Annotated in this window: 59 protein-coding genes and 1 pseudogene (2 of these 60 running past the window's edge); 40 read left to right on the top strand and 20 right to left on the bottom strand. The window is 62.3% G+C overall.

Translation table 11 applies throughout. The features are described 5' to 3' along the window. The 5 genes from eccCa to E5720_RS03995 form a co-directional block, all read left to right on the top strand. Positions 1 to 1,750: the 3' portion of a type VII secretion protein EccCa gene (eccCa, locus tag E5720_RS04015; RefSeq protein ID WP_136169573.1), read on the top strand. 2,249 nt of this gene lie to the left of the window's left edge; only the last 1,750 of its 3,999 coding nucleotides appear in the window; the start codon falls outside the window, past its left edge; its stop codon occupies positions 1,748 to 1,750. Beyond that, complete coding sequence (locus tag E5720_RS04010) at positions 1,747 to 3,360, top strand: type VII secretion-associated protein (RefSeq protein WP_136169572.1); 1,614 nt, start codon at positions 1,747 to 1,749, stop codon at positions 3,358 to 3,360. Before eccCa ends, E5720_RS04010 begins: the two co-directional genes overlap by 4 nt. 165 nt (positions 3,361 to 3,525) lie before the next feature. Further along, entirely contained in the window at positions 3,526 to 3,834 is a 309-nt protein-coding gene (locus tag E5720_RS04005) for a WXG100 family type VII secretion target (protein ID WP_084348456.1), read from the top strand. Positions 3,835 to 3,925: 91 nt separating this feature from the next. Next, positions 3,926 to 4,216, top strand: a complete 291-nt coding sequence (locus tag E5720_RS04000; RefSeq protein WP_084348455.1) for a WXG100 family type VII secretion target — start codon at positions 3,926 to 3,928, stop codon at positions 4,214 to 4,216. Between the two features lie 136 nt (positions 4,217 to 4,352). Continuing rightward, positions 4,353 to 4,538, top strand: coding sequence for a hypothetical protein (locus E5720_RS03995; protein ID WP_136169571.1), 186 nt, complete (start codon positions 4,353 to 4,355; stop codon positions 4,536 to 4,538). Positions 4,539 to 4,628: 90 nt separating this feature from the next. On the opposite strand, the gene E5720_RS03990 is transcribed toward E5720_RS03995, so the two are convergent. Further along, positions 4,629 to 5,126 carry a hypothetical protein gene (locus E5720_RS03990; protein WP_136169570.1) on the bottom strand — a complete coding sequence of 166 codons (498 nt, stop codon included), beginning with the start codon at positions 5,124 to 5,126 and terminating at the stop codon, positions 4,629 to 4,631. A 156-nt stretch (positions 5,127 to 5,282) separates the two neighbouring features. Between E5720_RS03990 and E5720_RS03985 the strand changes: the two genes are divergently transcribed. Further along, positions 5,283 to 5,723 carry a DUF2511 domain-containing protein gene (locus tag E5720_RS03985; protein WP_136169569.1) on the top strand — a complete coding sequence of 147 codons (441 nt, stop codon included), beginning with the start codon at positions 5,283 to 5,285 and terminating at the stop codon, positions 5,721 to 5,723. Between the two features lie 830 nt (positions 5,724 to 6,553). Continuing rightward, positions 6,554 to 6,823 (top strand): hypothetical protein, encoded by a 270-nt coding sequence (locus E5720_RS03980; RefSeq protein ID WP_136169568.1) that lies wholly within the window; start codon positions 6,554 to 6,556, stop codon positions 6,821 to 6,823. Between the two features lie 431 nt (positions 6,824 to 7,254). Here the strand turns inward: E5720_RS03980 and E5720_RS03975 are convergent, their stop codons facing one another. The 10 genes from E5720_RS03975 to E5720_RS03930 form a co-directional block, all read right to left on the bottom strand. After that, positions 7,255 to 7,446: a hypothetical protein gene (locus E5720_RS03975; protein ID WP_136169567.1), complete on the bottom strand. Its 192-nt coding sequence runs from the start codon at positions 7,444 to 7,446 to the stop codon at positions 7,255 to 7,257. Positions 7,447 to 7,514: 68 nt separating this feature from the next. After that, positions 7,515 to 8,789: a phage major capsid protein gene (locus tag E5720_RS03970; protein WP_136169566.1), complete on the bottom strand. Its 1,275-nt coding sequence runs from the start codon at positions 8,787 to 8,789 to the stop codon at positions 7,515 to 7,517. A 23-nt stretch (positions 8,790 to 8,812) separates the two neighbouring features. Continuing rightward, on the bottom strand, positions 8,813 to 9,373 hold the full coding sequence (locus tag E5720_RS03965; protein ID WP_136169565.1) for an HK97 family phage prohead protease: 561 nt from the start codon (positions 9,371 to 9,373) through the stop codon (positions 8,813 to 8,815). Between the two features lie 259 nt (positions 9,374 to 9,632). Then, positions 9,633 to 9,890 (bottom strand): hypothetical protein, encoded by a 258-nt coding sequence (locus E5720_RS03960; RefSeq protein WP_136169564.1) that lies wholly within the window; start codon positions 9,888 to 9,890, stop codon positions 9,633 to 9,635. After that, entirely contained in the window at positions 9,890 to 10,126 is a 237-nt protein-coding gene (locus E5720_RS03955; RefSeq protein WP_136169563.1) for a hypothetical protein, read from the bottom strand. The genes E5720_RS03960 and E5720_RS03955 overlap by 1 nt, the downstream gene beginning before the upstream one ends. Before the next feature lie 247 nt (positions 10,127 to 10,373). After that, positions 10,374 to 10,559 carry a hypothetical protein gene (locus E5720_RS03950; protein ID WP_136169562.1) on the bottom strand — a complete coding sequence of 62 codons (186 nt, stop codon included), beginning with the start codon at positions 10,557 to 10,559 and terminating at the stop codon, positions 10,374 to 10,376. Positions 10,560 to 11,069: 510 nt separating this feature from the next. Further along, entirely contained in the window at positions 11,070 to 11,567 is a 498-nt protein-coding gene (locus tag E5720_RS03945; RefSeq protein ID WP_136169561.1) for a hypothetical protein, read from the bottom strand. Continuing rightward, positions 11,564 to 12,193 (bottom strand): hypothetical protein, encoded by a 630-nt coding sequence (locus E5720_RS03940; protein WP_136169560.1) that lies wholly within the window; start codon positions 12,191 to 12,193, stop codon positions 11,564 to 11,566. Before E5720_RS03940 ends, E5720_RS03945 begins: the two co-directional genes overlap by 4 nt. Before the next feature lie 242 nt (positions 12,194 to 12,435). Continuing rightward, on the bottom strand, positions 12,436 to 12,648 hold the full coding sequence (locus tag E5720_RS03935) for a hypothetical protein (protein WP_136169559.1): 213 nt from the start codon (positions 12,646 to 12,648) through the stop codon (positions 12,436 to 12,438). 297 nt (positions 12,649 to 12,945) lie between these two features. Then, positions 12,946 to 14,406, bottom strand: coding sequence for a recombinase family protein (locus tag E5720_RS03930; protein WP_136169558.1), 1,461 nt, complete (start codon positions 14,404 to 14,406; stop codon positions 12,946 to 12,948). 27 nt (positions 14,407 to 14,433) lie between these two features. Between E5720_RS03930 and E5720_RS03925 the strand changes: the two are divergent. The 4 genes and pseudogenes from E5720_RS03925 to glmM form a co-directional block, all read left to right on the top strand. After that, positions 14,434 to 14,667: pseudogene (locus E5720_RS03925) on the top strand (TraR/DksA C4-type zinc finger protein); the annotation flags it as partial. Positions 14,668 to 14,831: 164 nt separating this feature from the next. Beyond that, positions 14,832 to 15,275 (top strand): 50S ribosomal protein L13, encoded by a 444-nt coding sequence (rplM, locus tag E5720_RS03920; protein ID WP_136169556.1) that lies wholly within the window; start codon positions 14,832 to 14,834, stop codon positions 15,273 to 15,275. After that, positions 15,272 to 15,808 carry a 30S ribosomal protein S9 gene (gene rpsI / locus E5720_RS03915; protein ID WP_136169555.1) on the top strand — a complete coding sequence of 179 codons (537 nt, stop codon included), beginning with the start codon at positions 15,272 to 15,274 and terminating at the stop codon, positions 15,806 to 15,808. Before rplM ends, rpsI begins: the two co-directional genes overlap by 4 nt. 106 nt (positions 15,809 to 15,914) lie before the next feature. After that, positions 15,915 to 17,252, top strand: coding sequence for a phosphoglucosamine mutase (gene glmM / locus E5720_RS03910; protein ID WP_136169554.1), 1,338 nt, complete (start codon positions 15,915 to 15,917; stop codon positions 17,250 to 17,252). 36 nt (positions 17,253 to 17,288) lie between these two features. Here glmM and E5720_RS03905 read toward each other — a convergent pair whose 3' ends face one another. After that, complete coding sequence (locus E5720_RS03905) at positions 17,289 to 18,329, bottom strand: LLM class F420-dependent oxidoreductase (RefSeq protein ID WP_136169553.1); 1,041 nt, start codon at positions 18,327 to 18,329, stop codon at positions 17,289 to 17,291. Positions 18,330 to 18,478: 149 nt separating this feature from the next. Between E5720_RS03905 and E5720_RS03900 the strand changes: the two genes are divergently transcribed. From E5720_RS03900 to E5720_RS03890, 3 genes are read left to right on the top strand one after another with little or no spacing between them, the layout of a single operon-like run. Next, positions 18,479 to 18,799, top strand: a complete 321-nt coding sequence (locus tag E5720_RS03900) for a type VII secretion target (RefSeq protein ID WP_136169552.1) — start codon at positions 18,479 to 18,481, stop codon at positions 18,797 to 18,799. Further along, positions 18,796 to 20,718, top strand: a complete 1,923-nt coding sequence (locus E5720_RS03895; RefSeq protein ID WP_136169551.1) for a hypothetical protein — start codon at positions 18,796 to 18,798, stop codon at positions 20,716 to 20,718. Before E5720_RS03900 ends, E5720_RS03895 begins: the two co-directional genes overlap by 4 nt. Positions 20,719 to 20,756: 38 nt before the next feature. Continuing rightward, positions 20,757 to 21,038: a hypothetical protein gene (locus E5720_RS03890; protein WP_136169550.1), complete on the top strand. Its 282-nt coding sequence runs from the start codon at positions 20,757 to 20,759 to the stop codon at positions 21,036 to 21,038. A 6-nt stretch (positions 21,039 to 21,044) separates the two neighbouring features. On the opposite strand, the gene E5720_RS03885 is transcribed toward E5720_RS03890, so the two are convergent. Continuing rightward, a complete protein-coding gene (locus tag E5720_RS03885) occupies positions 21,045 to 21,899 on the bottom strand; it encodes a hypothetical protein (RefSeq protein ID WP_136169549.1) in 855 nt (284 codons plus the stop codon). A 111-nt stretch (positions 21,900 to 22,010) separates the two neighbouring features. On the opposite strand from E5720_RS03885, the gene glmS reads away from it, so the two are divergent. The 8 genes from glmS (at position 22,011) to tsaD (ending at position 30,447) form a co-directional block, all read left to right on the top strand. Then, on the top strand, positions 22,011 to 23,873 hold the full coding sequence (gene glmS / locus E5720_RS03880; protein ID WP_136169548.1) for a glutamine--fructose-6-phosphate transaminase (isomerizing): 1,863 nt from the start codon (positions 22,011 to 22,013) through the stop codon (positions 23,871 to 23,873). A gap of 36 nt (positions 23,874 to 23,909) precedes the next feature. Then, positions 23,910 to 25,343, top strand: coding sequence for an NAD(P)H-hydrate dehydratase (locus E5720_RS03875; RefSeq protein ID WP_136169547.1), 1,434 nt, complete (start codon positions 23,910 to 23,912; stop codon positions 25,341 to 25,343). A gap of 196 nt (positions 25,344 to 25,539) precedes the next feature. After that, complete coding sequence (alr, locus tag E5720_RS03870) at positions 25,540 to 26,682, top strand: alanine racemase (RefSeq protein WP_247596286.1); 1,143 nt, start codon at positions 25,540 to 25,542, stop codon at positions 26,680 to 26,682. 56 nt (positions 26,683 to 26,738) lie between these two features. Then, on the top strand, positions 26,739 to 27,719 hold the full coding sequence (locus tag E5720_RS03865; RefSeq protein WP_247596285.1) for an alpha/beta hydrolase: 981 nt from the start codon (positions 26,739 to 26,741) through the stop codon (positions 27,717 to 27,719). Beyond that, entirely contained in the window at positions 27,712 to 28,224 is a 513-nt protein-coding gene (gene tsaE, locus E5720_RS03860) for a tRNA (adenosine(37)-N6)-threonylcarbamoyltransferase complex ATPase subunit type 1 TsaE (RefSeq protein WP_136169544.1), read from the top strand. Before E5720_RS03865 ends, tsaE begins: the two co-directional genes overlap by 8 nt. A gap of 47 nt (positions 28,225 to 28,271) precedes the next feature. Then, positions 28,272 to 28,934, top strand: coding sequence for a tRNA (adenosine(37)-N6)-threonylcarbamoyltransferase complex dimerization subunit type 1 TsaB (tsaB, locus tag E5720_RS03855; protein ID WP_136169543.1), 663 nt, complete (start codon positions 28,272 to 28,274; stop codon positions 28,932 to 28,934). Further along, positions 28,931 to 29,407: a ribosomal protein S18-alanine N-acetyltransferase gene (rimI, locus tag E5720_RS03850; RefSeq protein WP_136169542.1), complete on the top strand. Its 477-nt coding sequence runs from the start codon at positions 28,931 to 28,933 to the stop codon at positions 29,405 to 29,407. The genes tsaB and rimI overlap by 4 nt, the downstream gene beginning before the upstream one ends. Continuing rightward, positions 29,404 to 30,447, top strand: a complete 1,044-nt coding sequence (gene tsaD / locus E5720_RS03845; protein ID WP_136169541.1) for a tRNA (adenosine(37)-N6)-threonylcarbamoyltransferase complex transferase subunit TsaD — start codon at positions 29,404 to 29,406, stop codon at positions 30,445 to 30,447. Before rimI ends, tsaD begins: the two co-directional genes overlap by 4 nt. Here the strand turns inward: tsaD and E5720_RS03840 are convergent. Then, positions 30,444 to 32,177 carry an Hsp70 family protein gene (locus E5720_RS03840; protein WP_136169540.1) on the bottom strand — a complete coding sequence of 578 codons (1,734 nt, stop codon included), beginning with the start codon at positions 32,175 to 32,177 and terminating at the stop codon, positions 30,444 to 30,446. The two genes, tsaD and E5720_RS03840, sit on opposite strands and share 4 nt — an antisense overlap. A gap of 220 nt (positions 32,178 to 32,397) precedes the next feature. Between E5720_RS03840 and E5720_RS03835 the strand changes: the two genes are divergently transcribed. From E5720_RS03835 to groL, 3 genes are all read left to right on the top strand, one after another. Next, the gene (locus tag E5720_RS03835) at positions 32,398 to 32,937 is read left to right on the top strand and encodes a potassium channel family protein (RefSeq protein ID WP_247596157.1); all 540 of its coding nucleotides are present in this window, start codon (positions 32,398 to 32,400) and stop codon (positions 32,935 to 32,937) included. 225 nt (positions 32,938 to 33,162) lie between these two features. Continuing rightward, complete coding sequence (groES, locus tag E5720_RS03830; RefSeq protein WP_008718149.1) at positions 33,163 to 33,462, top strand: co-chaperone GroES; 300 nt, start codon at positions 33,163 to 33,165, stop codon at positions 33,460 to 33,462. Positions 33,463 to 33,558: 96 nt separating this feature from the next. Next, positions 33,559 to 35,172, top strand: coding sequence for a chaperonin GroEL (gene groL, locus E5720_RS03825; protein ID WP_136169539.1), 1,614 nt, complete (start codon positions 33,559 to 33,561; stop codon positions 35,170 to 35,172). A 79-nt stretch (positions 35,173 to 35,251) separates the two neighbouring features. Here the strand turns inward: groL and E5720_RS03820 are convergent, their stop codons facing one another. After that, positions 35,252 to 35,545: a WhiB family transcriptional regulator gene (locus tag E5720_RS03820; RefSeq protein WP_136169538.1), complete on the bottom strand. Its 294-nt coding sequence runs from the start codon at positions 35,543 to 35,545 to the stop codon at positions 35,252 to 35,254. Between E5720_RS03820 and E5720_RS22255 the strand changes: the two genes are divergently transcribed. From E5720_RS22255 to E5720_RS03805, 4 genes are all read left to right on the top strand, one after another. Then, complete coding sequence (locus E5720_RS22255; RefSeq protein WP_281727921.1) at positions 35,544 to 35,666, top strand: hypothetical protein; 123 nt, start codon at positions 35,544 to 35,546, stop codon at positions 35,664 to 35,666. The genes E5720_RS03820 and E5720_RS22255 overlap by 2 nt on opposite strands. 711 nt (positions 35,667 to 36,377) lie before the next feature. Continuing rightward, the gene (locus E5720_RS03815; protein WP_247596156.1) at positions 36,378 to 37,217 is read left to right on the top strand and encodes a hypothetical protein; all 840 of its coding nucleotides are present in this window, start codon (positions 36,378 to 36,380) and stop codon (positions 37,215 to 37,217) included. A gap of 123 nt (positions 37,218 to 37,340) precedes the next feature. Next, the gene (locus tag E5720_RS03810; RefSeq protein ID WP_084348435.1) at positions 37,341 to 37,919 is read left to right on the top strand and encodes a sigma-70 family RNA polymerase sigma factor; all 579 of its coding nucleotides are present in this window, start codon (positions 37,341 to 37,343) and stop codon (positions 37,917 to 37,919) included. Continuing rightward, complete coding sequence (locus E5720_RS03805) at positions 37,912 to 38,925, top strand: anti-sigma-D factor RsdA (protein ID WP_136169537.1); 1,014 nt, start codon at positions 37,912 to 37,914, stop codon at positions 38,923 to 38,925. The genes E5720_RS03810 and E5720_RS03805 overlap by 8 nt, the downstream gene beginning before the upstream one ends. 102 nt (positions 38,926 to 39,027) lie before the next feature. On the opposite strand, the gene E5720_RS03800 is transcribed toward E5720_RS03805, so the two are convergent. Beyond that, positions 39,028 to 39,432, bottom strand: a complete 405-nt coding sequence (locus E5720_RS03800; protein ID WP_084348502.1) for a DUF5319 domain-containing protein — start codon at positions 39,430 to 39,432, stop codon at positions 39,028 to 39,030. A 322-nt stretch (positions 39,433 to 39,754) separates the two neighbouring features. Here E5720_RS03800 and guaB point away from each other — a divergent pair, with 322 nt between their 5' ends. From guaB to guaA, 4 genes are all read left to right on the top strand, one after another. Next, the gene (gene guaB, locus E5720_RS03795; RefSeq protein ID WP_168708273.1) at positions 39,755 to 41,278 is read left to right on the top strand and encodes an IMP dehydrogenase; all 1,524 of its coding nucleotides are present in this window, start codon (positions 39,755 to 39,757) and stop codon (positions 41,276 to 41,278) included. A 64-nt stretch (positions 41,279 to 41,342) separates the two neighbouring features. Continuing rightward, positions 41,343 to 42,482, top strand: coding sequence for a GuaB3 family IMP dehydrogenase-related protein (locus tag E5720_RS03790; protein ID WP_136169536.1), 1,140 nt, complete (start codon positions 41,343 to 41,345; stop codon positions 42,480 to 42,482). 242 nt (positions 42,483 to 42,724) lie between these two features. Further along, positions 42,725 to 44,455: a GMC family oxidoreductase gene (locus E5720_RS03785; protein WP_136169535.1), complete on the top strand. Its 1,731-nt coding sequence runs from the start codon at positions 42,725 to 42,727 to the stop codon at positions 44,453 to 44,455. Positions 44,456 to 44,522: 67 nt separating this feature from the next. Further along, entirely contained in the window at positions 44,523 to 46,112 is a 1,590-nt protein-coding gene (gene guaA, locus E5720_RS03780) for a glutamine-hydrolyzing GMP synthase (protein WP_136169534.1), read from the top strand. An 8-nt stretch (positions 46,113 to 46,120) separates the two neighbouring features. On the opposite strand, the gene E5720_RS03775 is transcribed toward guaA, so the two are convergent. Next, the gene (locus E5720_RS03775; protein WP_136169533.1) at positions 46,121 to 46,369 is read right to left on the bottom strand and encodes a hypothetical protein; all 249 of its coding nucleotides are present in this window, start codon (positions 46,367 to 46,369) and stop codon (positions 46,121 to 46,123) included. After that, positions 46,362 to 47,729 carry a PspC domain-containing protein gene (locus E5720_RS03770; protein WP_247596155.1) on the bottom strand — a complete coding sequence of 456 codons (1,368 nt, stop codon included), beginning with the start codon at positions 47,727 to 47,729 and terminating at the stop codon, positions 46,362 to 46,364. Before E5720_RS03770 ends, E5720_RS03775 begins: the two co-directional genes overlap by 8 nt. Before the next feature lie 138 nt (positions 47,730 to 47,867). Here E5720_RS03770 and E5720_RS03765 point away from each other — a divergent pair, with 138 nt between their 5' ends. Genes E5720_RS03765 through E5720_RS03755 form a run of 3 tightly spaced genes read left to right on the top strand, consistent with a single transcriptional unit; the run spans position 47,868 to position 50,542 of the window. Then, positions 47,868 to 48,545, top strand: coding sequence for an NAD(P)-binding domain-containing protein (locus E5720_RS03765; RefSeq protein ID WP_136169532.1), 678 nt, complete (start codon positions 47,868 to 47,870; stop codon positions 48,543 to 48,545). A 54-nt stretch (positions 48,546 to 48,599) separates the two neighbouring features. Beyond that, positions 48,600 to 49,898 (top strand): ATP-binding protein, encoded by a 1,299-nt coding sequence (locus tag E5720_RS03760; RefSeq protein WP_247596154.1) that lies wholly within the window; start codon positions 48,600 to 48,602, stop codon positions 49,896 to 49,898. Next, positions 49,895 to 50,542: a response regulator transcription factor gene (locus tag E5720_RS03755; protein ID WP_136169531.1), complete on the top strand. Its 648-nt coding sequence runs from the start codon at positions 49,895 to 49,897 to the stop codon at positions 50,540 to 50,542. The genes E5720_RS03760 and E5720_RS03755 overlap by 4 nt, the downstream gene beginning before the upstream one ends. An 8-nt stretch (positions 50,543 to 50,550) precedes the next feature. On the opposite strand, the gene E5720_RS03750 is transcribed toward E5720_RS03755, so the two are convergent. Next, the gene (locus tag E5720_RS03750) at positions 50,551 to 51,768 is read right to left on the bottom strand and encodes a serine/threonine-protein kinase (protein WP_210729956.1); all 1,218 of its coding nucleotides are present in this window, start codon (positions 51,766 to 51,768) and stop codon (positions 50,551 to 50,553) included. Positions 51,769 to 52,082: 314 nt separating this feature from the next. Between E5720_RS03750 and E5720_RS03745 the strand changes: the two genes are divergently transcribed. Genes E5720_RS03745 through E5720_RS03730 form a run of 4 tightly spaced genes read left to right on the top strand, consistent with a single transcriptional unit; the run spans position 52,083 to position 55,789 of the window. Beyond that, entirely contained in the window at positions 52,083 to 52,904 is an 822-nt protein-coding gene (locus tag E5720_RS03745; RefSeq protein WP_247596284.1) for a hypothetical protein, read from the top strand. After that, complete coding sequence (locus E5720_RS03740; protein WP_136169529.1) at positions 52,901 to 54,454, top strand: DNA polymerase Y family protein; 1,554 nt, start codon at positions 52,901 to 52,903, stop codon at positions 54,452 to 54,454. Before E5720_RS03745 ends, E5720_RS03740 begins: the two co-directional genes overlap by 4 nt. Positions 54,455 to 54,485: 31 nt before the next feature. Beyond that, the gene (locus tag E5720_RS03735) at positions 54,486 to 55,244 is read left to right on the top strand and encodes an alpha/beta hydrolase (protein ID WP_247596153.1); all 759 of its coding nucleotides are present in this window, start codon (positions 54,486 to 54,488) and stop codon (positions 55,242 to 55,244) included. 23 nt (positions 55,245 to 55,267) lie between these two features. Then, on the top strand, positions 55,268 to 55,789 hold the full coding sequence (locus E5720_RS03730; protein WP_136169528.1) for a hypothetical protein: 522 nt from the start codon (positions 55,268 to 55,270) through the stop codon (positions 55,787 to 55,789). Here the strand turns inward: E5720_RS03730 and E5720_RS03725 are convergent. Then, positions 55,780 to 56,815 carry the 3' portion of an SDR family oxidoreductase gene (locus E5720_RS03725; RefSeq protein WP_136169527.1) on the bottom strand. Its footprint extends 962 nt past the window's final position, so 1,036 of the gene's 1,998 nt are visible here — the last part of the coding sequence; its start codon lies off the right edge, out of view — the gene reads right to left on this strand; the stop codon is at positions 55,780 to 55,782. The two genes, E5720_RS03730 and E5720_RS03725, sit on opposite strands and share 10 nt — an antisense overlap.

The raw sequence follows: 56,815 nt of genomic DNA, 5'->3' as shown, positions 1-56,815 counted from the left end.
GCCCGACAGCCGGACGGTACTCGACGTCGTGGTCGAACGACTGCAGGGCAGCGGTTCTGCGGCCCACGAGGTCTGGTTGCCTCCGCTCGATCTGCCGCCCACGCTCGATCGAATGATCCCCGATTCGGTTCTGTCGGCGCCGGTTGCAGCGATCGCATCGCTACGGGCACCGATCGGCATAGTGGACCGCCCGTTCGATCAACGGCGCGATCTACTGGTGGTCGACTTGTCGGCGGCCCAAGGCCACCTCGCGATCGTCGGAGGGCCACAGTCCGGGAAGTCGACGGCGCTGCGAACACTGATCATGTCGTTCGCTCTGACCCATACGCCTGCGCAGGTGCAGTTCTACTGCCTCGATTTCGGCGGAGGAACGCTCGGCGGACTCGCCTCTCTTCCCCATGTCGGATCCGTCGCGAGCAGGCTCGACATCGACCGGGTGCGGCGGACGGTCGCCGAAGTCGCGGCAGTGATCGGACGACGCGAGAGAATATTCCAACAACGGGGTATCGACTCGATCGTCGAATTTCGTCGTCGTCGCGCCGAGCAACGGATCGACGACGAGGATGGTTTTGGAGACGTCTTCCTGGTCGTAGATGGCTGGGGCAGTATTCGATCCGATTTCGAAGCCCTCGAGCCTCAGCTTGCCGCGTTGACAGCGCAGGGGTTGTCGTATGGCGTGCACCTCATCCTCACCGCATCGCGGTGGGCCGAGATCCGTCCTGCAACCAAGGATCTCGTCGGAACGAGGATCGAACTGAAGTTGGGTGACGCGTCCGATTCCGAGTTCGGGAGAGTGAAGGCCGCGCGAGTTCCGGACAGCAGGCCCGGTCGGGGAATCACGAAGGAGGGGTTACACCTCCTCGTAGGGTTGCCGCGTGTCGACGGCTCCTCGTCGACCGTCGATCTCGGTGTCGGTATTCAGCATGCGGTGGCTGCCGTTGCGCAGGCCTACGTCGGTCTTTCGGCGCCACCTGTGCGGATGCTTCCCGGGAGTCTGCCGCGAGGCGAGCTTGTCGATCTGCTTGTCGGCCGCTGGCCACGCTCACGCGGAGCGGTGCCGGAATTGCGGGTTCCCATCGGAATCGACGAGGCAGAACTCGATCCGGTGACACTCGATTTCGCCGAGCAGGCGCACTTCCTGGTATTCGGTGACACCGAGTGCGGGAAGACGGCGTTGCTCGAGTCGATCTGCACTTCTCTCGTCGAGGCCAACATGCCGTCGCAGGTAAAGTTGATACTCGCCGACTACCGTCGCACGATGCTCGGCACCGTCGACACCGACCATCTCGCGGGATATGCAGCCTCGCAAGCTGTTCTGATGACCATGATGACCGAGCTCGCCGCGAAACTCGCCGATCGGATGCCTGGACCCGACGTCACTCCGCAGCAACTTCGTGAGCGCACCTGGTGGAGTGGACCGGAGATATTCGTGATCGTCGACGACTACGACCTGGTGGCCACGTCGACGGGAAACCCGTTGACCGTTCTCGTCGAGTATCTGCCACACGCCCGCGACATCGGGTTGCACGTGGTGCTCTCGCGGAGATCGGGCGGGGCATCGCGGGCGTTGTACGACCCCGTCATTTCACGTATGCGTGATCTCGTGTCGCCTGGTCTGGTCATGAGCGGCAGTCGCGACGAAGGGAATCTGATCGGTTCGGTCAAGCCGAGCGCCATGCCGCCCGGGCGTGGCACGCTGGTCGACAGACGAGGCCAGTCGCTTGTTCAGCTGGCGTGGACAGCGCGGTGATCAGCGAAAGCAGCTACGCGGCAGTAAGTCTCGGGGACGGTCCGGTGTCGGTATTGACGGTGTCGGGTCTCGGCTCCGCGGAGTTCGAGTTTCGACCTACGGTGACAATGCGTGACGGAACGCCCGAGTACCTGGTAACCGAACTCGGGCGGGACACCCCACCGGAGGTTGCGCACGGGTACCCCATGAGCTTCGTCGAGGACGCCGAGTGCCTTGTCGGTTCGACCGTTCTACCTACGGCAGTGGTGATGCACGGTGTCCTCGGTGCATCGCTCGCTGCGGCCGGTGCACCACCGATCGTCGACGTCCTCGAAATTGCATGTCCGTCGCACTGGGGTCCCGTCGCTGTGCGCGACGTTCGCGCTGCCGCCATGCCTTTGGCGCGTGAGGTGATCGTGGTCGATGCTGCAAGCGCGGCAACCCACTCCGTCGGTCAGCGAGCGCCTTCGTACGCCATCGTCGTCGAATTGGCCGAACTCGATTCGGTGGTGTGTGCGGTCACCGCCGACGGCCGAGGCGGATACACCAGGACATGCAGATGGGATGTGCAGGGCACGCGCGACTTGGATGGTGATCGAGGGGCCGAGGCTTCGATTCTCGACCGGGTCTCGTCATTCGTTGCCACGCAACGCCATCGGGAGGGGGTGGATGTATTCGTACTGGACACTACGGACGGCGGTGACGCAAAAGTACTCGCCGAATCGCCGTATCGCATCCATCGAATGCGCGGCGTGGACATCGTTCGATCCATGGCGGCTCGCGCAGGGCTGTCGATTCCAGCGGACAGCCCGGGGCAGTCGAGGGCGAATCCAGCGGACGAAGCTGGTTGTTCGGGCAGCTCGGAAGACGAGACGGAGGATCGCTGGGCGAGGATGACGCCCATGCCTGTCCGTGCCGCAGCCTGGCTGGACGAGGTAGACAGCGGCGCAGTGTCGGGTGCCCGTCGTCGTCGGAAGGTGCAGCAGGCTGTCCTGGTGGCGGTCGCGGTGGCGATGAGCTCGGCGGTGTTGGTGGCCCTCGTGTCGATGCGTGGAGAACCGGATCGGCTCGCTGATCCCTCGCGCGCGGAATCGGCATCGGTGACCATCCCGTCCGCGCAGGTGCCCGGTCCCGTTACCTCGTCCCCACCGGCGCCGAGCACTGCCGCGCCCGCTACCTCCGCGCCGAGAGGAGTCGAAGACGGACCGTCGGCGAAATACACCTACGGCCGCGTCGAGCTTCGGATTCCGGACGGCTGGTCGCACCGAGAGGAAGCCGAGCGGTCGATTCTCGTGCCGTCGGATCTGCCCGATCGCAGAATCGTGGTCACTACCACCGTTCTTCGTCCGGGTGCATCGTTCGACGAGGTAGCCGACGATCTGTCCGCGATGGTGGCTGCCCGTGCTTCCGATGGCGTGGTCGGCGATCTGATACGGGCGAGGGACATCGGCGGCCGAGTAGCGCTGTCGTACACGGAATCTCCCGATATCGACTCGACGGTGAACTGGCAGATCTTCGTCGAAGACGATCTACAGATCAGCATCGGTTGCCAGAGTCGGCGTGGCGAACAGCGTCTGCTCGATGCCGAATGCGCCGGGGTCGTCTCCACTGTGACGGTCGCACCCGAGTGAACTGCGAACAATTCGTCCAAAAATTTCCACATCCATGGAACCGAAGGGCATCGCGCGTGCGTCCAATCAGATGTAGGGGGGAATCGCACTTGCGCCGTAGGCGAACCGCTGCCCAGTCCGAGCACTCGACCGAGCACTCGGAACCGAAGACATCGAGGAGTTGACATGGCAGAAGCCAATATCGAAACCATGATCGCCGTGGCCGCAAAGGTCGACGGCCTGCGCGACCAGATCGGAGGGCTGCTGAGGCTGCTTCGCTCGGATGTCGACCTTGCGGCATCGGGAATCTGGAAGGGAAAGGCGTCGACCTCGTTCGGTCAGGTCATGACCAATTGGGATTCGAGTGCATTCAAACTCGAGAATGCGCTCGCGGGCATCAGTCAGTCGATCAAGACCAGTGGTATCGAGTACGACCAGTCCGAGCAGGACAACGTCTCGTCGATCAATGCGGTCGCAGGCACGCTGAACCTGTGATGTCCGAGCGTGTTTCGCCGTTGCGAAGCACTCGAACACATCTCATGGGAGTCCACCACTTGCCCCACCGAACGGAAACGAGGAACTGACTATGGACGGCGAAATCAGATACAACTTCGGCTCGATCACCGATCTGGCCGGCGGTATGACCAACAAATGGCAGTCGCTCAACGACAAACTCGACGAGATCAAGTCGTCGATTCAACCTCTCGTTGCGACATGGCAGGGTGCCGATGCCGACGCTTACCAGGTCAAGCAAGGGGAATGGAACTCGGCGCAGACCGAGCTCACCACGGTCCTGCAGAGCCTGATCGGCGCGGTCAACTCCGGCAACCAGAAGATGATGGAACAGGAAGCTATGAACCGGTCCCGTTTCTCGTGAGGTAGTCGTGTGGCCATGTGCCCCGGCATTGCGCTCGATGCCGGGGCCGTGCCGTGTCCGCGGGACCAGCAACCCGAGTGCTGATCGAAAACCGATTCGGGTTGCTTCTACGTCGTGGTGCCTGTGAGGTGAAAGCATGGACCCCGTCGAAGCGCACAGGCTCATAGCCGATGCGCGGAGTGCAGCGCAAAGTCGGCTGGAGTCTTTGCGTGCACAGTTCGATGTGATCGTGGCGGGATCCGAGTGGACCACCGATGACGATCGGGGTAAGGGGAGTCGGTCAGGAGTCGGGCGGAACCCGCCTGCCGGGGGCACCGTTTGACCAGTAAATATGCTGTTGCCAAAGCACGTTGTTGAATACCTGGTGATCTAATGACACCGGTTCTGGCTACCGCGTATCCACTGTGTGGGATCAATCAGGTCGTGATGCGTCCGCGCCAGGGTCGGGCCGGCCTGCCGGCAATCCGTCCCGGATTTTGATGTTCACCTCGTCGAGCCAACTGCGCCCGGTGAACGCAATCGCAGCGCCGGTGAAGACAACTACCGCATACGCAGCTAGACCGACCGGACTCTCGATCATGAAGCCTGCGAAGTAAGCAAGTAGCGCCACCACAGTTCCCCCCACGAACATGAAAATCGAGAGCCGTCGAGTTTTCGCGCGGTAGTAGTCAGGCCGAAAACCGTTGGGGATCGACACGACAGCAAGAACTCTAAGCCTGGTGTTGACGCTGTCGACGAGCGCGGCGCGGCCATCCCAATTAGACGGGAGCCGCTCGATCAGATCCAAATCCAACATGATTCGCGTGCGAGCATCCCTCAGCCTAAGTTTCATCACGACGAACGGCGTCACTATTCCCAGCGCTGCGAGGACAACCGGTCCTATGAAGACCAGCACATCGTTACCTGTCATGGTCAAATCAAATCACCTGCGATCGCCACACAATGCGCAGATCGCGTCGGTCGTTCGAATGACTCAGCGGGTCCTGTATGCCGACCAAAACAACCGGCGCTGATAAGGTTCGACAAATTCGGTCAAGTTCTTGTGGCAACAACGGGAGCATCACACATGCGGAATCTTTGGATCGTCGGTAGCGCCGTGCTCGTGCTCGGGTTGACCGGCTGCTCGGACTCGGACGACACCGCCACGCCGACCACGACGACGACGCCTGCAGCAACGACCGTCCGAGCTGCGCCTGTGACGCCCACTCTCGCACCGCCTGCGGTTCCCGTGACGACCGCACCACCGACACGCAACGCGCCTGCAGGACTGGTCTCGGAGGCAACGTGGACCGGAGACTGGCCGTTCACGGTCACCGAGGGAACCCTGATGTGCGGTGCGCCGGATCGGGTCTCGTTCACCGCCAACCGCAATATGTACGCCTTGAACGGCGCGGCCAAGTCTGCGGGTGGGCTCGATGATGTGACCGCGATTTGGAAAGACTCGGCCTATGCCGGAGTGAAGGTCAATCTGGGCCCGATGATCGAGAAGGGGCTTACGCTTTGCTGAGTTTCGCCCTCGGCTAGTCCGAACATAGAAAAGCCCCACACCCTCGGGACAGACCAGAGAGTGTGGGGCTTTTCGTTGTGGAGACCAATCCACGTGTACACAACCACCAGAGATCTAGTACGCCTGCGAGTCTACGTGCGCCCGTGCGATCGAGCCAGTGTGTCGCCTGCAAGCGGAGTGTTACGCGCCCTAGTTCTGGGGAGGGTAACGAGCCCGAGATCCTGCGCTCATGTGCCCGTGCATCCGACTGCCCCAACCATCCAAAATGTAGCCGTACGACTGTACTGTTTGACCCGATATCGGTACACTTTTTAGCAAAAATCTCAAAAAATATTTCAGAACTGTTTTTGGGGCACAAAACGCCTGGTCAGAGGGGGTATTTTTCACTAGGGAGAGGGATGTGGCTGAGAGCGGGGTCAGCCGTCCTCCTGTGAGCCTGCCCTTACTAGCCCCCCCCTACCCTCGGACCCTCTGGGGCGCACCATCTTTGGCCCGTCCGAGCCTCTGCGACACCATCACTGGCGTACGTCTCACATGTGTGTCATTCTGAAGTTCGGTAGCCAGACCAGCTACCGACTCGAACCACCAACGGAGACAACATGTATACCGAGACTCTTCCCAGGCGCACTGCGCCACTACCGATCCCAGCGCCTGCGCCACTGACTGCGCCACAACCAGTGCCACTACCAGTGCCAGCACCTGACGACACGTCAAGCGAGACAACAAGATTCAAAGATCAAACAACAAAAGCAATCAAAGTTGTTGCAACTAAGACAGTTTCGACATTGAGGTCAGAGGCAACGAGGCATCGAGTCAGGGTGGCAGCAAGGGTGGCTGTGGCAGGAGGCATGGTGGTGCTCATGCTCATGGCAGCGATGGTGGTGCAGGGTGTGGCACTGGCTATCAACCTGACTAGCAACAGCTTCAAGCTCACGACGTGGAGTTGGGGCATCGTATCGTTGGTCTCATGCCAACTGCTCAATGCCAAGTACAGATGTCGAAGGAAGCCAGGCCTGGTCGGTATGGACAACTCGACACCTTGGGTCAACGCTACGAACGTGCAAAGCATCTGGAACCAGACAGCGTGGATCACAGCGTAAGGCGGGCTCAGGGCCACACACGTGCACGATCGGCAGGCTTGGCACACAAAGACACCCGGCACCTGGAGCAAGGGCCGTGGGGGGAAGATCAGGCCGCTCAGCTTCGACAGGTGCCGGGTGTCTCATGCTCCCGATCTCAGGGGACCGCGAAGTCCGGGACCGGGAAGTGTTGCGCCGCCGGCGAACCAAAGGGATACCCTCCCTCGTCCACATACCAACAGGGCTGAAAGTTGAAGCCCGGTATTGGCATTCGGTCGGCGGCGCTATCGAGAACAAGATGCGCGGTCTTGTCTCGACCCGCTCGCCTGCAATTGACGAACGGAAGATTAGGTTGTCCTGCAGGGCTTCTCGATTCTTGATGCCGCGACCGACGCACAGACGGCAGAAGAAAGGGTCGGCCCGCCATAGTCGAGAAGCCCTGCAGGACATGTCTAGTCGAACTTGTCGAACTCGTCCAGGTAGAGTCCTGAGGTTCTTTCGACCATTGCGCCCTGAGGGACCGTAGTCCCGTCGGCTGCGACGAAGTCGGCCAGGGCTCTTGCTACCGCCGTGCGGTCTACTTCGTCGCCAGGAGGGACTGCAGCCAGGGCCCGCCAGGTTTCGATCGGGACACCTTCTCGCACTTCCGCTTCCTCGGTTACGGGAGGGTCCTGAGAGCCCCAGGAAGCGGCCAGTGAGTCGACGCCGAACACTACGCCGACCGGATGCCGGTATCGACCTGGAAGGCCAGCGGCTGAGCGACTGCGACATCCCAGCGACTCGATGCCAGGAAGGCGATCTGGCCTGTATCGGCGTAGCGCTCGTCGAGAACCTTGATGCTGAATTGTGAACGCACACCGATAAAGAGCTGGCTGAAGTCGCCGGTGATCAAGTAGCTGGAATCGGTCGACGTACCCGCCAGGACGTTATTGGGGACGACACTCGAAACCAGCGACTGCGCAACTGAGACCGGAGGAGTCAAATAGTCTCCCTGGGAGTTCTTCAGCAGACTCAGGCTGGTAGCCGTTCTCGGGCTGGCGATCTGAGCGGTCGGGAGGAAGTTCTGTCCTAGGACGTTGCCCTGAGCCTGGATGAGCCAATCGAAGTTCGAAAGAGCGGTTCCGTTTGCACCGTGCGAAACCTTGGGCACTGCAGGCGTATTGACCAAGCCGAGAGGATTGGGTGCCACGCCATCGCCGAACAGGGCATATTGGTCTATGCCGAGCGCGTACTGGGAAGCGAACGATGCCGAGATGACGTCCCCGATCGAAGGATTCGAGTCTTCGAACAGCTCTTTGGAGATCAGGATCAAGCGGTCGAAGGTCCGAGCTGTCAAGGTCACCGAGTCGAACGACAGGTCCTGTGCGTTGCGCTGCGCTCCTTCGGCATAGAACTGCGGTGCGCCTTCGCCCGTGAGCCGTGGGACTCGTAGGGTCGAGCTGGTCATGGGAACGACTGTGGCCCCGGCGAGCAGGACGACCGACTTGGCCCGTGCTTTGTCGATCAACTGCGAGCCCAATGGGGTAGGCACGATCGCGGTCGAGTTCGTCGTCACCAGAGCCCGCTCAGCATCTGCGCCCTGCCATGAACCAGTCGCCATTCCTCGGAGCAAGCGATCGAGACTGAGGGGTTCGGACTTTTCGTCCTGCGGTCCGTTCTGCTGCTCCCAAGCTCGGAGGCTTTCGCCCTTCGACAGAGTGAGCTTCCCGCGTAGTTCGGTGGCTGGCTTGGCGGTACGTGCCTCGGAACCCTGGGGCTCTTCGGTGGCGATATGGCCGTTGCTTGCGCCGGACTTGATTGCTACGGCTCGGGATTCGATCGCTTGGAGTCGAGTACGTGCCTCGGTAACCGTGGCTTCGAGGGCATCGAAGCGATCCACATCCGAGCCGTTGAGGTCTGCCCCGCGTGTTGCGAGTTCGGTCAGCTCGGTGCGGCTTTCGGTTACGAGCTTCAGTAGCTCATCCTTGTTCAATTTCGAGAGTTCCATGATGGTATTTCCTTTGGGTGAGTTTAAATGTCAAGTAGGCGTAGACGTAAAGCCATAGCCTCGGGAGTGAGTGTGTGTCCGTCCGCACTGCGTGATCCGGTGACCGCTGCTGCAGCTCCGTAGGCACCTTCTAGGACCAGAGAGACCTCGGACAGAGCGATCTCGGTCAAGGTGCGCTTCGAGCGGGTCCTGTCCCACACTTCGGAGATCGCTCGGAAGCCGATCGAAAGCTGGTCGAGTGTGCCGTCGCGCACTAGCTCCAAAGCCTCGGAGCCTGCTTGCGTCTGGGAGATCCGGAACTCGGCATACAAGCCTTCGGAGCGCTCTTCGAGCAAGACAGCGCGGCCTAGTGGCATCGTCTGCCGATTGTGAAGTCCGAGAAGCTTGACGCGGTCGCCCCGCTCGGAAATCGTCTTGGCGAAAGCGCCTCTGCGGATGACCTCGGTGAAACGACCCTCGTACGAATCGATCTCGGCCGGTGAGTCGAAAGGTGCTGCGATACCTGCGATGATGCGCTCGTCGACAGCGTCTGAGCGTAGCTCTAGCCTGAGAGGTGTGGTGCGGTGAACTAGATTGGAGTGCATGGGATTCCGTTCGGAAACGTGGGTTGAACACACGACATCGAATCGGCCATAGAGTCAAATCCACTCTGGGACTTGATATAACGCGCGACCAGTGGAGTTCCTTGTCCGGCTGGTGCATCTCGCTTGGTTGGCGACTGCGGCGCTGGCGATCCCGTTCGTGGAGAAGATCGGGCGACCTGCTACCTATTAGCGTTGCTAACGAATCCTCGATTGTCCAGCATCCAGCCTGCAGGACAATCGGGGACCCGTTCGAGCTTTCCTACTCGGTCGGTGGTGCTGGCCATTCACCCCGTTTGGGCTCGGTCGGCTTGAGCCTGTCCAGCTCGGCCCGTCGCCAATACAGCTCGTTGGACTCGTCCTGGCTGGCTTTACCGTGCGCGGCTCGCTTCTCCAAGGTCTGGATTCGGCGGCGCAACTTCAGGATCTCGGTTCGGGCCTTGAGTGAGTCCGAGTGATCCTTCAGATCTCGGTTCATCGCGCTCAGATCGTTGTAAGACTTGATCGACCAGAAACCCATTACAGACCCCGCTCGGTTCGGTGCGCCTCGTTGAACTCATCCCACTCGACATCCGGCCCGAACCAAGATCGTTCGAGAATCAGGTACGTGATCCCGGCCGCTTCGAACGTGACTCGATCACCGACGACCCGAGCAGACGTCCCAGGATCGTTCTGGATGGCTTGGCGCTGCTCGTCGGTCGAGTCCTGCAGGGCGCTGTCGAGCGCGTCGTACAAGCGTGCTGAGGGCTTGCTCATGTGGTGCCTTCCTTGCTGTTGCGCCCTTTCGATGCGGCGATCCTTGCTGCGACCGTCTTCGCTTCCCAGTTGCCGTTGTTCCATCTGCGAGCCTTGGCCGTGGCAGTCGAGTCGGGCGCTGGGGTGAAGGCGCACTCAACCCGGCACACGTAGCCCTGGCTTCGATCTGGAGATCTTCGAAGGTTGTGACCGATCCCGTAGGGCTTCCCGCACCGCTTGCAGGTGCCCGCCCATTTCGCTGCGAAACTCACTCGCCCACCTCACCGGTCCACACGTAACGGATTCGGCCATCTGTATTGAGCGCCAGACGGTTGAGCTTCAATTGCCGATCTATCTCCCAGTCGTGGAATCCTGCTCGGAGTAGGGAGTCCCTGGTTTCGCCCGCGATATGGGACTGGACTCGGAGTAGGAGTTGGTCGGTCCTGTTCATCATCGTTGCGCCTGTTCGGGTTTCCTTACTCGGCTCGTCACAAGAAGTTGACGACCCGAGGGCGAGAGCAAGTAGAACTCTCCGTTTATCTCGCTGAGGGGAAACGGTCGGGGTGGAATCGTCGGTGCGCCTTGCTCTTGATTGTTGTTCTGGCTCATGGCTTTTCGTTCCTTTGGTAGTTGTGTGTAACCCGTCGTAACGGGTAGATTGTAGGATGTCCAACATTCCAACAGTGGAGGTTCTGTTATGTCGGCACCCGTTCTCAGTGGCCCGAAATTCATCCCGTCGATCCCGCACGACGAGCGCGGCTTCTATGTCGTGACACCGAGAGGGAAGAAGCACTACCTGCGCCCTGCTGTTACTCGATAGAGAGCCCTTCCCGGACCAAGCCCCAGATTTGAGCACTTATGGCTGTGTTCAATTCTGGGGCTTTTTCATGCCCTTTGGTCACCGAGGTGCCAGAAGCGGCTGAACCTGTCTCGGATCTTGACTGAGAGGGCAGGAGTCGGCATCCTAGTCGTCGTCGGTCCAGTACCATTCCTCGACCCGCTGATCGAACCGATCGTGAGCGTCGGCCACCGCATCGCGCAAACGGAGGAGCGCTTTCGTGGTGGGTTCGCCTTGCTCGTCCGCGCCGACCGATACCAACAAGATCAGATCCTCGGCTCGGAGCAGGCTGGTCCTGAGATCCGACATCCGGCCGTACTGCGTCCAAGGTCGAGATCCGAACTCGTCCACTTCGTCGGAGGTGTAATACTCGATATTCGAATCGTTGCCCATGTCGGCCAGAATCTCGCCGATCATCGATTCGAAAAACTCTCCGACCTCATAGCGGGGCAGAAAGCGCGCGTCCTCTTTCGGGAAAGCCCTCCATCTGGGATCTTCATATTCGAAGTCGATGGACTCGAAATCGAAATAAACGAATACCGTCGCTCGTCCATTTTTGTCGTGTGCGCCTATCCCGCCAGGATGCTTTTTGATGCCTACGTTGATCGCGTATGGATTGCTCATTCTCTTTTCTTTCGTGGTACCAGACCGTAGAGTTCGGAATTTTTATCGGGTGGTGCGCTGGTCTCGCCCTCGGTACTCGATGCGCCGCTCTCATCTTCGGGAGTGACGGAGGGCGACGACGGGCCACCGGAGGAGTCGGACGGAGGAACGACTATCCCCTTACCCTTACCCTGATTGGGACGGGACGGGAAGGGAAGGGAAGGGGGAGCGTTCTCTACGGCGTTCCTCTCGGCGTTCGGAACGGCGTTCCCCTGGTCAGGTGTGTTGACGCCGTTACGAGACGCGTTGAGTGCATTCTTCTTCTCATTCCAGCGCTCCTTGCGGATACCGGACTGCCGTTGGCGCTCTTTCACTACTCCCGCCTTCTCTTGACCATCCCATGGAATCTGGTAATTACCGCCGTCCAGAGGCGCCCAATCGAGCTTGTCGACCAGCTCGGAAAGAATGGCATCAACGTCGTCGAACTCGACACCTAACCGCGCAATTGTCTTTGCTTTGATCTGGCCATCACTGAGTATCTGATTACACAAGATCAACGCTCGGATATGAAATAGCTCGGCATCGTGAGACAACTCGAGATCGTCTACTATCTGGATCCAATTATCACTTATGCGCGTCCACGTCATTACGGACCCTTTCCTTGCCGACGGCGCACTGAGTTCATATCAAGCCCTCTTTCTTACGTCGGCGATATGAACGCATGTAGCAGGTCCTGCATTGCGTTTGTTTGTTCGCGATCCGAGTACAACCCTCGTCGGCGCATAGGGTGATGCCGTTCTTAGCGGCGCATTCCTCGGCAGACAGGTCGATCGGATTGGACGCGTAGGTCAGCTCGTTCTGGTACCGAGATCCACCGTATTGACCCGCGCTACGCATCTCGTCCACCGACCAACAGGGCTGAGATACGGTCGCGCTGCTCGGCACTCAATGGTGGTGCGCTGGCGACGATCTCGCGTACGCGGTCCTCGATCTTCGAGGTAGCTAGTTCGGCTTCGAGTGTGCTGTGGTCACCGTGGGGATCGTCGCGACGTGTTACACCGAGCTTGCCACCGAGAGATTGTGTGCGCTTGGACATGGACATAGCTGTCTCCGTAGGGGATTCGAGATTCCTACGGGGCACTGCGAGAGTTGGGCCGACTTCCCGTGCTCACATGTTCCGTTTAGCGCCTACACAATTATGAGTTTCGATCTGCCAGCGGGTCGGTCACCGCCGGAAGCTCCGGTGTTCTGAAGCTGGAACCAACGATAGACCATGATTTCGGACTTGTCCCGTATCGCTCTCGCACTGCTGCTCAGACACCCGATTGTGAGCCCTGAGAGCGCTTGTCCCGGTCGATTCCTCGGTCACCGGTACGTCGATTCGATCGAGTCTTTTGACTCACGGCTCGTAATGTTCGAACCCCTCGGGCCGCTGGCGTAGGTTCTTTCGGAGAGTCACCTGGACCAAGCTCGGATCGAACACTCGACCAGCGCCAGGCATCACCACGATCTCGGCGGCAGATCGGACGAAGTCCCTTTGCTCGTCCAGCGTCCAGGAGGCCCACAGATCCTCGGCAGGTGTGTTCAGCACCTTTGCACTCGGATCTGAGACTCTGGCGGCGCTCCGAGCGGCTTCTTTGGCGGTCTCTATCTGGGGGAGTAGACGGGCTTCGATCCGCGCCAGCGCTGCTGCGGAGACTTTGCCCTCGGCCACTTCGTCGTATACGGCATCGAGCCTCTGCTGTAGCTCTCGGGCCTTCGCGAGATGGTCGCCCACGTCGGAGACAGCGGTCGGTTCCACGTCGTGGTCGGTCTCGGCATCACGGAAGAACAACTCGACTCGATACTGTTCGATGGCTCGGAGCATTTCGGCTATCACCACACCGTCTACCTTCGACAGCTCACGCGCCATATGACTAGGGCTCGACATGCACTTGTAGATCGGTCTCTTGTGGTTCATATGCTTGTACAACGGGCGCTGGCAGGTTCCACACAAAGCGATGCCCGATAGCAAGTATTTGGGAGCCGTGCCGCGTGAAAGTATCTGTGGCCGAGCGGGATCGGTGAGAACAGCGCCTAGTCTGGCGAACTCGTCCGGTGAGAGGATCGGTTCCCAATTGCCCTGCACCACAACACCATTGTGTACTCGGAGCCCGGCATAGACAGGGCGCAACAACATCGTTCGGATCGTAAAGCCTTGCCAGCGAGCCGAGCCGTTCGAGGTGAGCAATCCTCGGGCTGTGAAGTCGAGAGCGATCGATCGCTGAGAGTCACCCTTAAGGATGCGCTCGGCTGCTTCACGAACGATCGGGGCTGTGACTTCGTCGGGCACACGGGCTGTGATCTTGCCGGTGCCTGGATCTCGGACAGCTCGATATCCGTAGACAGTCCTGCCGTGCCACTTCCCGTCTGCGGCGTTGGCTTTCAACGCTCGGATGATTCGGGCGCGAGTCTGGGCCGACTCCTTCTTGGAGACCGCGTGGCCGATGTCGAGGGTGAACGCGTCGTCGGCGTCGGTCGGATCGTAGGTGCGCCCTCCTGAGTGCCAGGGGATCCCCAGAGGCTTACAGAACGAAGCTATGGCTGCTCGGTCGTCGTCGTTCCTGGACAGCCTCGACAGCTCCCACACGACCAGCACATCACCACGACGAAGCACCTGGAACAACTGCCGGAACCCTGGCCGATCCTTGCCCGACCACTCGGAGGCGCCGATATCGACGTCGGTCACTTCCTCGCCGATCGGCCAGCCATTACGAGCGCACTCTGCCCGGCAGTCGGCCAGTTGCTCGGTGACCGATCTACCGGTTCCGGACTGGTCGGAAGACACCCTGGCGTAGATCACGGCGCGCTCGATGGTCATCCGGCCAGCCTAGACCTAAACGATCTGTCAGATGACGACGAGCACGACCCGGAAGGATCTACCATCGCCTTCGAGCGAGCAAAGGTGATCGGGCTGGCGCGCGATGCAGAGGACGAAGTTCGTGAGCTCGATTCAGCTCGGGAACGCGTCGCGTCAGGTTCATATGGAGTGTGCGAGCGGTGCGGGTCAGCTATCGCCGATCCCCGCTTGGAGGCGCTCCCCGCGGCTCGGCGCTGCATAGTCTGCGTCCGACTTCGGTGAAGGCGTTTTGACCTGCTGCAGGTCGAACCGGTATTGTCCCACGATGGCGTGGATGAGATCGTCGCGCGCGTTGGGCGGCGATCACTTGCTCTCGGGTCTCAACTGGCCGCCGAGGGGATACACACGTCTTGGCCAGCAGCGACATCATGAAGACAGGAATTTTTGTGTCTACATACAGCCCTAAGGCCGGGGACACCACCCGGACTTGGCATGTGATCGACGCTACGGACGTTGTACTGGGTCGGCTCGCCGTCCAGGCAGCAAACTTGCTCCGTGGCAAGCACAAGCCCACCTATGCAGCCAACGTCGACGGTGGCGACTTCGTCGTCATCATCAACGCGGAGAAGGTTGCCATCAGCGGTAACAAGCGCGATGGCAAGCTCCTCTACCACCACTCCGGCCACCCGGGCGGTTTGAAGTCGCGCACGGTCGGCGAGGTTCTCGACAGGACCCCTGATCGCCTCGTGGAAAAAGCCGTCATCGGCATGATCCCCAAGAACAAGCTCGGCAGTGCCATCGCGGGCAAGCTGAAGGTCTACGCGGGACCGAACCACCCGCATACAGCTCAGCAGCCCGTTCCGTTCGAGATCAAGCAGGTGTCCCAGTGACGGCGCCGGAGGGAAATGACGTGACGTCCCAGGAGAACACCGAAGAGGTCGTCGAGATCGCCGCGGACGAGTTCGTGGCTGTCGAAGAGCCCGAGGTAGTCGGGGAGATCGAAGCCGCTGCTGCAGCGCCTGCACCGATCCTGTTCGATCGCCCGATCCAGACGGTCGGTCGTCGTAAGGAAGCCGTCGCTCGCGTCCGGTTCTCCTCGGGCAGCGGTGGGTTCAAGCTCAACGGCCGCAGCCTCGAAGACTACTTCCCGAACAAGGTGCACCAGCAGCTGATCAAGGCTCCGTTGGTCCTCGTCGATCGGGCAGAGTCCTTCGACATCGTCGCCCTGCTTCACGGTGGCGGCCCGTCCGGACAGGCGGGCGCCTTGCGTCTGGCTATCGCGCGCGCCCTCATCGAGCTCACCCCGGAAGACCGTCCGCCCCTCAAGGCTGCCGGCTTCCTCACGCGTGATGCGCGTTCGGTGGAGCGCAAGAAGTACGGTCTGAAGAAGGCACGTAAGGCGTCGCAGTACTCCAAGCGCTGACGTTCTTTCCAGTTCTACCCGCGAGGGCAGGCGTCCAGAATTCTCGGATGCCTGCCCTCGCGGCGTTTGAAGATCATTTTTTCTGGCGAAGGGGGACGAACTCCAGATGACTCGACTTTTCGGTACCGATGGTGTGCGGGGGCTGGCCAACGGCTTGTTGACTCCGGAGTTGGCGGTGAAGGTGGCCAGGGCTGCCGCAACCGTATTGACGCAGGCTTCAGCGACGGAACGCCCCGTCGCGGTGGTGGGTCGCGATCCGCGAGCAAGTGGTGAGATGCTCGCAGCTGCGGTGACCGCAGGCCTGACGGCGTCGGGAGTCGACGTGCTCGACGTCGGGGTTCTCCCGACACCTGCCGTTGCGTACCTGACATCGGTGCGCGGTGCGCAACTGGGTGTCATGATCTCTGCGTCTCATAATCCGATGCCGGACAACGGAATCAAGATTTTCTCGGCAGGCGGACACAAGCTCGACGACGACGTCGAAGATCGAATCGAGACCCTCGTAGCCGGAGATGGTGCCATGCCCGCACCCACAGGTTCGGGTATCGGCCGCGTCCGAGTGATGACGGGTGCCGCCGAGGAATATGCGGCGCATCTCGGCACGGCATTGTCGATTCGGCTCGACGGCGTCACCGTTGTCGTCGATTGTGCGAACGGTGCTGCGTCCGCAGTCGCACCCTCGGTGTACGCGGCAGCGGGAGCGAGGGTGATCGCGATCAACGCGGACCCGGACGGCCTCAATATCAACGACGGCTGCGGATCCACGCACCTGGAAGAGCTACAGGCAGCCGTGGTTTCCCATGGAGCCGACTTGGGCATCGCTCACGACGGTGACGCCGATCGATGCCTCGCCGTCGACGCCTCTGGACGCATTGTCGACGGCGATGCAATCATGGCGATACTGGCCATCGGAATGAAGGAATCCGGCGAGCTCACCGATAACACGCTGGTAGCCACGGTCATGAGCAATCTCGGTTTGCACATCGCGATGCGAGCCGCTGATATCGACGTGCGCACCACAGCAGTAGGCGACCGGTATGTTCTCGAGGATTTGAGAGCTGGGGGCTACGCCTTGGGTGGCGAGCAAAGTGGCCACGTTGTGATTCCCGGTTTCGGGACCACCGGTGATGGAACCCTCACCGCGCTGCGAATTATGGGGCGAATGGCCGAGACCGGTCGTACTTTGGGCGATCTGGCCTCGACAATGACCATTCTTCCGCAGGTGCTCATCAACGTGAAGGTATCGGACAAGGCAGCTGTGGCGACGGCGCCTGCGGTGCTCGAAGGTGTGGCCGAGGTCGAGCGAATGTTGGGGGATACAGGTCGAGTCTTGTTGCGGCCCAGCGGCACCGAGCAGTTGGTGCGGGTGATGGTGGAGGCGGCCGAGCCGGACCTCGCCCGGCGACTCGCCGAGGAGTTGGCGAATCGGGTCGGGCAGGTCTGACTCGGGCCGTCCCCGAGATCAGTGTTTTCGGTCGGATCAGTCCGTCAGAGCACGAAGCGCGGTCAACTGTGCGACACGACCTGCGGTGTTTTCAGCCAGAGGTTGGACGTTCAGTGTGGTGACACCGGCCTCGGCGAATGCCGCGACGCGTTCCTTGACGTAGCTTTCCGGCCCGATCAGGTTGATGGCGCGCACGAGCTCGTCGGGCACCGCAGCAGTTGCTTCTTCCTTCTTGCCTGCCAGATACAGGTCCTGAATCTTCTCGGCCTCGGCTTCGTAACCGTATCGTCGAGCGAGGTCGTTGTAGAAGTTCTTTCCCTTGGCTCCCATTCCGCCGATGTACAGGGCGAGGTGAGGCTTGACCCACGGGAGATACTTCTCAGCGTCCTCGCCGATGGCGAGTGTCGGACTTGCGAAGACCTCCAGGTCGCCCAGGGACGGGTCTCGCTTGGCCTTGCCTGCGCTCAGCGCGTCTCCCCACACCTGGTCCGCTTTTTCCGGGAAGTAGAAGATCGGCTGCCAGCCCTCGGCGATTTCTGCGGTGAGCTCGACGTTCTTGGGTCCGAGTGCAGCGATGACTACCGGGATCTTCTCGCGCACAGGATGATTGATCAATTTTAGCGGCTTACCCAGGCCGGTACCCTTGTCTGCAGGCAAGGGGATTTGGTAATGCTTGCCCTGGTGGACGACCTTCTCGCGACGCCACACCTGACGGCAGATCTCGATGACCTCGCGGGTCCGGGCGATGGGTGCGTCGTACTTGACGCCGTGGAAACCCTCGACGACCTGGGGGCCGGACGCGCCGAGGCCGAGAACGAAGCGACCGTCGGAGACGTAGTCGAGGCCGGCCGCAGTCATCGCGGTCAACGATGGTGTGCGGGTGTAGATCTGGAAGATGCCCGACGCGATCTTGATCGTCGACGTCTTCGCCGCCAGAAAGCCGAGTTGGCTGACAGCGTCGAAGGAGTATGCCTCGGGAACGAAGATGATATCGAGGCCCGACTTCTCGAGTTCTTCTACCTCGGCCACGGTTTCTTTGAATCCGCCCGAGTAGTTGAGCGTGGTTCCGATATGCATGAGACTCCTCGCAGGTATGAGCGTGTTATCTGTAACCCGAGCTGTACACCTGGGACGCTACCGGTACCGGAGGGAACCGATTCCATGCGGGCTGCGTCGAACATGACAGGGGTATTTCGCCCGACGAACGTGGAAGCGTGGTGTGCGAGATGTGTGACGAATTGGATATCGATGCGGAGGCAGTCGGTGCTGTAACCGGAGCTTTCGTCGACACTGCCCAGGCGATTGCGTCGGCTGCCGAGATTGCTAGCGGGCTCACTTTCGGTCCGGCGGTCGCCGGCCGGAACTACGGCGACCTCGGTGTGCGCATTGGAGCGGCCGGCGGACGTGTGGGGTCGTCGCTACGACGCTGGAGTGAGGCGTCCGAGGACAACGCCGACCGGCTCCGTATCGCCGTCGATGGATATCGATTTGTCGACGATGCGCTGTCGACGTCCCTGCACGATCCCCGAATCGAATCGACCCGATGACAGCACCGACGATGCCGGGTGTGGAGTTTTCGGCCTCGGTCGACAGCCTTCTCGACGGCGGCACCCGGGGCTTGCTGTATTTCGAACGTCACCTCCCGACGCTGCATCGGATCGATGATTCTCGCGAGTGGACGTACGCCGAAATGTGCGCACGCTACGACGAGCAACGCGGGTTGGATATCGCGGCCTTGACTGCCGATGCCGACGCGTTGGGCAGCGTGCTCGAGGTCGCACGCTCGCAGATCGAGGAACAGCGGCGTCTGTGCGCGGTACTGGCCCGTTCGTGGTCGGGCCCGGCCGGTGAGGCGGCGATGTCGGACATGGAATCGGACCTGCAGCGCGCGCTTTCGCGTGTGGACTCGATCGATCAGCTGTACCAATCCATGCACACCGCGGCAGATGTCATCGGCGAAATCGTGCGGGACAAAGCGTCCGTCGTAGGATCGATCGACTTCTCTCGGGTCGGCGGCAAACCGATCGAGTCGATCGACGCCATCGCGTACTTCGCAGGCCTGGACCCTGATTCCGTCCAGAGTATCGGACCGGTCGCGAATGCTTTTCTGGCTGCGGTCGAGGCTGCGCTGCCCGAGGTCGCTGAGGTGGTCGACACCCGCACACCCCTCGACAGTGTGGGACTGAGCAAGGTTCGAAGAGTCTGCGATGCGTGGCTGAACGACGTTTTCCGGCCCACGGTCATCGAGACCTGCCTCGCATTTGTGGAAATATGCACGGCCACGGACACCGGTGTTCGCGACCTTCTGGCAGTCGTGGCGAACACAGCTGAGGCCATCGATGATTCCGAATTTCCGTCCACCGATATCGACGACTCGGCTGTGGATCGACCCGACCCCCGGTGTCGAACTGCGCCCGACGGTCTCCCGGAGTCTGCCCCGGGCACGGTGCCTCAGTCGACACTGCCGTTGCCCGCACTGCCGCCGCCGGTACTGCCGCCGCCGGTACTGCCGCAGTCCGCGCAACTGCAGTCCGCAATACCGCAACAGGCTTTGCCCACAGCGGCCCCCGCGACCAGCAGCATGCCAGAGTCGCAGCCGCAGCGAAGCCCGGATATCGATACCGGAAGTCACACTGGCCCCTCCGGTTCAGCCGGCTCGCCCGACTCGGCGGCAGCGATCGAGTCGGCGGTGCAACGTGTGATGGAACCGCTCACTGCCGATATTCGATCGGCCTTGGATCACATTCTCGATTCCGAATCCGGTGAGACACCGACCCCGCCGAACGGTCGAGAGGAGCAGTTCAGCTCGAATGACTCTGTACAGGACCAAGATTCACTGTCTTCCGCGGAGCCGCCGAAGGCTGACGCGGAACCAGTGAACGACGATACGCCTCCGCCGGCAGCTGATACGGCGGAACCGGACTCGGGTGGCGTGTCACCAGAACGAGGGCACCTCGAGGCCGAATTGGATGGGCACAGCGCGAAGATCGCGGTGGCACAGAATCGAACGGTGTCGTTGGAACTCGGCAGCCCGGACGGCGGAGTACGTCGATTCGAACTTAGGATGGGTCCGCTCGGGCTTCCCGTGATCGTCGAGACTCTCGAAGCTCCGCCCGTCGCTTTCGGCTCGGCTCCCGAACAAGCTATCCCCGAACAAGCTATCCCCGAGCAGGGAGATCCCGACCGACCTGCGAGCGAATCGAACGTAGAGCAGCCGGAGGAAGTGCCAGAGCCCGAGCCCATCGCACCGGGTCTGGGTACGTCCGAAGACTCCGAACCTGAAGATTTCGAACCTGCGGTGTGCACGCCGGACGAGGGTGAAGCCGCCCCGATAGGACCCCCGATACGAACTCCGTCGCAACCCCCGACACCGGCCGAGGGTCCGGCACCTTCAGCGGCGGACCAGGACGCAGAGGGTCCATCGTTGGACTCGGGTGCACACCTTGCCGAGGCCGGGCCGCTGTGACCGGCGGTAGGGGCACGTGGAGGAGCGAAATTCAGCGCGTGCGGGCCGAGCACCGAGCCGCACTGGATCGGGTGTCGGATCGACTCGACGCGATTACGCGCGCCACGGCCGGTGTCGGGCCGTCAGCGGCCGCCATCGACGATCACGGACCGGGACCGGGACCGGGACCGAGTGGAGTTTCGAAAGAGAACGTCGAGGAAAATCGATCCGTGGACGCATACCGGTCGTATCTGATGCCGGCGAACTTGGATACGCGAGTGCAGGCAGCAGTGCAGGCAACCAGGGCCGAGGACGACCCGCCTTCGAGCTGGCTGAGGTGACGAGGGTCAGCGACCGATCACTGCACGCACTGCCGAGATGGCACTCGGCTTCGGCTGCTCGGCAATCGGTGCGTGGGGATCGATCACCCGCGTGTTCTTCAATTCCGCTGCACCGGCGAGCTCTTCGTACTTCTTGTCACCGGATACGTGGAACAACAGGAATGCGGTCAATAGCGCACGGACGACCTCGACTGTCGACTTCTCGGTACCGCCGAAGCCGAGGGGGCTGAGCAGCCGTCGCCCTTCGACCATGCCGTCGGACGACGCTTTGTCGACGCGTCGAAATGTCGATGGCCCTCCCCATGCGCCGGCGAGCGCGAGTGTGTTGTCGCTCATCGAATCGGTCATGGCTGCATCTCCCAGCACCAAACCGGGAACCGACAAGGATTGTGCTGCGTCTTCTGCGCTCGGCACCGTCGGTGCCGGAAATAGCGCGGCTACGGCTTTGATGTCCGTGCGTGATGCGGCTGCGAGAACTGCAACGCTCGCTCCCATGCCGTGGCCGGCGACGGCGAGTTTTTCGGGGTGCACACTGATGTTTCCGGTTCCCAACCGCACTCCGGTCATGATGTCGAGCACTGTGCCGAGGTCGGCGGCGAGACCGCGGTGTGACGGAAACGGCCCGCGTTCGGTGTCGGGCGCCGCGGCGACGATGCCCCATGACGCTAGGTGCTTCAGGGTGTTCGTGTAGTGGTCGCCGCGCAACAGCCAGCCGTGCCCGAAAGCGACTCCGGGCAGGTTGTAGCCCTCCGCCGGGGTGTAGACGACGCCGGGTTGGCCGGCGAGGGCGAGATCGCCGCGGAGCACTTCGTGCGGACCGCGCTTGCTGAGTTCTGCTGCGAGCTTCTTAGGTGTCGCCACGGGTGTAGACGCTATCGGATCGGGTGTGATCGGCGGGGGTAAGGGGCCGAGTAAGGGTTCTCGCGTTCTCCCGCGAGGATCTCCGTCTGTCTCCGAGTACCCTCAAGCACCATGTGCGGAATCGTGGGATACGTCGGCCACCGCCAAGCTCTGGGTGTAGTGGTCGAGGCGCTTCGGCGTATGGAATACAGGGGATACGACTCAGCGGGGATTGCGATACTCGACGGCGCCGGGAACACCGCCGTCGAACGCAAGGCGGGTCGGCTGGCGAATCTGGAGGCCGAACTGGAAGAAGTCGGCGCCGAGAGGTTCGTCGGGTCGACGGGCATGGGTCACACCCGGTGGGCAACTCACGGGCGTCCGACCGATCGAAATGCACATCCACACCGTGACGTCTCGGGGGCGGTCGCGGTCGTGCACAACGGCATCATCGAAAACTTCGGGCCACTCCGCGCCGAACTCGAAGCCCGGGGCATCGAGTTCTCCAGTGACACCGACACCGAGGCGGCAGTCCACCTCGTCTCGTGCGCTTACGAGGAGGGGCCGACGAAGGGCGATTTCGTCGCCAGCGCGAAAGCGGTGTTGCGCAGACTCGAGGGCGCGTTCACGCTCGTATTCACCCATTCCGATCATGCCGACACCATTGTCGCCGCGCGTCGATCGACGCCGCTGGTCGTCGGAGTAGGTGTCGGCGAGATGTTCTTGGGTTCGGATGTGGCTGCATTCATCGAGCACACGCGCGAGGCTGTCGAACTCGGCCAGGATCAGGTAGTCGTCATCACTGCCGGCGGATACGAGATCACCGACTTCGACGGCAACGTAGCGTCGGGACGCCCCTTCCATATCGATTGGGATCTGGCTGCGGCCGAAAAGGGCGGCTACGACTACTTCATGCTCAAGGAGATCCAGGAGCAGCCCGCTGCCATCGCGGACACCTTGCTCGGGCACTTCGAGAATCAGCGGATCGTCTTGGACGAGCAGCGGTTGTCGGATCAGGAGCTACGTGAGGTCGACAAGATCTTCGTTGTAGCGTGCGGAAGTTCCTATCATTCCGGGCTGCTTGCGAAGTACGCCATCGAGCACTGGACGCGACTTCCGGTGGAGGTCGAACTCGCCAGCGAATTTCGGTACCGAGATCCGGTTCTCGATCGATCCACTCTCGTGGTCGCGATTTCGCAGTCCGGCGAAACCGCGGACACGCTCGAAGCCGTACGCCATGCGAAAGATCAGGGTGCGCGAGTTCTCGCCGTGTGCAACACCAACGGCTCGCAGATTCCGCGCGAGGCCGACGCAGTCCTGTACACGCGAACGGGTCCAGAGATCGGCGTCGCGTCGACCAAGGCGTTTCTCGCTCAGGTCACTGCCAACTACCTCGTCGGGCTTGCACTCGCGCAGGCTCGCGGAACGAAGTACCCCGACGAAGTCGCACGGGAATTCGCAGACCTCGAAGCGATGCCCGAACTCGTGCAGAAAGTGCTCGATTCGGTGGAACCGGTGCGTGAACTCGCACGAGAATTGGCTATGTCGCCGACGATTCTGTTCCTCGGCCGCCACGTCGGATACCCGGTGGCACTCGAAGGCGCCCTCAAGCTCAAGGAACTCGCATACATGCACGCGGAGGGCTTCGCTGCAGGTGAACTCAAACATGGTCCCATCGCGCTGATCGAGGACGGGTTGCCCGTGATCGTGGTCATGCCCTCGCCGAAGGGGCGCGCGGTCCTTCACTCGAAGATGCTCAGCAACATTCGTGAGATCCAGGCGCGTGGTGCTCGAACAGTAGTGATCGCGGAGGAGGGTGACGAAACTGTCCGTCCCTTTGCCGACCACCTGATCGAGATCCCGGTGGCTCCGACTCTCCTGCAGCCACTGTTGTCGACTGTGCCGTTGCAGGTCTTTGCCGCCGAAGTGGCGCAGGCCAGGGGATACGACGTCGACAAGCCGCGGAACCTGGCGAAGTCCGTCACGGTCGAGTAGCAGCAACGTAGGTGAACGTCCGACGGGAGACTGTTTATGCGGCACTATTTCACGCCTGATCAGGTTCGCGACGCGGAGCGACCGCTCCTCGAGGCGTTGCCGCCGGGGGTTCTGATGCGCCGTGCAGCCCACGGTCTGGCAACGGTAGTGGCGCGCGAGTTGGTGGGCCGGACAGGCGGGGTCGTCGGTCGACGGGTGAGCATTCTCGTCGGGTCCGGTGACAACGGCGGCGACGGACTGTGGGCCGGCGCCATCCTGCGCACCCGGGGGGTAGCGGTCAGTGCGGTCCTGCTGAAACCGGACCGCACGCACCCGGAAGGCCTTGCGGCATTTCGACGCGCCGGCGGCAAGGTCGTGGACGCACCGGACAATCCGGACCTGGTCATCGATGCCATCGTCGGCATCTCCGGCACCGGTCCGCTTCGATCCGATGCGGCCGCCATCGTTTCCGCGCTCGACGCTCCGATCGTTTCCGCAGACATTCCCAGCGGTGTCGATCCGACGACGGGCAGCGTGGATGGTCCAGCCGTTCGAGCTGCGGTGACCGTGACTTTCGGTGCGCGCAAACCCGTGCATGTGCTTGCGGTGCCGCATTGCGGCAGAGTCGAGCTCGTGGAGATCGGGTTGACCATGCCCGATCCGTACATTCGTGCGTTCGAGCCCTCCGACGTCGGCGCCCTCTGGCCGATTCCTACAGCCGAGGACGACAAGTATTCGCAGGGTGTCGTAGGGATTGCCGCGGGCAGTGAGCGATATCCGGGGGCTGCATTGTTGTGCACCGGAGCTGCGGTGGCCGCGACTTCGGGCATGGTGCGGTACGTGGGTAGCGCGGCCGCAGAGGTTGTCTCTCACTATCCCGAGGTCATCGTCTCGGCCGATCCGGCGAATGCTGGACGCGTGCAGGCATGGGTGGTCGGTCCAGGATTCGACACCGGGGAAAGGTCGCGGGCATGGTTGTCCGACATCCTCTCCTCCGATCTGCCCGTGGTGGTCGACGCCGATGCCCTGACCATTTTGGCGTCGGAACCGGATATGGTGCGCTCGCGCACGGCACCGACGTTGCTGACACCGCATGCCGGAGAATTCGAGCGGTTGACCGGCCGGGCGCCAGGCGCCGACAAAGTGTCCGCGGTGCGTGATCTGGCATCGAGTTGGGGTGTGACCGTACTACTCAAGGGCCGGGCGACGATTGTCGCCGACCCGGACGGCAGGGTCCTCGTCAACGATGCGGGCGGATCCGCTGCGTCGACGGCAGGATCCGGAGATGTCCTGTCCGGAGTGCTGGGGGCATTGCTGGCCTCCGGTCTCGAATCGTCCGTTGCGGCAGCGTGTGGGGCCAGGGCGCACTCGCTGGCGGCGGCGACTGCAGCGCATGGGTCCAGGGGCGAGTTCGCAGCACCGATTTCGGCCGGCCCCCTCCTGTCCGCAATACCCGAGGCCATCAGAATTCTGCGTTCTGTCACAGTGTGAGGTGCGGGCCGGACGTTTATGGTGTTTTCGGTCACGATCGGCGCGAAGTGGAACGAGGACCTCGGTGCACCGAGTAGAGAGCAATGTGTTGCGAGTGGCATCATCGAACGTTGTGGACAGTGAACTCGTGCCGGTAGTCGACGCGGCAGCAGGCAGCGCAGAGGACCCCAACTCCGGTACAGGTGCAACTGCCACCATCGATCTCGACGCGATCGCCCACAACATCGCTGTTCTCGGTGAATATGCTGGTGACGCCTCGATGATGGCCGTTGTGAAGGCAGATGGCTACAACCACGGTGCGCTGGCGGTTGCAACAGTGGCGCTCAACGCGGGAGTCGAAGAACTGGGTGTCACGACACTCGACGAAGCGCTCACACTGCGCAGGGCCGGCATCACTGCCCCTATTCTTGCCTGGCTGCACCGACACGACACCGACTTCGCTCCGGCGATCTCGGCTGGGGTCGGAATCGGTGTGTCCTCGGCCACCCAACTGTCGGCAGTAGTTGCCGATGCGCGCATTGCGAACGTCCCCGCAGTCGTGACGTTGAAGGTCGACACCGGCTTGAACCGAAACGGCATTCCCGTCGAACAGTGGGACGAGGTGATCGAGGTACTGGGTAGGGCCGTCGCGGAGGAGTCCGTCCATTTGCGCGGAATCTTCTCTCATCTGGCGTGCGCTGACAGTCCGCAGCATCCTGCCAACGATCGCCAGGCAGAGAATTTGCGTGCTGCTCTTGCTCGCGTGCAGGCAGCCGGTATCCAGCCCGAGAGGGTTCATCTGGCCAATTCGGCGGCCACTGTTACTCGTCCCGATCTTCGTTTCGACATGGTCCGGCCCGGTATTGCGATGTACGGCTTGTCGCCGATACCGGAACTCGGTGATTTCGGCCTGCGGCCCGCGATGACGGTGTCGGCGCCGGTCGCGTTGGTGAAGAAGGTCCGCGCCGGTGACGGAGTGTCCTACGGGCATACCTGGACCGCTGAGAAGGACACCACGGTTGCGCTCATCCCGATGGGATACGCCGATGGGCTCGTCCGTAATCTGAGCGGGCGTTTCGACGTGCAGATCGGTTCGCGACTGTTTCCTTCGGTGGGGCGGGTATGTATGGACCAGTGCATGGTGGATCTCGGGCCGAGCGGGTCAGGGGTCACCGAAGGCGATACTGCGGTCCTCTTCGGATCCGGTGACGGCGGAGGGCCACGTGCACAGGACTGGGCTGATCGGTTGGGCACCATCCACTACGAGATAGTCACCGGAATTCGCGGCCGTGTACGCAGGTCGTACCGGGGCCTCGGTGCGGTACTGCTGGAGAAGAAATTGGGTGAGGTAACCAGATGAATCTGCTCGGACATCTAGGCATAGTCAACAGCGTCGGGTTGGCCCTGCGTGAAACGATGCTGCGTTCGAACAAGGATCCCCTGGCCAACGAGAACCTCCAGTTGATGAACGCCGATCGGGGATCCATCGTCACCGCCGACGACGGAGTTCCGCTCGCAGTTCGCGAAGTCGGGCCCACCGACGCCCCCATCACTGCGGTGTTCGTACACGGGTACTGCCTCCATATGTCGTCGTGGCACTTTCAGCGCCAAGCGTTGGAGCAAGAGTGGGGCTCGTCCGTCCGAATGGTCTTCTACGACCAGCGCGGCCACGGCAAGTCCGGTGAACCGACGCCCGAAAGTTGCACCATCGAACAGCTCGGCTCCGATCTCGACGCAGTCATTCGTGCAGTCGCACCGCGCGGTCATCTCGTCCTCATCGGCCACTCGATGGGTGGAATGACGATTCTGTCGTTCACGCGTCAGCGTCCGGACCTGGTCAAGGACAGGGTCGTCGGCGTTGGATTGCTTTCGACGACAGCCGCTGGACTGGCCGAAACAGGCCTGGGCAAAAGCCTGAACAATCCCGTCATCGATGCATTTCGCTTTGCTGTCCGCACTTCGCCCGGCGTGGTCCAGCTCGGACGCGGGGCTGTGCGGGCGCTGATCTCGCCGGTACTTCGTGCGGCGTCGTACGGAACGCGGGTGAGTCCGCGCTTGGTTGCTTTCTCACAATCGATGATCGACGACACCTCGGTAGTCACGATCGTCAACTTTCTGAAAACCCTCGAGTTACACAACGAGAAGGATGCGCTGTCGCACCTCACGCGCATTCCGGTGACCGTCATGTGTGGCGACGAAGACTGGATAATTCCGCTCGCGAGCACATTGGCGATGGCTGAAGCACTGCCCGAGGCCGAGGTGGTTCGGGTGCCTCAAGCCGGTCATCTCGTGCAGCTCGAGTTTCCGGACAAAGTCAACGCCGCCCTCGTGCGCCTCCTCACCCGGGCGACCGCTGTGCGGGCACGTCGACGAAGTGGATGGCGGGGCATTGGCTGAGTCCACGTCGCCGTCCACATTGCATTTCGATGGGCGCTCACTGATCTTGCCGACGGCGGCCGACACGGAAGACTTCGGATACCGGCTGGCCCAAACCCTCGTCGCCGGCGACCTCGTGATCCTCGATGGGCCGCTGGGTGCGGGGAAGACCGCCATGACGCGGGGTATTGCGTCGGGTCTCGGGGTGCAGGGCAGGGTCAGCTCGCCGACGTTCGTCATTGCACGCGAACACCGGGCCGGGATTCGGCCGAACGGTGGAGCCCCCGTCTCCTTGATTCACGTGGACGCGTACCGGCTGGGAATGACGGGGCAGTCTGCCCTCGACGAACTGGATGCGTTGGATCTCGACACCGATCTGGAGGCGGCTGTGGTCGTCGTCGAATGGGGCGAGGGACTGGTCGAGAAGCTCACCGATTCTCATGTGTCGGTCCGCATCCGACGCGACCTCGACACCGATGACAGGTGCGTCGAATTGAACCGAGTCCAACATTCGGTGCAGGACTGACGGTGCCGCGGCAGGCCCGCAGTGACATGCGGGTACTCTGAGAAACCGTGCTCGTTCTCGCTGTCGATACCTCCACGCCCGCAGTCACCGCCGGTGTGGTTCGCGTCACCGACGGGCAGCCGCATACCCTGTCTCAGCGAATCGTGGTCGACCCTCGACTTCACGCCGAGGTCCTCACACCCAACATCCTCCAATGTCTGGCCGACGCCGCACTGACACCACGGGATCTGCAGGCCGTGGTCGTCGGTGTCGGTCCCGGCCCGTTCACCGGACTTCGCGTCGGAATGGCAACGGCCTCCGCGTTTGCCGACGCACTGGGCATCCCGATCCACGGTGTCTGCAGTCTCGACGCGATTGCCGCCGAACTTCCCGACGAGCCAGATCTGGTGGTCGTCACCGATGCCAGGCGCCGTGAGGTGTATTGGGCGCGGTACCGACATGCGGTCCGGTACGCAGGCCCGGAAGTCGTTGCTCCTGCTCAGCTCGATGTTGCCGGGGCGAGTGCGGCCGCTGGGTCTCCGGCGCATGTCGCGCTGTTCGAAGTTCCTGTCCGAGAAGTGGAGTCGCCGTCGCCTCAGGGTTTGGTACTGGCGGCTCTCGAGCACCTGGCAGCCGGATCTGCGCCGGCACCGATCGTGCCGCTCTACCTTCGCCGGCCGGACGCGAAAACTCTCGAGGAGCGCGCAGCAGCGAAGGCGGTGACACCTTGACCGTAATTCTGTCGCCACTGCTCGGAGCCGATGCCGAGCGTTGCGCCGAACTCGAGAGGGTGTTGTTTCCCGGGGACGGCCCATGGACCGCGCAGGCTTTTCTATCGGAACTTGCTGCGCCGCACAATCATTACGTTGCCGCGCGCGAGGGTGGCACGCTGATGGGTTACGCCGGGGTCGCTTTGCTGGGCAAGGGGGAGTCGGCGGAGGCGGAAGTACACACCATCGGAGTCGATCCTCTCGCGCACCGCCGCGGCATCGGAGGGGCATTGCTGGCCGATCTGCTCGCGGCAGCCGACAGCCACGGCGGACCGGTATTCCTCGAAGTGCGTACCGACAACGAACCTGCTATCGAGCTCTACACCCTTACCGGGTTCGTGGTGGTCGGCACTCGGCCTAAGTACTACCAGCCGAGCGGCGCGGACGCGTACACGATGCGGCGCGAAGTCGGGAATGGAGGCACGCTCTCGTGATCGTGTTGGGTATCGAAAGTTCGTGTGACGAAACAGGTGTGGGTGTCGTCCGGTGGCGTGATTCCGGTGTGTGCGAGTTGCTCGCCGACGAGGTCGCGTCCAGTGTCGACGAGCACGCACGATACGGCGGTGTTGTCCCAGAGGTAGCGTCACGCGCGCATCTCGAGGCGATGGTTCCGACGATGCGGCGTGCGCTCGCAACGGCCGACATCGATCGGCCCGACGCCGTGGCCGTGACGATCGGCCCCGGACTGGCTGGCGCTCTGCTGGTCGGCGTCGCCGCAGCCAAAGCGTATGCGGCCGCATGGGGTGTGCCGTTCTACGCCGTCAACCATTTGGGTGGGCATGTGGCGGTCGATACCCTCGAGCACGGGCCGATGCCGCCGTGCGTCGCGTTGCTGGTCTCCGGCGGGCATACGCACTTGCTGCACGTGGATGATCTCGGTGCTCCGATCGTAGAGTTGGGCACCACTGTCGACGACGCGGCGGGTGAAGCATTCGACAAGGTTGCCAGATTGCTCGGTTTGGGTTACCCAGGCGGACCAGCGCTCGATGATGCTGCGCGAGAAGGTGATCCGCACGCTATTGCGTTTCCGCGAGGCATGACGGGCCCACGCGACGCGCGGTACGACTTCTCGTTCTCCGGGGTGAAGACGGCGGTTGCCAGATTCGTCGAGGCACGTCGGCGCGCAGGAGAGAGCATTCCCGTCGCCGACATCGCTGCGTCTTTTCAGGAGTCCGTGGCCGATGTGCTGACCATGAAGGCGGTGCGCGCAGCACAGGATGTCGATGTCAACACACTCGTGTTGGGGGGCGGAGCCACCGCAAACTCCAGAATCCGCTCACTGGTCGAAACTAGGTGCAGCGCAGCTGGATTGAACTTGAGAATTCCGAAGCCTCGGTTGTGCACCGACAACGGAGTCATGATCGCCACGCTCGGCGCGCACCTGATAGCGGGTGGGGCCGAGGCATCGGACCTGCGAGCAGCGACCGACCCCGGGCTTCCGGTGTCCACCAGCCTGATATCGGGCCGCGCCTAGTTCGTTGTGACCGGCTGATTCGTCGTGACAGGACTCGCGGTCGGTTGCGCCGGTGTTTCTGCCACGTTGTCTGCGGAATCGTCCGAGGGCGAAGCCGGGTCCGCTGGAACAACAGCGGGCGGTGACCACACGGTCGGTGGAGGCGTCAACTCCGGCGACGCCTGAGGTGCGGGTGAACCGTCGGCGTCCGCCGTGCGGACACCGTCCGGTGTGCCAGGCGGGAGGACCGCAACGGACTCGCTCGACGTCACCGAAGGTCGTCCGGTCGGGGTCGTTTCGGACGGGGTGGCTTGAGGAGGGGTCGACTCTGGCAGTGTCGATTCCGGAATGCTCGGAGTCGGCGAGGGCGGCACGGTCGTGGTGCTGTCGGGGAACGGAACGACTTCGTCCCAATTCGGCAGAGAGGGAAACGGAATCAGCGGAAGATCCGGTGCCGGGTGCAGCGTCGGCGTGGGAGTCGATGCCGCCGGCCAACTGGTGGGCGTCGGCGCCATGTCGGTGACATTGCCGCGCTCGGATGTGGTCGATGTCGATGTCGACGTCGGGGCCGAAGTCTGGTTCCCCGTCGAGACCTCCAGGGAGGTTGTCGTGGCCCGCGGATCGGCCGCGTCGGTGGCGATGTCTGCGATCGAGGTAGTGCTCGGATCGCTGTGCTGCTCGGATGGAACCTCGGTGCCTGCGGGGGAGTAGCCGGTGTCATCGGACGGGGTCAATGCCTGAATTCCGTAGACGAGGACGATTCCGGCGACGAGAAGAGCGCCGACCAACGCTCCGGAGTAACGACCGACCGATCGAGCCGACGATCCGGCATTGGCACCGACCGTGGGGTAGAGGCCCTGAGCAGCGGTCAGGGCGAGATGAGCGGCACCTGTAGCAAGGGCGGCATCGGGTTCGTCGACGGTAAGGACAGGAACCTCGAGTTCGGACTCGAACACGGTCCGCACCAGCGGTATGAGTGCGCCGCCGCCGATGAGTACCACCGCTTCGGGTGCACGGCCCGTACGATCGGCCGCCTGCGTGACACGGCGCACGAGCTTTGTCACCGACGGGCGGATCAGCACATCGAATTCCGTCCGAGCCACAGTGGTCGTCACTCCGTCGTGGCTGATGGATGCCGAATCGTATGTCGACAGGTGTTCTTTGACCGTGCGGTACCGCGCAGAATCGTTGCTGTGGGCGTCCTCTCGCGGTCGACTTTCGCGTTCCGATTTACTGCGTACAAGATCTTTGACGAGACTGTTGACCGCGTCACCGCCGAGGTCGGCGCTGCGTTCGTAAGCGTGGACGACACCGGATTGGGCGTCGATGATCGTCACGGTCGAGCCCGAGGCGCCCAGGTCGACAACCGAGACGGTGCCGTAGCGCGCAATGAGCCCGGACTCGACAAGGAACGCGTGGGAAGCCGCAGATTCGGGAACCAACGAGAGCGCACGGTGTGAGTTGCTGCATGCCGAACGAATGGATGCAGACTGCTCGGCAGTGCGGTACGACACCGCGATGGTGTCCGGCTCGCGTCGTCCAGTCGAATGTGCGCCTTGCCCAGTGGGTGCAGGAGCCAGGGTCGTCATCAATTCTATTGCCGATGTGACCAGCTGGCCGATGTCGGTATTGGCCTCACTGTCGGCGGAGACGGTCCGGTATTCGACGGTGTGCGAACCATCCTCGTCCACCACGACCAGGGCAGCACAGACGACCTCGGTTCCGGTGGAAACCCCTATTCCAACCTTCACCGCGCACCTCCCACCCTGTTCGGAATCGACTACATGTCCGGACGCTGTTACGGCTCCGTGTCATGGCAGCCCGGTACTACGTCAGAAGTTCACTATCGGAACTATATCGTCTCGTTATCTGAACGTTACAGAATTTTTCGGCAGAACGTGAACTTCCGCCTCGTGACACCGCTATGACAAGGAGGTCTGCGTTTCTGTCAATTCTCGCGAGGGGCCGAATGTGGCTGGTTCTACGCCCTATTCCCGGCTGGGCGACAAGGAACGGCGTGTACTTCTGTGCCGCGCCTTGTTTCGGCCCGTCGTCACAGCAGTTCTTTTGACTGCCTTCTACTTCGTCGCCCCGATGAACGACGTCGCCGACGTCGGTTCCCTCACCATCCTGGCCGTCGTACTGATCGGGGTGGGCGTCGTATTCGCCTGGCAGGTCATGAAGGTGTTGAAGGCCGACTATCCGACACTTCAGGCGATCGAAGCAACTGCGGCGATCGTCCCGGTGTATCTCATCGGCTTTTCTACCGTTTACTACCTGATGGCCGAAGCGGCATACGACAATTTCACCGAGCCGGTGTCCCGGATGGGCAGCCTCTATTTCACTCTGTCCGTGTTTTCCACCGTGGGATTCGGTGATATCGCCGCATCCACCGATTCTGCCCGCGCTGTCGTTTCACTACAGATTGTGGGGAATTTGGTGATCATCGCGCTCGGTGGCCGACTCCTCTTGGCCGCGATCAGGCGGGGGCAAGCGCGAAACGCCGGCTGATCGGTGTGTGCGGCAGGGTGGGGTCCTCGACGTCGGACAACCCAGACCTTGAGTGCTGGCACTCGCGTGTATAGAGTGCTAGTTGGCACTGAGTGAGTTTCCGGCACCCGCGACGACGGGAACGAGCGCAGAGCTACGAACGTAGAAGATGTACAACATCACCAACAAACAGCTGTCCGGGGATCCGACCCCGGACGCGTACCCCATAACAATGGAGGGCTCAACGTGGCGAGCGTGAAAATCAAGCCGCTCGAGGACAAGATCCTCGTCCAGGCCAATGAGGCCGAGACGACGACCGCCTCCGGTCTGGTCATCCCCGACACAGCCAAGGAGAAGCCTCAGGAAGGCACCGTCGTCGCAGTCGGCGAAGGCCGTGTCACCGAAAAGGGCAACCGGATCCCGGTCGACGTCAAAGAAGGCGACACCGTCATCTACAGCAAGTACGGCGGCACCGAGATCAAGTACGCCGGCGAGGAGTACCTGATTCTGTCGGCACGCGACGTGCTGGCCGTCATCGCCAAGTAAGTCATATACGCACCCCGCCCCGGAACCCGATTCACTTCGGTCCCGGGGCGGAGTGCGTTCGATCGAGTCCCGACTCGAAGGAGAAACACCGAAAACATGGCAAAGCAAATCCGATTCAACGAGGAAGCTCGCCGCGCCCTCGAGCGTGGAGTCGACAAACTCGCCGACGCGGTCAAGGTGACGCTCGGACCCCGTGGACGGCACGTTGTGCTGGCCAAGGCTTTCGGTGGCCCAACGGTCACCAATGACGGCGTCTCGATCGCCCGTGAGATCGACCTCGAAGACCCGTTCGAGAACCTGGGTGCCCAGCTCGTCAAGAGCGTCGCGACCAAGACCAACGACGTCGCAGGCGACGGAACCACGACAGCAACCGTGCTTGCGCAGGCACTCGTTCGCGGTGGACTCAAGAACATCGCCGCCGGCGCGAACCCGATCGCACTCGGATCGGGAATCGCCAAGGCCGCCGACAAGGTTGCCGAAGCGCTCCGCGCTGCCGCAACTCCCGTCGAGGGCAAAGAGGCCATCGCCCAGGTCGCAACAGTGTCCTCACGCGACCCTGAGATCGGCGAACTGGTCGGCGAGGCACTCACCCGTGTCGGCTCCGACGGCGTGGTGACGGTGGAAGAGTCCTCGACTCTGAGCACCGAACTCGTGGTCACCGAAGGGGTGCAGTTCGACAAGGGATACCTGTCGCCGTACTTCGTGACCGACCTCGACGCACAGCAGGCTGTTCTCGAGGACGCATACATTCTGCTCTTCCGCGAGAAGATCACCTCCCTTCCCGACTTCCTTCCGCTGTTGGAGAAGGTCGCCGAGAGTGGCAAGCCACTACTGATCATCGCCGAGGACATCGAGGGCGAAGTTCTCTCGACACTCGTGGTGAACTCCATCCGCAAGACCATCAAGGCCGTAGCCGTCAAGGCACCGTTCTTCGGTGATCGTCGCAAGGCGTTCCTCGACGACCTGGCAGTGGTGACGGCAGCGCAGGTCATCACAGCTGACGTCGGCCTCAGCCTCAAGGAAGCAGGACTCGAGCTTCTCGGTCAGGCGCGTCGCGTCGTCGTCACCAAAGACGACACCACGATCGTCGACGGAGCAGGCACGCAGGTCGACATCGATGCACGTGTCGGACAGTTGCGACGCGAGATCGAGAACACCGACTCGGACTGGGATCGGGAGAAGCTCGAAGAGCGCCTCGCGAAGCTCTCCGGTGGCATCGCGGTCATCAAGGTGGGCGCAGCGACCGAGACCGAGCTCAAGGAACGCAAGTTCCGCGTCGACGACGCGGTCAATGCGGCCAAGGCTGCGGTCGAAGAAGGCATCGTTCCCGGTGGAGGGTCGGCACTGACGCAGGCTGCGCTTTCGCTCGTGGACGATCTCGGGCTGACGGGCGACGAGGCTACCGGTGTTGCAGTCATGCGTACGGCTCTGAATGCCCCGCTGTTCTGGATCGCAGCCAACGCTGGTGTCGACGGTTCCGTCGTGGTCAGCAAGGTTGCCGAGCTCCCCAAGGGCCACGGTTTCAACGCCGCGACCCTGACCTACGGAGATCTACTCGCCGACGGCGTGGTGGATCCGGTCAAGGTGACCCGCTCGGCCGTCGTCAATGCGGCCTCGGTCGCACGGATGATTCTGACGACCGAAAGCGCGATCGTCGAGAAGCCGGTCGACTACGAGGAGCCCGCAGGCGGGCACGGACACAACCACTGATCGAAACGCTGTACGAATAAACGCGATGGACCCCCTCCGGAACGGAGGGGGTCCATCGCGTTTGTCGCGAGTTCTTCGGCTATACCGCGATTCGACGGCGGTGGTGGCGGACGTGGATGTCCCGCTCGTTCTCCGACATTCCGCCCCAGATTCCGTATGGTTCGGAAACGCTGAGCGCATGTGTACGACACTGTGCGAGTACTGGGCAATTGCCGCACATTTCCTTGGCGCGCATCTCTCGCTGAGCGCGAGCGCGTCCTCGCTCCCCGTCCGGGTGGAAGAACATCGAAGAGTCGACTCCACGGCACAGGCCGTGCATCTGCCAGTCCCAGATGTCGGCATTGGGCCCAGGGAGGTGGTTCGGTTGTGGCATGACTACTCCTAGGGTGCAGGCTCGCGTCCTTGCGAAGTCGGCGAGTGGGGGAAGAGCGGCAAGCGGGGCTGGCATCGGTGTCGACATGAACTTTCTTTACAAGGCCCGCGAGAAGAACTGAGCATGATCGAAGTTCGGGTCGGTACGCGTTCACCGACTTTGTCGGAACATCCACAACGTTATGCGAGTCGAGGAAAACGAGTCAACAGTTTTTCATCGTGTCGATGTGCATAGGCAATCACGAAACTTTTACTTGTTGGTTATTTACTTCGGAACAATCTCGTGCATGGCGGTCCGGTCGAAGAAGTTGCCGTGGTCGCGGCGCCGACGGGCGAGCGTCCGCACCCTCGCCGTGCGATGGGAGGTCATGCAGCCTGGTGGGCCACTACGGGCTCAATAGAGGGAACTGACCGCGAAATCCGGCATCCTTGCTGGTAGGACGGCTGGGTTTGTGCTCCGCGCTCGTGAGAGCCTCTCGCGAATCCGCGCCTGTGAACGATTCGGGGGTCGGTCGAGTTCGAAATGCGGGTAGCGAATGCGTTGGGTCTCGTACTTGGACAGCACGTTCTCTCCGGCACCAGATGTTGTCCGACGGGAAAGAGAAACCGTTTAACCTTCTGTTCATAAGCGGTTGGCATTGTTCACCCATTCGTCGCAGAATGAATTGTTAATTCTGTGATAAAAGTCGTGGAAAAGTTCGAATTCTGTCTGTGAAACAAGTAAACGGTCGAGCTGTCGGGAACTAAAACACATTCGCGCTGCTCGGCGATATTCAACCATCGGGCCCACATTTTTCCCGAAGGTACTGTTGCCCAAAAGGTACTCTTGCTCGGTGCACCTGGCCGATACAGAACGTGTCCCGACGGCGGTCGACATCCTGCGGGCAGCCGCGTTCGGGGCCAATCCCGGTCTCTGGCCGCTCCCATCGGCGCATGACCCGACTTCGACGTGGCTTCGAGCGATTGCGCTGGGGGGACAGGGGCGCTATGCGCTCGGTCGCGCCGAACTGGACACGCTCGAGAACACACTCCCGGCGGGGCACACGGTGCTCTCCCTTGCTGGATCGACACGCGCGTCGTGGTCGAGACAGATCGGTGCTCACCGAACTGCAGAGCGATTCGACGGGCGCGCCATCGCTATGGTGGGCGTGACCAGCGGAGTCGAATACCCCGTGCTGGTCGAGGCGCAATGTGATGCGCTCACCGGGCTGGCCGCCGACGCACTGGGTTCGGGGCGATTCGCCTTGTCCTCGGCATTTCTCGACAGATGCAGTAGAACGCTCGCGCAGTACCCGAGCTGGGATCTGTGGCGACCACAGCTGAGACTTCGGTGGGTCATGGCAGAGCTGGCGATGTTCTCGGGCGACGGACCCGCGGCCGTGCGACACGCACTCGATGCACGCGAACGCGCAACCGATACCGTTTCGTTACGGCACCGAGTGAAGACCGACCTGATCGTCGCCGCTGCATACAGCTCGGTGGGGGACCTCGACGGTGCTCGCACGCTCGCTTATTCGGTGCTCGATGCCTGCTCGGAGCTCGGACTTCTACCATTGCGTTGGGCGAGTGCCATGTTGTTGGACGGCATCTGCGAGGGGAGCGCCGCAAAGAAAGTCGTCGCCGAGAGTGCTGCACTTCTCGGCCGACGCGGTGGTGACGTTATTGCTGTGTGACATCACGGACCGAGCGGTTCGATTATGAACGGGGAGGGTCGCTATCCTTACTAGGTTCCACCTGCGGGTGGAAGCGCCAGTCGATCCGGACGGCGTCACTGTAACGCGGGGAATCCTTGAGCGATGAACAACACGGGTGAGGAGTTGGACTCCTTCGTCGTTGCTGCTGCGCAGGGCGAAAGAGCTGCGCTCTCCCGGGTATTGGAAATCATTCGTCCACTGGTCGTGCGGTACTGCCGCGCTCGAGTGGGGTCTGCCGAGCGTGGTCAACTCTCGGCAGACGACGTTGCGCAGGAGGTCTGCTTGGCCGTCATGACCGCCTTGCCTCGCTATCAGGATCAGGGCAGACCGTTCATGGCCTTCGTCTACGGCATTGCCGCTCACAAGGTTGCAGATGCACACCGAAGCGCATCACGTAACAAATCGGACCCAGCCGCCGAAGTACCAGATGTCGTCTCCACCGAACACGGACCCGAGCAGCGAGCTTTGGAATCCGAGTCGAGCCGACAGATGACTGCACTGCTGGGAACCCTCCCGGCGAAGCATCGCGAGATTCTCGTGCTTCGCCTTGTTGTCGGATTGTCGGCAGAGGAAACTGCGGCAGCAGTCGGGAGTACTGCAGGCGCTGTCCGCGTGGCTCAACATCGAGCCCTCGCGAAGTTGAAGAACGAAGTTGTGAAAGCGGGTGAAATGTATGGCTAGGAACAACGGCCGTGATGGCATTCCCCGTATCGGTCGACCCGACGGGTCGTCGTCCCCATCGCCCGGAAATGACCCGTACACCGATGCGGGTCTCGTCGACATCGCTGCAGTGCGTCGTGACGACCAGTTCATCGAGGCTCTCAGGAATGACGGTCCGGTCTCCACGGACAATGCAGACGAGTATCGCCTCGCGTTGCTTTTGGCCGGTTGGAGAGCCGAGGTCATCTCGCCTGCGCTGCCCAGCGGCCCAAGCGTCGACGACGTCGTTGTCGCTGTCGAACAGGAGATCGCTGCCGCGGATCTGTCTCGGAGAAACTCCCGTCGGGGTCGGTCCAGTTTTCTACGTCCGATCGCGGGTGCTGCCGCAGCAATCGCCGTCGTGATGGGCGGTTTGGTCGTTTTCTCGTACAACTCCGCGCCGGGTGATCCGCTGTGGAGCGTCAAGTCGGTAGTGTTCGCTCAGCAGGCGGATTCGACAGTGGCGCAGATCGATACGACATCCAAGTTGGAGCAGGCAGAGCAGTTGCTTGCAGCCGGTGATGTCCAGGGTGCGCGCACCTTGCTCGACGGTGCGACTTCGACGACGGACTCGGTCACCGACCGAGCCCAGCGATCAGACCTCGAGATGTGGCTGCACCGTCTGATGGATCAACTGCAAGCATTGATCCCGACGCTTCCCACGCTCCCGCCGTTTGCGCCACCCGCGACCGATTCGATCGTTCCGCTGCCGGAGAACATTCCTTCCGATATCCCTCCGATGCAGGTGCCGCCGCAGGAGTTGCCGCTTCTTCCGGTGCTGACGTCACCGGTCGAGGTCCCGCCACCGCCGCCACCGGTTTCTACGCCGACAGGACCGCCGCCAACGTCGGCGCCGCCGGTCACCGAAACCGCGCCACCTTCGCCGACGATCGTGAAGGTACCGAGTCCCACCACGGCAGCTGCCAGTGGGTCGACCGGCGGGGGAGGCACCTCGCAGCAGCGTGTCGAGATACTCGACGGCAGCTAGGTCCCAGCACAGACAACGGACACGATAAGAAAGGCCCGACACGAAGTTCTCGTGTCGGGCCTTTCTTCGTTGTTGTGGGAGTTGATCAGATTTCGGTGTAGGTCAGCTGTCGAACCCGTCGCTGTGCAGGGCATCGTTCATCGAGGCGTCCGCGAAGCCGCGGCAGTAGTCCCACGTCACATAAGCGTCCGGTACTGGGTCGTATGCGGGCTCGTGGGGGCGAACGGTACCGTCGACAAGCAGTTGGAGCAGGTTCGCTCGAAGCATGTCCCAGTCGTGGTAGTGGTCTTGCTGGCAGTCTTCGCAGCACACGACAAGACCGCGAATACCGCGGTGGCCGAGCAGCGCTTCGTAGACGGCCAGATCAGCCAGATCCTCCTCGACGGCTAGCCGCTCCTGAGGATCCAACGGCTGTCCCGGCTCGATAGCGTCGAGGGCGGCCGATGGGTCGGCGGGGTCACCGGCGAACGGATCCGGAGGTAAACCTGGAGGCAATTGATCGCGCACACCTCCACGGTACGCAGGACTGGTGGGTATGCGCCAGCCGTTCATGCTCGAGTCGCCGACAAACATGCTCGATTCGTCTGGTTTCCATGCTCGATTCGTCTGGTTTCGCCGATTCCGGCGAGGTTCACCGAGCGCTCGGGGCGGCTTCACAGTGCGCGTTCACGCTGGCTGTGGGGAGCCGATACCATGGAACAAGGCGCCGCGGCCGAGCGCGCGCACGCATCATGTACTCCATCCGTTCTTTTTCCACACGCGTATCGCATATCGCGTCTTCCCGACGCGGCCCGATGCGCACCCAGGCTCTAGGGAGGGCCAGATCCACATGAGTAGTCCAGGAGCCCATGTCCGTACCGGTGGCGACGATCCCAACAAGGTCGCCATGCTCGGTCTCACCTTCGATGACGTCCTACTGCTTCCCGCCGCGTCGGACCTGATTCCGAGCGCAGTGGATACGTCGAGCCAGATAACCCGTGACATCAGACTTCGAGTTCCCCTCGTCAGCTCGGCGATGGATACCGTCACCGAGGCGCGCATGGCAATTGCCATGGCGCGCGCAGGTGGCATGGGAGTGCTGCACCGCAACTTGTCGCTGCTGGACCAAGCAGCACAGGTGGAGACCGTCAAGCGGTCGGAGGCAGGCATGGTGACCGATCCGGTGACATGCAAGCCCACCGACACTCTCGCCGAAGTAGACGCGATGTGTGCGCGGTTCCGCATCTCCGGCCTGCCGGTGACCGACGAGACCGGCGCTCTGGTCGGCATCATCACCAATCGCGACATGCGTTTCGAGGTCGACCAGAATCGCCGAGTAGACGAGGTCATGACCAAAGCGCCACTCATCACCGCCCGCGAGGGCGTGACGGCGGACGCAGCCCTCGGGCTCCTTCGGCGTCACAAGATCGAGAAGCTACCGATCGTCGACGGCCAGGGTGCGCTCACCGGCTTGATCACGGTCAAGGATTTCGTCAAGACGGAACAGCATCCGTTCGCTACCAAGGATCGCGACGGTCGATTGCTCGTCGGTGCAGCGGTGGGCGTCGGTCAGGATGCATGGGCGCGCTCGATGGCTCTCTCCGATGCGGGTGTGGACGTACTCATAGTCGACACCGCACACGGGCACAACTCCCAGGTCCTCGAGATGGTCAGCAAGCTCAAAGCCGAGATCGGCGAGCGCGTTCAGATCGTCGGCGGCAACGTTGCCACTCGCGCGGGCGCACTGGCGTTGGTCGAAGCTGGTGCGGATGCGGTGAAGGTCGGGGTCGGACCCGGGTCGATCTGCACCACTCGCGTCGTTGCGGGCGTGGGCGCACCTCAGATCACGGCGATCCTCGAGGCCGTCGCAGTCTGTAAACCACACGGCGTTCCTGTTATCGCCGATGGCGGGCTTCAGTTTTCCGGTGACATCGCCAAGGCCCTTGCGGCAGGCGCGTCGACCGCGATGCTCGGATCGCTTCTGGCAGGCACCGCCGAGTCGCCCGGTGAGCTGATTCTGGTCAACGGCAAGCAGTTCAAGAGCTACCGTGGGATGGGTTCGCTCGGGGCAATGCAGGGCCGTGGTGCAGCCAAGTCGTTCTCCAAGGATCGTTACTTCCAGGACGATGTGCTGGCCGAGGACAAGTTGGTTCCGGAGGGCATCGAGGGACGCGTGCCGTTCCGAGGGCCGTTGTCGCAGGTAATTCATCAGCTCACCGGTGGTTTACGTGCAGCGATGGGTTACACCGGGTCCAACTCCATCGAGGAATTGCAGAACGCGCAGTTCGTACAGATCACTGCTGCGGGCCTGAAGGAAAGCCACCCGCACGACATCACGATGACTGCGGAAGCTCCCAACTACACCACTCGGTGATGTGCCGCGCCGATCCGGCGTGCTGAAGCATTCATCCTGTAACTCTTGAGAAAGGGGCGCACCCGTGCGCGACCTCGTTGAAATCGGCATGGGCAGAGAAGCCCGGCGTACCTACCAGCTCGAGGACGTCGACATCGTGCCGTCCCGGCGTACACGGTCGTCGAAGGAGGTCTCGACGGCCTGGCAGCTCGACGCATACCGCTTCGACATTCCGGTGTTGGCTCACCCCACCGACGCTTTGGTGTCACCTGAATTCGCTATCGAACTCGGTAAACAGGGTGGGCTCGGTGTCATCAACGGCGAAGGTTTGTGGGCGCGGCATTCCGATGTCCAAGCGAAGATCGACGAGCTGGTTTCTATCGCCGGAAGCGATTTCGACGCCGATGCGCCGGTAGCGTTTCTGCAGAAGCTGCATGCGGCTCCGTTGCAGCCGGAACTACTCGCAGCCGCCATCGCGCAGGTTCGTGCCTCGGGGGTGACGGTGGCAGTTCGGGTGAGTCCCCAGCGCGCGAGAAGCTTGACTCCTGCGCTGATTGCGGCCGGCATCGATCTTCTGGTGATTCAGGGCACGATCATCTCGGCCGAGCATGTCGCGCGCAGTGACGACGAACCATTGAACCTCAAGACGTTCATCGCAGATCTCGACGTTCCCGTGATCGCGGGTGGCGTCAGTGATCATCGCACTGCGCTGCATCTGATGCGGACCGGTGCGGCCGGCGTGATCGTCGGGTACGGCTCTGTGGAGGGTGGCACGACGACGGGTGAGGTCCTGGGCATCGGAGTGCCGATGGCGACTGCGATCGCAGACGCCGCTGCTGCACGGCGGGAGTATCTCGACGAAACCGGCGGACGCTATGTCCACGTGATCGCCGACGGTGGCATCACCACTTCGGGTGGGTTGGCGAAGGCTATCGCGTGTGGAGCGGACGCCGCGGTGCTGGGGGCTCCACTCGCTGCCGCAGCGGAGGCTCCCGGTAGGGGTTGGTACTGGCCGTCGGCGGCTGCGCATCCGTCCATGCCTCGCGGTGCACTGTTGCCGGTTGCAGCAGGGGAGCGCCCGAGCCTCGATCAGGTGCTTCACGGGCCCTCGAGTGAGCCGTACGGTTCGATCAATCTTGTTGGTGGACTGCGTCGTTCGATGGCAAAGTCGGGCTATTCCGATTTGAAGGAGTTTCAGAAGGTGGGCCTGAACGTCAGAGGCTGAGCTCCGTCTCTTCCGGAAGGCGCGCACCCCGATCGTTGGGGTGCGCGCCTTTTGTGCATTCTCGGGACCGCCCCGAAGATGGTGCTAACTGCAGTTACAGCTAAGGTAGCTAGTGTCAACTGTCACAGCCCTGTGGTCAGGTCGCGCTTTCTGTCACCTACCGTGTGGTCTCGATCACCTGATAGGTGTGGCGGGTCGGCAAACGAGGCTGGTTGCGGTACGTACGAGGTGGAGGTCGAAAGATGCGAAAGACCGATTACGACGTTGTGATCGTCGGATCCGGTTTCGGTGGCAGCGTCACCGCGTTGCGGCTCGTGGAGAAGGGCTACAGCGTAGGCATTCTCGAAGCCGGTCGCCGGTACGAGGACAAGGATTTCGCCAAGACCAGCTGGGACCTCAAGCGTTTTCTGTGGGCGCCCAAGCTCGGGTGCTACGGCATTCAGCGTGTGCACTTGCTGCGTGACTGCCTGATCCTCGCGGGCGCGGGTGTCGGGGGCGGTTCGCTCAACTACGCCAACACGCTCTACCAGCCGCCGGAGTCGTTCTTCAACGACAAGCAGTGGGCCCACATCACCGACTGGAACAGTGAGCTCACCCCGTTCTACGACCAGGCCACTCGCATGCTCGGGGTCGTCCGCAACCCCCACATGACTCCTGCGGACGAGGTCATGAAGTCCGTCGCCGAGGACATGGGCGTAGGCGAGACCTTCATTCAGACTCCGGTCGGTGTGTTCTTCGGAGGCGAGGCGGGCAAGAAGGTCGCCGATCCCTACTTCGGCGGTGTGGGGCCCGAGCGCACCGGCTGCATCGAGTGCGGCGAGTGCATGACCGGGTGCAGGCACGGGGCAAAGAACACACTTCTGAAGAACTACCTCGCGCTCGCGGAGCGCGCCGGAGTCGACATCATCCCCATGACAACCGTGAGCGGTCTTCGCTCGCTTCCGGACGGCACATGGGACGTCGCCACCGAGCGGACCGGAGCGTGGGTACGCAAGGATGCCAAGACGTACACCGCCGCCCACGTCGTAATGGCCGCCGGGACCTGGGGTACACAGAATCTGCTGCATCGAATGAAGGACGACGGCGCTTTGCCGTTGCTGTCGAGCACTCTCGGTGAGCTAACTCGTACCAACTCCGAATCCATCGTCGGCGCAGCCAAGTTGAAGGTCGATCCGGCAATGGATCTGACGCGCGGCGTGGCCATCACGTCGTCGTTCCACCCGTCGCCGAACACGCACATCGAGCCCGTGCGTTACGGCAAGGGCTCGAACGCGATGGGTTTGCTGCAGACCCTGATGACCGACGGGGGAGGACGTATCCCGCGGTGGCTGAAATTCCTCTTCACCGCGATCGCACATCCCCTCGACTTCGTGCGAATCGTCAGCGTCAAGAACTGGAGCGAGCGCACCATCATCGCGTTGGTGATGCAGAACCTCGACAACTCGATCACCACGTTCACCAAGCGCGGTCTGTTCGGACGCAAGGTCTCGAGCAGACAGGGCCACGGCGAGCCGAATCCGACGTGGATCCCCGAGGGCAACGATGCGACGCGCCGGGTAGCGAAGAAGATCGGCGGCGTTGCAGGCGGAACGTGGGGTGAGCTGTTCAACATCCCACTCACCGCCCACTTCCTCGGCGGCTGTGCGATCGCCTCGGATGCCGAGCATGGAGTAATCGACCCGTACCAGCGTGTGTACGGCTACCCGACGATGAGCGTCGTCGACGGCTCGGCCGTCTCGGCCAACCTCGGAGTCAACCCGTCACTGACCATCACCGCGCAAGCGGAGCGGTCCGCCGCGTTGTGGCCGAACAAGGGCGAGCAGGATCTACGTCCACGTCAGGGTGAGCCGTACCGACGTCTCGATCCCATCGCGCCTGTCAGCCCGGTTGTCCCCGTATCGGCGCCGGCGGCGTTGCGTCTGCCGATCGTGGAGATTCGATCATCGAAGACTGCCATATCGGAAGATGCGTGATCCTTCGCCGCGTCGTCCCGGTCGAGTGCTGCGTCGCGCTCCCGGGCCTGCCCACTAAGCTGATCAGGTGACCGCCACGCCGCAGCCTGATCCCGCCCAGCCCCGCCCCGTACTCGTCGTCGACTTCGGTGCTCAATACGCGCAGCTCATCGCGCGTCGAGTCCGTGAGGCACACGTGTACTCGGAAGTGATCTCACATACTGCAAGCGTCGAAGAGATCGCCGCCAAGAATCCGATTGCCCTGGTGCTGTCCGGCGGCCCGTCCAGCGTGTACGCAGAAGATGCACCGTCGCTCGACGCCAAGGTCTTCGATCTGGATGTGCCCGTCTTCGGTATCTGCTACGGATTCCAGGCCATGGCCCAAGCACTCGGTGGCACGGTTTCGCACACTGGGACCAGGGAGTACGGGCGCACTCAACTTTCCGTCGACGGCGGAGTCCTCCACGACGGGCTGCCTGCGATGCAGCCGGTCTGGATGAGCCACGGTGACGCAGTCACCGAGGCGCCCGACGGATTCATCGTCACCGCAACCAGTGCCGGTGCGCCCGTCGCTGCATTCGAGAACACGGAGAGGCGTCTTGCCGGGGTGCAGTATCACCCAGAGGTGATGCACTCGCCGCATGGTCAGCAGGTCCTTCGTCGATTCCTCTACGAGACAGCAGGGATCAAGCCCGATTGGACGGCGGCCAATATCGCCGACGCGCTCGTCGAACGAGTACGAGAGCAGGTCGGTGACAGTGGTCGCGCTATCTGTGGATTGTCAGGGGGCGTCGACTCCGCAGTGGCAGCAGCACTGGTACAGCGCGCAATCGGCGATCGGCTGACCTGTGTGTTCGTCGATCACGGTCTGCTGCGCGAAGGTGAGCGTGAACAGGTTCAGCAGGATTTCGTTGCTGCCACCGGCGCCAAACTCGTCACAGTCGATGCTGTGGATACGTTCCTGGGTGCGCTCGAAGGAGTGTCCGACCCGGAGGAAAAGCGCAAGATCATCGGACGCGAGTTCATTCGCAGCTTCGAAGGCGCAGTGTCCGAGGTCCTCGGCGAGAACGCCGAGCAGGGGAGCGGTGTCGACTTCCTCGTGCAGGGAACGTTGTACCCCGACGTCGTCGAGTCCGGTGGCGGTTCCGGAACCGCGAATATCAAGAGCCATCACAATGTCGGCGGTCTACCCGACGATCTCCAGTTCACCCTCGTCGAACCGCTACGCGCGCTGTTCAAGGACGAGGTCAGGGCCGTGGGGCGTGAGCTGGGTCTGCCGGAGGATCTCGTCGCACGCCAGCCGTTCCCCGGGCCGGGACTTGCCATCCGCATCGTCGGTGAAATTACCCGTGACCGCCTCGCCACCCTCCGTCATGCCGATTCCATCGTGCGCGAGGAATTGACGATGGCAGATCTCGACAGCCAGATATGGCAGTGCCCGGTCGTGCTGCTCGCGGATGTGCGCAGCGTCGGCGTTCAGGGGGATGGTCGTACTTACGGCCATCCGATCGTTCTTCGACCGGTGTCCAGCGAAGACGCAATGACTGCAGACTGGACGCGGTTGCCGTACGAGGTCCTGGAAACGATTTCGACCCGGGTGACCAACGAGGTACCGGAGGTCAACCGAGTCGTTCTCGATGTGACGAGCAAGCCGCCGGGCACCATCGAGTGGGAGTGAGAATGGTGCTACTGCTTACCTTTTCGTCCAGGGGCAAGTAGTAGCACCGTCCCCACCACGATCGCCGCCACCACGAATACCCAGCGGAACTGCACGGTGCCGAGCGTGACGAGCGCGCTCGGGCCGATCAATGCGCAGACGCTGACCATCGCTGCGGCAAGTCCGACGAGGAAAAGCAGAGCGGACGGCCGTGTTCGAGCGCGATTCTCCAGAGTGGTGTCGTCGTCGCTGTCGCCGTACTGCCAGGATTCAGCCACGGAGTACCTCCAGATTGCCGGCCCGCGCTGATCCTTCTATGGTCAGGATCGACGTGTTGTCGGGCGAATTGCCTTGCTGCACACCAGTGGGCCCGCACTTAGTGCTGGCCGCAACGGACGTGCAGTCGGTTCGGATGTTCATTCCATCGGGGACGGAAATCGTGGCGTTTCCTGCCGTGACGTCGACAGAGATCGTTCGGTCCTCGGTGAGGTCCAGTCCGCGCAGATCGAGTTGGAGATCGCCACCCTGCACGGTGTATTCGGATTGCAGATCTGCCATCGTCGTCGGTCGATATTGTTGTTGGCCCGCGTACTGGGTGTCGAAGGAGATGGGTCCGATTATCGACGCGAACACCACGAATGCCACCAACGGTCCGGTGACGATCAGCAGTCCGTAACCCTTGCGGAGAAATGCGCCGAGAATCAAGCCGGTCGCGACCACTGCGAGGGCGACTGCGGCGATCCGTGCCGGGGTGAGCCACATCGATTCACTGCTTGCGGCAATGGCTCCGGTAAGTGCCGCAGCCAGCAATGCGAGTCCGATGAAGCTCGATGTCCACCGTGAGTGCTTTTTCTTTTCGATGATCTCGGGCGCAGTTGCTGCTGCGGGTTCGGGGAGGTCCCAGGCGAACGGAGCGACTCCGAGTGGATCCCATGAGGGAGGTATCGGTGGCTCGGAAAGATTTTGCGGGGGAGTGGATTTGGTGAGATCAACACCCGTCGCCGGTGGTGGAGTGGGGACGTAACTCTTGGGGAGCGTCGTGTACGGGGTGTACCCGCCTCGACCGGCATCGTACTGCGGAGGACGATACTGCGCTGCTCCCCAGGAGTTGGGCTGGGAAGAGGCGTTGTACGGCGTGTCGAAGGAGATCGGAAAAGTCGACTGTGGGTAGGCCGAGGCTCCACCTAGTGGATATGTGGTGGATCCGTCCGGGAGAAACTCCGGCGGCTCCGGACGACGCTGGTGCAATAGCCACAGGCCGCCGAGGAGCGCGAGCGTACTGACCAGACCTGAACCGTCGAGACCGAATCCGGTGGGACCGATCGTCGTGACGGCGATGATCAGTGCAACTACCAGAACGATGGTTTTCGTGCTGGTGCCCTTGCCGACCAGTGACTGTGCCGCAGAGGCGGAATCACCCGGCTTGCTCAAGAGCAACCAGGCGGCGAGGTACAGAACGATTCCGGCGCCGCCGAAGATCGTCCCGACCACGAGTGCGACGCGAATGAGAACAGGGTCGACGCCGTAGCGGTATCCGATGCCGGCTGCGACGCCCGCGATATGGCCCCGCTGCGGCAACCGGTAGGGGCGGGTGCGCCACATCTGTTGGAGCTGCTCGGAGACGGTTGTGTTGCTCATGTCGACCATCGTGGCGGGTTGCTGCGTCGAGCACATCAGGGATAGCCCTGATATTCACGCCGGGGGTAGGAATGAATCGGTCTTCGATGGAGGTTGTGCTTGACAGAAAGTTATTCGCAAAACGAAGGAGTTATCGAAGTGAAGATCGGAATCATCGGCGCAGGATTCATCGGTGGCACATTGACACGGCGGCTCAGCGCGCTCGGGCACGAGGTTCGAGTATCGAACTCGAGATCTCCTGAGACCCTGTCCGATTTGGCAGCCGAGACCGGCGCACACGCAGTGTGGAGTTCCGAAGCGGCTCTCGATGCCGATCTGGTGATCGTGAGCATCCCGCAGAAAAACGTTCCCGACCTGGCCGCAGGCATCGTCGACACCGCCAAAGACGGTGCCCCGATCATCGAGACCAACAACTACTACCCTCAGCAACGTGACGGCCTTATCGCCGACATCGAGAACGGCAAGCCGGAAAGCGTCTGGGTAGCAGAGCATCTCGGCTCGCGCGGTGCCGATGTCGTCAAGGTGTTCAACGGAATCTACTGGAAGCACCTCCTGGAGAAGGGGCAGCCGAAGAGTGCAGCAGGTCGGATCGCGCTCCCCATCGCCGGTGCAGACGGACCCGGCAAGGACGTGGTGTTCGACGTCGTCGAGCAGTTGGGCTTCGAACCCGTCGACGGCGGCACGCTAGCGGATTCGTGGCGTCAGCATCCAGGTACTCCCGTGTATGGAAAGGACTTCGATGCAGACGGCGTGAAGGCAGCGCTGGCGGAGGCAACGACCGAGCGGGCACCGGAATGGAGCGCCGCTACTGCCTAGAGATCAGGGGAGACCCTGATGCGCGGGATGGTCGATTCGTGTCAGGATCGAATCGTGCACCCTGTCGACCCGCCCGCTTCCGTCGGAAGCTACGAACCCGCCAAGTTTCATCGGCGTGGCGGTGGACGCATAGTGGGCGGAGTCGCAGGTGGTGTTGCAGACCATCTCGGGGTGGACGTGTTCAAAGTCCGCGTTGCATTTGCATTGCTGGCGATCATGGCGGGGGCGGGAATCCTCGCGTACGGCCTCCTGTGGATTTTCAGCCCGGTCGGAACGGACGTGGATCGTCCGAGCAGCAACGAACGACAGAGGGCCTTCGGACTCGCCGCCATCGGGCTCGGGTTGGCTGCCGGGTTGGCGTGGCTGCTCGACGGAACTGCTGCGGCGGTCCTCGCCCCGATAGTGGTCGTCGTCGTCGGCGCGGCGCTGGTCTGGCGTGAATTCGATTCCGAGGGACCGCGTTCGATTCTCGGGATGCCGAAAAATCCGACGGTGCTCAGTTGGGCACGTGTGGTCGGCGGCGCGACGCTGATCGTCCTCGGACTCGGTGTCGTCGTCTTGGCTCGTGTCGACTTGGCCTCGGTGCGCTCGTCGTTGCTGGCAGTGATCGTCACTCTGGTCGGTGCCGCGCTGCTGACAGTTCCGGTCTGGCTGCGGATGTGGCGTGCGCTCAACGCCGAAAGGTCTGCTCGTATCCGCAACGACGAACGCGAAGAAATTGCCTCTCACCTGCACGACTCGGTGTTGCAGACGCTGGCGCTGATACAGAAGCAGTCCGATCATCCGCAGGAAGTAATGCGGTTGGCACGCGGGCAGGAGCGCGAACTGCGCAAGTGGTTGTTCGAAGATCGCGACGTCGACCACACGAGCCTCGCGGAGGCTTTGAAGACGATCTCGGGTGAGGTCGAGGACCAGTACGGCGTCACGGTGCGTCCCATCACCGTCGGCGATGTGCAGCTGGAGCTCGAAGATTCCGATTCAGGTTTGCCCCGAGAGCATTTCACCGCGCTGCTCGGCGCGACTCGCGAGGCCCTGGTCAATGCTGCGAAGCACTCGGGCGAAGTCAACATCGACTTGTTCGCCGAGACCGAGCCCGAGCGGGTTACCGTGTTCGTTCGTGATCGCGGCAGCGGATTCGACGAGAACCTCGTAACGATGGACCGTCAGGGACTCGCCAAGTCGATTCGGGGAAGAATCGAGCGACGCGGCGGTGAAGTCTCGATACGCTCGAGTGTGGGGAAGGGAACCGAAGTTCGCATTCTCATGCCCCGCGAGCACCTCTCGACAACCTCTTCGAAGAACGGCCGGACCGAGCCGATACGCCAACCGACACCGCAGGAGCAGCCCAGGTGACCGACACCTTTCGTGTCTTTCTCGTCGACGATCATGCAGTGTTTCGTTCCGGAGTTCGCACCGAGCTGGGTCGGGAAAGTGACATCGAGGTCGTCGGTGAAGCGGGCGGGGTGGCCGACGCGGTCGCCGGCATCGAGTCGACGAAGCCCGATGTCGTGCTGCTCGACGTCCATATGCCAGATGGCGGCGGCGTCGCCGTTCTCGGACGCATCACCGCTGGTCCCGTCTGTCTGGCGTTGTCGGTCTCCGACACAGCCGAAGACGTCATCGCCGTCATCCGTGCAGGTGCGCGGGGTTATGTCACGAAGACGATCTCGGGGTCCGAACTCGCCGATGGGGTACGACGCGTTGCCGGTGGAGACGCCGTGTTCTCCCCGCGTCTCGCGGGCTTCGTACTCGACTCGTTCACGGGTAAGTCGAGTGTCCCCGAACCGCCACTCGATCCGGAACTCGATTCACTCACCCCTCGCGAACTCGAAGTTCTGCGTCTGCTGGCGCGCGGCTATACCTACCGAGAGATCGCCGAGGACCTGTTCATCTCGGTGAAGACCGTCGAGACGCATGCTTCGAACGTGCTGCGCAAGACGCAACAGTCCAATCGCAACGCGTTGACCAGGTGGGCTCACAAGCGAAGTATCGATTGATCGTTTTTTCAGAGTAGGGCGATGATCAGCACGATCACTAGTCCTACGGTGATGATCAACGCAGCAAGGACGGCCTCGGGCGGGACGTCGATCCGGTCGTCGACTATGTCGTCGATGCGATCGAGTACCACCTCGAGTGGGTTCTTCTTCCGCGGCGGATCGAATGGTGGTGGAGCGTACGGCGCCGGTGTCTGTCCATCGGTTTGTTCGCTGAAACGAACGGCAGGCAGGCCGGCAATGGTGTTTCCGAATTCTCGCGAAGGGCGCCGCGATTCCGATACCGGGGTGGAGCGATGAGCCCAGGCAGGAACGACCCCGCTGGTCGAGGTTACCGGGACTCCACGTAGCCCGGCGATGTTTGCCCGGCCGCTGATCGCATGTCGAATGATCTCGTCGCGTGCCTGAGCCATGGTCGGCCTGCGAGCAGGATCGGGTTCGAGCATGTGCAGCAATGGCTCGGTCAGGTCACCGCATCGAGTGGGTGGAATTATCTGTCCCTTGGCCACGCGATGCAGCAGCGCAATGGAGTCTTGGTCGATGTCGAACGGCGGCTTGCCTTCGATCGCGGTATAGAGCGTCGCTCCGAGAGAGAAGACGTCACTTGCTTCGGTGGGATCCTGTCCCCGGGCCACTTCTGGAGCGAAATAGGCCGGAGTTCCGGTGATGACACTCGAATCCGACTCTTCGACATCACCTTTGGCGCGCGAGATGCCGAAGTCGCTGATCTTGACGACACCGAGGGTGCGTCCACGGTCGGCAATCAGAATGTTGCCCGGTTTGATGTCACGATGGACGATACCGGCCTCATGTGCTTCGGTGAGTGCGTCGGCGACTTGAGCGCCGATCTGCGCAACTTCGTACGGTGGCAGTGTTTCGGCGGTGTTGAGTGCCTGTGCGAGGCTCCTCGACGGCATGTATTCCATCACGAGCCAGGGCTCGCCGTCTTCGATCGCGACGTCGTGCATGGAGATGGCGTGCAGACTCGACAATCGCGCTGCGATCCTGCCTTCACGCATGGCCCGATTGCGCACTTCGCGTGCAGCGCGCTCACTGAGGCGGGCAGTGGACGTGACTTGTTTGACAGCCACTTTCCGGTCGAGCAGCGTGTCCTGAGCGAGCCAGACCGCGCCCATTCCGCCCCCACCCAGCTTGTACGCGAGTCGGTACCTGCCTGCGAGTAGGAAGTCGGGTCCGACGACCCTGACGGTGCGCTGCTTCTCGGTCACGATCACAGGTTAGTTGACTATCGACGTCCGTGCCGACAGCGCTGTCGGCAGTCCGTTGTCGACCCCTCCACCTGGGCTTTCGTATCCGTCTTGACGTGGATCGCCGCAGCGGCTTTACTGGATAGGAATTCGAAAATATGTTCGAAGGGTAAGACTTCCCCGCTGCCCCGAGGGCTGGTTCGAGTGTACTTTTTTTCGCCAATTTCCGGGGAGTACGCATGACTTTTTCTACCGGTGCTTCCATGAGTGCTACCGGCTCCTCATCCGAGTTGTCCCAGTCTGAGGTATCCCAGTCCGAAGCATCCCTGTCGGAGATGACGTTGTCCGAACGCGTCGAGCATCTGAGGCGACGCATGGCATCGGTTCCGGCACGTGGCGAGACCCGCTCGGTCCGGCAACCTATCGAACCCGTCATCCGGCCCCGCGTCGAGCCGGCATCATCTGTCCCGCGGGCGGTTGACCCTGTGCGAAGCAAAGCTGACCCTGTGCGAAGCAAAGCGGTACTGGCGGTCCCTCCGGCACTGGCAACCATGCTCCCGTACGGCGGCTTGGCTCGCGGGTCCGTCGCAGCGGTATCGGGTGCAGGTTCGCTGCTGCTCGGCATGGTGGCTGCGGTCACCGCGTCGGGTGGGCATGTCGCAGTGGTGGGGCAACCGCGGTTCGGTTTGCTCGCCGCTGTCGAGATGGGCGCAGAACTGCGGAGATTGGCCGTCGTACCCGATCCGGGGGAAGATCCGGTCGAGGTAGCGGCGATTCTGTTGGACGGACTCGACCTCGTCGTGCTCGGTCTCGGCGGTCGTTCGGTGCCTCCCTCGCGTGCGCGTGCGGTTGTCGCACGGGCGCGCAGTAAAGGGTCGACGCTTCTGGTTACCGACGGCCACTGGGATGGCGTGGAGTTACGTCTGGATGCGGAGGTGCGCAGCTACAACGGATTCGGCACCGGAGTTCGCTCGGGGCGTGGGCGTTTACGGAATCTGCAGTTGGAGGTACGTGCGCAGGGCAAAGCGATGCGGCCGCGTAGTACGTGCTTCGATCTTCGTCTCGAGCGCGGCCGTATCGAATGGTCGGTCGCAGCGCAGGTCGACAGTACGACAGTCAACGGAAGTGCCGAGGCGGATCTTGCGGTCCTGGCATGAGCCGCGTCTTAGCGCTGTGGTGTCCGGACTGGCCTGCTGTCGCAGCTGCAGCGGTGGCCGATCTGCCGGCGACTCATCCTGTGGTGGTCACCTCGGCCAATCGGGTGATTGCATGCTCGGCACCGGCACGAGCGGCAGGGGTCCGCCGAGGCTTACGGCGTCGTGAAGCACAGGCGCGATGTCCGGATGTGTATGTGGCAACGGCAGATTCGGATAGGGATGGGCGCTTGTTCGAGCCGGTCGCAGCGGCCATCGATGCTGTCGCGCCAGGTGTGGAGGTGTTGCGTCCAGGGTTGTTGATTCTGAGTGCGCGTGGGGTGAGTCGATACTTCGGGTCGGAGCACAAAGCTGCCGAAAGATTGATCGATCAGGCTTCGGGTGCAGGGGTGGAATGCCAGATCGGAATCGCCGACGAGTTGACGACGGCCGTCATTGCAGCTCGTCATGCGGCAGTCGTCCCGCGGGGCGGGGCTGCGCGTTTCCTCTCTCCACTCCCGGTTGCCGAGCTGGCAGCGGAGCCGAGTCTTGCCGCCGCGGACCGTGGAGAGCTGATAGACCTGTTGCTTCGCTTGGGTTTACGAACTATCGGCGATTTCGCGGCGCTCATGCCAGGGGAGGTGGCGTCCCGGTTCGGGTCCGATGCGGTTCTCGCTCACCGCAGTGCGCGAGGTGAGCCGGAGCGTCCACCGTCGGCGCGTGCGCTGCCACCCGATCTGAACGTGGAACACCGCTGCGACCCGCCTATCGATCGCGTCGACGCCGCTGCGTTCGCCGGCCGAGGTATGGCCGAGAAGCTGCACCGCACGCTTGCCGCGGCGGCCGTGGCCTGCACCCGTCTCCTCGTTCATGCTTCCACCGGAAACGGTGAGAATCTCTCACGTATCTGGCGGTGCGCCGAGCCGCTGACTCCGGAGGGAACAGCAGATCGGGTGCGGTGGCAATTGGACGGGTGGCTCACCGGGCGCAGCGAGAGTCGGCCGACGGCAGGAATCATTCTTCTGAGGCTCGAACCGGTAGAGGTCGTTGCGGCAGGTGAGCTGCAGCTGGGCTTGTGGGGAAGTGTCGGCGACGAGGACGAGCGTGCTCGGCGGGCGCTGGTACGAGTGCAAGGTCTCCTCGGTGGTGATGCGGTCAAGGTCGGGGTACTCAGCGGGGGACGTGGGCCGGTGGAGCGAGTGACGCTTCGTTCGCTCGGCGATGAGCTGGTTCCGCTGCTGGACCCCGCTGCCCCGTGGCCGGGCCGGTTGCCACATCCGGCTCCTGCGGCAGTGATGCAGACACGTCCGGAGGTCGCTCTGGAAGACGACGGGGGCAACTGTGTACACGTCACCGATCGAGGTGGTTTCGACACGGCACCCGTGGGGCTTCGGTGGGGTAGCAAGAAGTGGACCCTGCACGGATGGGCCGGCCCGTGGTCCCTCGACGAGCGTTGGTGGGATCCGGTCGTGGGTGCGCGAGGTGCGCGTGTGCAGGTGCTTCTCGAGGAGAACCGCGCTCTGCTGTTGGTGTACGAGAGAAGTGTTTGGCGAGTCGAAGGCATCTACGAATGAGGTGGAAGAGAGCGCGGCTACTCTCGGGACTGTGAGTATCGACGTGGAATTACTCGATGTGGCCGGCGTCGACATCGCCTACCGAGATTTCGGTGGAGCCGATCCTGTTCCTACCGTGTTGGTGCACGGCATGGGCGGTGACAGCAGCACCTGGGACCGTTTCGCCGACGCACTCACCGATGCGGGTCGTCGCGTCGTCACGGTCGATCTGCGCGGACACGGACGCAGTGCACACACCGACGACTACTCTTTCGACGCTTTCGGCGGCGATGTGGCGGCTGTGCTCGACCATCTCGGGCTCGCGCAGGTAGATCTGGTCGGGCATTCATTGGGCGCATACGCAGTGTCGGTGGTGGCGCAGCAGCGCCCCGCATCGGTTCGGTCCCTCGTAGTCGAGGAGATGCCTATTCCGATTCGGCCGGGAGATGCGCCACCGTCGCTCACCGGCCGCCTGCCCACCATCACCGAACTCTGGCACGCGGGTTCCAGCATCATCAGGCATCCGCGCGCTGTCTTCGCATTCGACCGTTCGATGACCAAACCTGCTCTTGCTCAGTTTCGCCGACCCAACGCTCAGTGGTGGTCCCGGTTGCCGGACATCACTGCCTCGACACTCGTGCTTCGCGGTGGCCCGGGCGGGATGGTCGATGCCGACAGGCTCGCCATTCTCACCGGTGAGATCCGCTCGTGTCAGGTTGTGGCATTCGAGACCGGTCACAGCATCCATCGTGATGACTACCAGTCATTCGAGAGCGTCGTGCTCCCATTCCTGATGCGTGATCGAATCTGATTCTCGCGCTCTAGTATCTGCAGATGGCACTTTCGGCGCAGGATCGCCCGCTCATCGCTTGGACGATGATATTCGCTGTCTCTCAAGCCAATATCGTGCGTCTGTTGGGGCCTGCGGGCCCTCGGGTTCTACAGATTCAGACTGCGTGGTCGGCACTCCGATACCGGCTGATCCTCGACAGCATGGACGCAGCCGCCACCGCTCGATTTCGGAGTCACTACTATCCCGATTTCGTCCATCCGGCGATCTACGCGATGGCTTTGCGTGCCGGGGCTTCGCGTCTGGGCGAACTCACCGACCTGACACCCACCACGGCGAAAGTGCTGGCCGTAGCTCCGATTCTGTCCGCGGCGGGTGACTACGTCGAGAACATCGCAGGTCTGTATCTGCTCGATCACCGCGAACAGATCACCGATTCGGTGGTTCGCGCCACGACTGCGGTCAGCGTTACCAAGTGGGTGCTCGCGCTGGGAACTCTCGCGTACCTCGCCGGAGGGTTCGGTCGAGCAATCGCAGGTGTGGGTAAAGCTGGGGGTCACCAGTAGATACCCGGCACCAACCGGCCGATCCGACGCGCCAACTTGGCAACTCGTGCTCCCGGACGCGACGGGTCGTGTGGTGGCGACGCCGGTGGAACGAGTGCGGGCTCTGTAGGTGCAACCTCGCCCTTGGACGCAGCGGACTCTGGGAAGCGACGGTAGAACTGATGCATCGTGCGGTCCTTGATATTCGGGGTGAAGATGCTGCCGACCTGACCGAGAGTGCCGAGTGGGGTGTCGATGCGCTTCGGCTTCCGGATGAGCGCCCGAATCACCATCGCCCCGGCCTTCTCCGGTGACACCACCGGGCCGGCATTGCTGGGACCTGTCGGGGTGATCATCGGGGTGGCCACCAGTGGCATGTGGATCGTGGTGAATGTTATTCCGTCGGAGAGTGTCTCGGCTGCGGCGACGTCGGTGAAACCGTCGAGTGCGGCCTTGCTGGCTACGTAGGCGGCGAATCGAGGAGCGTGACCGAGCACTGCTGCGCTACTGACGTTGACGATGTGCCCGAAGCGGCGTTCGCGCATGTGCGGAAGCAGTGCCAGGACTAGGCGAACAGCGCCGAAGTAGTTGACGGCCATGGTGCGCTCGAAGTCGTGCAGTCGATCGGTGGAGCGGTACAACGATCGACGGATGGACCGGCCCGCGTTGTTGACCAGCATGTCCACGTGATCATGTTCGCTCAGAATAGTTTTCACGGTCTGCTCGACCGACTCGGTGTCCGTGATGTCGCAGGTGTATCCGAAGGCATCACCACCTCGAGCGCGGATGTTCGCCACGACGGAGTCGAGTTGTTCGGTACCGCGGGCAAGCAGAATGACGGTCGCACCTTTGCGTGCTGCAGCTTCGGCACTCGCCTTTCCGATGCCGGAGGATCCGCCGGTGATGATGACGTGTCGTCCGAAGAGCGGGCCGCGAGGATCGTCGCGCTGTGCGCGGTTCGGGTCCAGGTGCGCGCGCCAGTGCTGCCACAGGCGGTCTGCGTAGGTCGCCAGTGGTGGTGGGGTGATTCCGCTGCCCGACAGTGCT

It is taken from the genome of Rhodococcus sp. PAMC28707 (assembly GCF_004795915.1).
GTDB lineage: Bacteria > Actinomycetota > Actinomycetes > Mycobacteriales > Mycobacteriaceae > Rhodococcoides.
This window is presented reverse-complemented; position numbering and strand designations above follow the sequence as displayed.

Excerpts from the sequence above, each read along its gene's own strand:
- glmS (WP_136169548.1), top strand. The coding sequence starts at position 22,011 with ATGTGCGGAATCGTGGGATACGTCGGCCACCGCCAAGCTCTGGGTGTA.
- E5720_RS04005 (WP_084348456.1), top strand. The coding sequence starts at position 3,526 with ATGGCAGAAGCCAATATCGAAACCATGATCGCCGTGGCCGCAAAGGTC.
- E5720_RS03945 (WP_136169561.1), bottom strand. The coding sequence starts at position 11,567 with ATGAGCAATCCATACGCGATCAACGTAGGCATCAAAAAGCATCCTGGC.
- E5720_RS03935 (WP_136169559.1), bottom strand. The coding sequence starts at position 12,648 with ATGTCCATGTCCAAGCGCACACAATCTCTCGGTGGCAAGCTCGGTGTA.
- E5720_RS03905 (WP_136169553.1), bottom strand. The coding sequence starts at position 18,329 with ATGCATATCGGAACCACGCTCAACTACTCGGGCGGATTCAAAGAAACC.
- E5720_RS03965 (WP_136169565.1), bottom strand. The coding sequence starts at position 9,373 with ATGCACTCCAATCTAGTTCACCGCACCACACCTCTCAGGCTAGAGCTA.
- E5720_RS03740 (WP_136169529.1), top strand. The coding sequence starts at position 52,901 with ATGAGCCGCGTCTTAGCGCTGTGGTGTCCGGACTGGCCTGCTGTCGCA.
- E5720_RS03770 (WP_247596155.1), bottom strand. The coding sequence starts at position 47,729 with ATGAGCAACACAACCGTCTCCGAGCAGCTCCAACAGATGTGGCGCACC.
- guaB (WP_168708273.1), top strand. The coding sequence starts at position 39,755 with ATGAGTAGTCCAGGAGCCCATGTCCGTACCGGTGGCGACGATCCCAAC.
- E5720_RS04000 (WP_084348455.1), top strand. The coding sequence starts at position 3,926 with ATGGACGGCGAAATCAGATACAACTTCGGCTCGATCACCGATCTGGCC.
- E5720_RS03875 (WP_136169547.1), top strand. The coding sequence starts at position 23,910 with ATGCGGCACTATTTCACGCCTGATCAGGTTCGCGACGCGGAGCGACCG.
- E5720_RS03730 (WP_136169528.1), top strand. The coding sequence starts at position 55,268 with ATGGCACTTTCGGCGCAGGATCGCCCGCTCATCGCTTGGACGATGATA.
- E5720_RS03900 (WP_136169552.1), top strand. The coding sequence starts at position 18,479 with ATGTGTGACGAATTGGATATCGATGCGGAGGCAGTCGGTGCTGTAACC.
- E5720_RS03985 (WP_136169569.1), top strand. The coding sequence starts at position 5,283 with ATGCGGAATCTTTGGATCGTCGGTAGCGCCGTGCTCGTGCTCGGGTTG.
- E5720_RS03745 (WP_247596284.1), top strand. The coding sequence starts at position 52,083 with ATGACGTTGTCCGAACGCGTCGAGCATCTGAGGCGACGCATGGCATCG.
- E5720_RS03955 (WP_136169563.1), bottom strand. The coding sequence starts at position 10,126 with ATGAGCAAGCCCTCAGCACGCTTGTACGACGCGCTCGACAGCGCCCTG.
- E5720_RS03810 (WP_084348435.1), top strand. The coding sequence starts at position 37,341 with ATGAACAACACGGGTGAGGAGTTGGACTCCTTCGTCGTTGCTGCTGCG.
- E5720_RS03820 (WP_136169538.1), bottom strand. The coding sequence starts at position 35,545 with ATGCCACAACCGAACCACCTCCCTGGGCCCAATGCCGACATCTGGGAC.
- E5720_RS03940 (WP_136169560.1), bottom strand. The coding sequence starts at position 12,193 with ATGACGTGGACGCGCATAAGTGATAATTGGATCCAGATAGTAGACGAT.
- E5720_RS03805 (WP_136169537.1), top strand. The coding sequence starts at position 37,912 with ATGGCTAGGAACAACGGCCGTGATGGCATTCCCCGTATCGGTCGACCC.
- E5720_RS03785 (WP_136169535.1), top strand. The coding sequence starts at position 42,725 with ATGCGAAAGACCGATTACGACGTTGTGATCGTCGGATCCGGTTTCGGT.
- E5720_RS03995 (WP_136169571.1), top strand. The coding sequence starts at position 4,353 with ATGGACCCCGTCGAAGCGCACAGGCTCATAGCCGATGCGCGGAGTGCA.
- E5720_RS03950 (WP_136169562.1), bottom strand. The coding sequence starts at position 10,559 with ATGATGAACAGGACCGACCAACTCCTACTCCGAGTCCAGTCCCATATC.
- E5720_RS03865 (WP_247596285.1), top strand. The coding sequence starts at position 26,739 with ATGCTGCGTTCGAACAAGGATCCCCTGGCCAACGAGAACCTCCAGTTG.
- E5720_RS22255 (WP_281727921.1), top strand. The coding sequence starts at position 35,544 with ATGACTACTCCTAGGGTGCAGGCTCGCGTCCTTGCGAAGTCGGCGAGT.
- E5720_RS03970 (WP_136169566.1), bottom strand. The coding sequence starts at position 8,789 with ATGGAACTCTCGAAATTGAACAAGGATGAGCTACTGAAGCTCGTAACC.
- E5720_RS03990 (WP_136169570.1), bottom strand. The coding sequence starts at position 5,126 with ATGACAGGTAACGATGTGCTGGTCTTCATAGGACCGGTTGTCCTCGCA.
- groL (WP_136169539.1), top strand. The coding sequence starts at position 33,559 with ATGGCAAAGCAAATCCGATTCAACGAGGAAGCTCGCCGCGCCCTCGAG.
- E5720_RS03930 (WP_136169558.1), bottom strand. The coding sequence starts at position 14,406 with ATGACCATCGAGCGCGCCGTGATCTACGCCAGGGTGTCTTCCGACCAG.
- glmM (WP_136169554.1), top strand. The coding sequence starts at position 15,915 with ATGACTCGACTTTTCGGTACCGATGGTGTGCGGGGGCTGGCCAACGGC.
- E5720_RS03960 (WP_136169564.1), bottom strand. The coding sequence starts at position 9,890 with ATGGGTTTCTGGTCGATCAAGTCTTACAACGATCTGAGCGCGATGAAC.
- E5720_RS03895 (WP_136169551.1), top strand. The coding sequence starts at position 18,796 with ATGACAGCACCGACGATGCCGGGTGTGGAGTTTTCGGCCTCGGTCGAC.